Below are 57671 nucleotides of genomic sequence, written 5' to 3' on the forward strand. Positions count from 1 at the left end.
AAACCCAACATCCCCATTTACATCTGTTGTCTGCAACAGGTCATCCAGATAAAATCTAGATTTCAAAATAGCGGTAGTATCGGTAGTTATTGCCCTTTGGTGTTGCACCAAAGAATTCATGAAACAATTAAAAGTGGGTATAAAATAAGCTGATTGCGGTGCTGGCATAGATTTCTTTTTTTAGGTATTGAGAAAAGAAGATTGAAAGATGCTGGCCTCACTTGAAGCCAACATATAGTTATGCAATCCAGATGCAACCATTTTCAACTACAGAAGGTGCTGATATTGGAATTATCATTTTAGTACTAGCTTTAACTTCTCCACCTGAGATACGACCATCAAAAAAAGCATTACCACTACTCAGAGCGATTGAAGCTTTAACAGTTCCAGCATTTCTAAATACTATACTATGGTCAGTACCGTACTTGGTATAGTATTGATAACCTATACCATACATACTTGCAATAGCATTCCAAGAAGAACCAATAGTCCAAATGATTTTATCAGTTGTTCCAGTTATTTCGTAATCTCCTGCAAGGCCTGTGAAATTATTTGATTTGAAACCAGCGTATTGACTAATGACTTCGGTACCTCTAATTTGATTATCAGCCCAAAATCCTTTACCATTGTAAACTCTAACCCAAGATGAATCACTCATATAAACACCACCACCGTAGGACTCATTCACCCAACCTGTAGCATCTTTACTTCTAAACCAATTAGAAGCACTCACCCCTCCTTGGTATCCTGCATCGTAACCAAAGATACCTCTAGAACCACTCAATGTACCGTTAACTTGCAAGCTACCTGCAACATATACTCCTGATTGAAAATTAAATCCGAAACTTGAAGCATAAGCATTGTGATAACTGGTGCCATCAAACCAAGATTCCGACCAAGCTCTTGTAGCTCCATCAGCGTACCTAAGCATGAATTGATGTAAAGTCTCCCCTCTGTTATCTGCTCTAGCTGCAACTGAGTTATCATTGTTATTGTAATGTATAGTTCTATCACCTGCTATTGTAATACTTCTATATGCTGTCGAGCCTCTACTTAATACTGCATCCCAAGTGTCTAAACTAGCGTCTGCAATCCTAGCACTATCAACTCTTACACCATAAGTTGATGAACCATTCCATCCCATCAATGATGGATAAGAAGGGCTCCAAGGTTGCTCTGCATTTGATTGATTATGTGCTGTTCCATTTGGTGCTGTTCCTTGTGAAGCATCAAAGATAACATGACCGTCACCATAATTTTTCCACCTTAATAGTTTTGCAACACCTATATCAGCAACTGCTGTCCCAACGTTTGTTGTTACTTCATTACCGTTGATTGAGTTTCTAAAAGTAAATGAACCAGTTGGAGTACCATTTATAGTGACTACATTCCCTAAAGGATTTATATCTAATGGTTGTCCTCCATGAGATTGAATAAAGTTTCTTCCCTCATGACTACCTATAGCGAAGTTTCCGTTTTGAACTGTAGACTTATCAGGAGCTACTCTTAAAAATGTATCTCTGGTATCATTCGCACCTAAACCTAACCAAGTTTTGAATTGAGTATCAACTCCTAACTTACCCTTACCATCTGAACCGTCAATTACTACGGGTGCAAATGTTGTTACCGAAGCATTGTTTAATTCAGCACTTCTACCACCCCAGTAAACAGCACTATTGACATTAAAATTAGAAGGATTATAAACTTTAGCGATTCCAGAAACAACAGAACCCCATACCCAAGTGGGTTGAGCACCACCATCCTGCCATTCAAAAGCCATTCTAGAAGAACCATTATCTACATTCCCTGCATACTCTGCTTTACCTGAAATATTGTTATTTAAAGTTGACCCGTTATTTGTGCCTACAAAATTTTGCATTCCAGCCTGTGTAATCAACCTAGCTTCATTCAATCCTGTTGTTCTTCCAAATATTAAATCGAATCCAGAACCATAAGCATTAGACTTATCAAAGTCATAACCATTCCATTGGCCTGAATTAAAAGATAGCGCAGATGTACCAGTAATGTTTATTCCCCAAGTACCTGTAGAATTGCTACCATTTTTTAAAGCGTAGGGTGATAAATCCACATCAAGCGTTATTGATTTATTTATCCATTGGTTAGTAGGGGTATCATACATCAGCACCTGCTTGTCTAAAATACTACCCAAGGTTACATCTTGTAAATCGTTAAGGTAACCTATAATAGGTGTGGGTTTACCACCTCCTGAACCTGTACCTACCCATATTGAGCCATCAGTTATTTCTGATGGTGCAGTAGTTGGTATGATTAATTGATTAGTTACTGATGTTTTACCTCCTAAAACGACTGGTAAAGATGTTGAATTTCCACGTGTTACCACTGAATTCAATGTCTCGCTGTTGATAGGTGTATAGTAAGTATCTCCTTGTGCTTTAGTTATCCAATTACCGTAGTTACCTAAATCATTTGTGAACTGAGATAAATTTGTAGGTTTAGATTGTACTTCTGACCATGAAGGCAACCAAGCAATAGTCTTATATCTGGCATCACTTTCAATAGCATTATATACTTCACTTTTTACATAAGCGTCCAAAATTCCAAAACCTGAAATTGAATTTGGCTTTCCTGTTATCTCAGCAAATGAATGTGTATGTGAAGATGGTGTAAAGGTTGAAGGTTTATCAGTTATTTCTGCCCATGAAGGTACCCATCCAATAGTTTTATACTTGGAATCACTCTGTGTTTTTGTATAAAAGTTACCAAAATCTACATCAATATTGATAGTCTTATTTATCCATTGACCAGAAGGAGTATCATACATCAACACCTGATTATTAAGAATACTACCTAAAGTAACATCAGCTAAATCATTTAGATAAGAAATAACAGGTGCCGGTGTAGAAGTACTTCCATTTGAACCTACCCATATATTACCATCAGAATTAACTGCTGGTGCAGTTGTTGGAATAATAAGCTCCTTTGATAAAGTAACCTTACCCGTCACAGTCATATCCTCAGCACTTATGTTACCACGCTTCAGTACTGAATCCAGTGTATCATATTCGCCTTTTATATATCCTTGATTCAGCACCCACGATTGAGTAATATATCCAGCAGGATTCTGTATCAATGGATAAAATAATGAATCTGCTTGGCCTTTATTATAATAATTTGAAAGGTCAACGTTACCCCCACCTGAACCGCCCGGATAAGATACAGAGAACAACACACCTTCATCATCGATTACCCATTTAATAAGGGTTAACTGATGAGGTAACTTATTTAATTTCACTTCCCCACGATACTTTAATTCAGATGGCAATATTAAATCATAACCACCAATTTCATCCTGTTCAATAAGTAATGTACCATTCTTTCCAGCAGTAAAATCTCCAATCTTTAGTGTTAGATTTTTATCTAAAATTAACTTTTTAAGAATATCAGCCATTATATAATTACCTCCCCATTATTACCTACCACATATTCAAATGCAGTAACCTGATTTAATATCCCACTTGGATAATTAAAGCCAACCATACCAACTCTATCTGGAAATTGCTGTGACTCATTCCATGATATATTAAGTCCTGACTCACAACTAAAATTGATAGTTAACTGTAAAGGACTATTTGAATATTTAGTGTTCTCAATCCTAATTGATGAATCATTTAACTGTACTGGTAATAACTTACCATCAGTCAATTCAACATAAACCTGCTTTGATTTAATTATGGTCGCTAACCACTTGTATTCATCATTAGTCAACCAGTCTGATACCACTGAGTAAGTACTCTTATCCGTTACATTGATTATCTGATTATCACTCTTAAAGATGTTATCATTGGAATTTGAATAATATCCTGACTGGTTAATATGATACGGATTAACCTTAATATTAGTCCTTTCAACTGATAATGTCTCTTTTGGATTCTGAAAAGTATAACTATCAATTCCTCCTATTTCATTCTTCCAGATTAGGTTGACAGGTTGAGCATTACATTGAAACTTATCAGCTACATAGGTTCTAATTTCTGATACTGGTGTTACTCCATTGAAGAGCTGAACAGTAAAATATTCCAAATCATTAACCTCAATATTATTACTAGTGAATGCACGTGGAGATACGTTGACACGTCCCATTATAGTACCTGTAGCAACAGCAAATTCTTTGGTAATAACATTACCTCCCTTGTAACCAAAGTTGAATACAGCGCTTGTAATTCGGTTGCTATGGCTAATGAAATAAAGATACTCCGTACCCCAGAATTTGATTGAAGACTTATCTGGTTTATGGGTTAAGAACTTACCTGTGTTAGAAGTGGTACACACCAGTTTAGTGTAGTCATAAGAATCAAATGATACACGTGGTACACTTCCATTAAATACATATCTAGATGGTATCGCAGGTTGTGGTGCCCATGATATATCACCATTACTATTTTTGGTATATTTAAAAATGTCTATCCTGTAATTAATAATGTCACCATTAAGACTTTCAATTATGGTATCATTCTTTTTAATAGTAGTCTTCACATAGTTCTGTAGAATTGAAGCCAAATTAATGAAGGCACCATTTCTATATGCTGGAGTGGGATAAATATTTAGAGATGAAATTTTCTGATAAGTAACTTCATCGTACAGATTTATTTTGTAGTAAACTAGGTTTACATTATCATCAGTGATTTGATAGATTATCTGGTTACCAGCTGGTGTATATAGTTCAGGTGTTTTTATAATATTTATAGCCATTGATTCTTTTTTTAGGTATTGTCATACCCGAACCAATTCTATCTTATACTATCAATAAAAAAGGTTAGAGCAATCACCCTAACCCTTATGAATTAAAAATTATCCTCTGTTATTCTTTAGGTATTACTACTGTTCTGCTTACAGTACTTGCTTCCCAAACGTCATCACTATTTTTAATCATCAAGACGACATAATCCTTTCTTCCAAAATTAATTTCGTATTCATGAATATCTCCCACAAAGTCAGCCATACTATATTTAGTAAATTCATCCAATGCAGATTCACGAATTTTGGAAATTTCAGTATCAGTTAAATTTCTAATCTCTAAATCATTAATAAAAATTAAAGCATGAGAGAGTAACTGTTGGGTTACATCATTGTCAATTGAAAGTTCCTCACCTCTGCCTGTAGTCACTTTAAAGTTATACCCATCAAAGTACACATGTATCAATTCAATGTCGAGATTAAAATCAGCTTTGAAATGAAAGTCTATTTGAATGGGATTTTTAGGATTAGCAATTGTTAAACATGCCATTGCTGGTCTTCTATCCAGTGTTGTAATTAATAAGTTGTAATTCATCTTTTATAATTGCGTTAAGTTTTTTAATATAAATTCAATATACTTAAAGTTGTTTAAAGATATTTTACAAAGTCATTAAAAACTACGATTTTAAGCATAGGATTTAGGTGATTGTGGTTACCATTTCTGTAGGGGACAACCGTATTGAGAATAAGCCTTCTTACTCAATGGGCACCCACATTCACCGCATAATGCTACACCTAATAATTCTTTCTTAAATGGGCATTCATTACATATACCTAACCTCTTATCTGCTAATTCCTTTTCTTCATCTGATGGATTGAAAGAAGTCATCCAACTATTAATTATATCTATCATCTTATCTCCTCACTTGATTAGCCTGTGGCTTTATGTTAATATTTTGCACCAATTGTTGGATGGCAAAACCTGTAATCTCATTCTCTAAATCTGATATTAAACTATCAATGTGTTTACTATAAATATGTCGTGGTTTAAAACCCTCTCTATATATTTTTGTACTGATTGCCCATGCAACTTGAAGCTGTTGTTCTTCTTCAGTGAGGTCTTTAAATTTTGATTCCTCACCTCCATAGGTTGCATTGTTCCTTAATTGGATATTCTTTGCTTTAATCCATGCTAAGAATACATCTACTGGAGGGCGTTTTTCCATATATGAGAAATGCGAATCTGGATACTGCTTAATAACCGCACCCTGTACACCCATATCTTGAAAGACTAAATGCTTTGGTGCCGTTACCACAACCTCATTACCTGTACTCTCTATTCTTATATCATTGATAGTACCACCACCATTCAAACCTTCTTCTTCAATTGATATATGTATCTTCTCAATGAAGTTCCCTAACACCTTTTCTACTGCTGTTAACTCAGATTCCTCAAATACTAAGTCATCTGGTGAGGTACCTAATGATGATAACCTAGATTCAAATTCTGCTTGTGCTTGCGCTTGTGATAATGTTGCCATTTATATATTTTTATAGTCGAATTCAGCTTTCATTAAAACTGATAATCCTGCTACCTCTAAAGCAGGTAATGCCATTACTAGTTGGAAAGTGGTGTTACAGTATAACGCTATCTCTTTTGCATTCCAATGCCAACCATACACCTTATTGTAATTTGCTTTTAGTTCTTTCTTCTCCAATTGAAAAGGGCTTTCAGTTGTTGTTTCACTAACTTCTTCATTGTTGATGTTTGCAAACGTTTCAGCGATTTCAGCTGTTGCTGTTTGTGCAAAAAAAAACCATGATACACTTCATCCATATTCATTTCAGCAATCTCATTTGGATCAGGGGAACCCTGATCTATAATAATCTTTATAATATCCGGTAAAGACTTTATCATATCATCCGTCTTTAATATTTGCATCAATGAGATATACTCATCATAGGTTAGCTTCTCTTTAGCCTTCCATTTATATATAGACTTATATTTCTTATCAAATACAGGAGGTTGTAAAATGAACTTCAATCTATTCACGATACTCACAACATAATTGAAATCAGCTCTTATATCAGCTTCATTTATATTTAGTAATACTGATGCTACCTTTATGAGATAGTCAGCTACAGCTAGTCCTTCATCATCAACCTCATCAATCAACTCAGATGTTAATTCGATAGATGTAACTGTTATATATTCATTCAACTTCAACTCACTCCATTGTGAGGGTAGTTTATTTATTTGTTCATTCATTTTAATATAGTCCCTTCCATTTGTTTACTCCATAGCCTACGTACTTACTTAAACCTTCATAGGCCAATGCTCCAGCTGTAACTTCATCATCATGAAGATTCACACCTATCTGATTCCCGAATTGTGCATTACCAGATTTGGTATATCTTATTTCATATATCTGCATCTCATCAGCTGTTGATTGTGGGTATTTAACCTTATCTCTCTCAACAGCTTCAATGTAGTTGTATATCAATTTGGCCTTATTCCCACCACCGAATTCAAACCCTTCAATGTAATGTCCTTTATTCCTTAACTGCTCATAGATAACTGAACCTGCACTAAATGCGGTACTATCAATAACCTTTAGTATGCCCTTTGGTAATGAGGCAATCTTATCTGTTTGGATAGAATAATCATCTATTCTCCAACTATCCAAATACGTACAGTTCCCAATTTTATCTATGCCATATACCACTGTTTTATCTGAATGTTCAGAACCACCCTTACTTATATCTATGCCATAGCAGACTGTTGGATTATTGGATAGTGTTGTAATAACATTACGGGTTATTGTTGCATTATCCCAAGGGCATGAAGCTGATGACAACACATTACATTCGTATTCCTGTTCATACTTCTTTAGGTTCTTTGCATTCTTCTTAATCTTTGCTAATGTCTCTGCTGGATAATATGGGTTAGCTGATGTAGGAAATTTAAAAGCTTCCCAATCTTCCATACCATTCTTAGCATCTAACCAGTACTTGTAAAAACCGTTGGTTGAATTAGGGGTGCTGATGATATATATCTGACCTCTAGGTTTAGCGCCAATCATAGGTTCAACTACATCAGCATACAGTGTCTCAAAGTCCAGATAGCCGGCTTCATCAATAATCACTAGTGTGTAAGTGTTATTTCCCCTTATAGCTGAATCATTATCAGCTGAATAAAATGAGATGTAGCAATCATTGATGAGGGTTATCATTAAATCAGTTTCATTTTTTGATTTAACTAACCCAGCATCATTCAATATCTTGAATATATCTCTGTAGAACTTCTTAGCTAACTTATAGAAGGGAGTTATATACATTACATTCTCACCCTTCAATTCATTATTAAGACCTATGAGGTAATCAATGCACTTATTGATGCAAAGACTGCTCTTCCCAAATTGCCTCCCACACATAGCAATAACCCTTGAAGCTTTACTATCATAGATTACCTGTTGTGCCGGGTGTAATAGCTGTAGATTTAATTGTACGTTCAACTGCCAGCCTTTCCATCCTTATCAGGTGTGGTATAGTTAACAGTTATATTAATCTTACCATCGTGCTTAATATCAGCATCAATCTTTTGGGCTGATAATGTTGGATAAGCAAACTTCATTATCTTCTCCAATATCATCCATTTAGATGTTGGAGACATAGTATCCAAATCAGCGTTTAATTCCCCAATACGTTGTTCTACTATCTTTGTGATAACCTCTTTTATATCCGCTGTTACCTTGTTTACCGTGCCTTTCTTCCTACCACCATTAACTGGTTTAGGTTTACCCTTTTCAAATGCCATTGTTGTTACATCATGCTATTTTAACATGCTTCCTCACATTGGTATTGGTACAAACTATTGAGAATACATCTAAAATTATCTCCACTATTTGTTAGAAAATACCATAACAAGCACACATTTATAAACCATAGCTTTGAATAACATATACACAACAATCAATCTTTGTTACACAACAAGAATAAAGCTATTGGAATATTAAAATAAAATATTAAAATAAATACGCCTTAAATAGCATTTAAACCTTGTTTTTAAAATTACATTATGCAACTTTTCCACAAATTGCATTGTAACATATATAATACAGTATATTTACACCATGAAATCGAATGTATCTGTTTTAATCACTCTAAAAGAATTAAGAACATCCTTGCTACAGGATTTAAAAAAGTTGGATAAAGCTATTGAAGAGCTTGAACCTAAAACATTAGCAGAAATAGATAAAATTGCAAATGAAGGTACTATAGGTATTCACCAGTTTAAAAAAATGAAGTCGGATGATGAAAAAATAATATTTGCCATCCAAAATTTAGGTAAAGCTGGTATTGAAGCTATAATTAAATACTTAGTGATTTTAGGTGAAGAAAGAGAAGTAAAAAAACTTACTGCTATAGTAAAGGCCTCACTTCTGAACCTAATAGGGTTACGATTAGTAGAAGAAGAAATAAAAAATAGAAAATCAGAATATAAAATTAAACGTAAATAAATATGACTTACTTCAAAATTGCACAAATTATTGGTGACCTATTAGCACCAGCTTTCCTAATTTATAAGATAATATTAGGTAAAGAACTAACAGTAAACTTCAAATTTAAATATATCCAAACCAACAATTATGGGACATTAAACACCCTACAGAGAATATAATGAGTTTATTATTATACTACTATAATAATGTATACATATATAAATGTTTAAATGTATTATAACAATATAACATTTTACAACAGTAACACATTTAAATATCTATAATTACAATAGTTACTAATAACTTAATTATTGTATGAAAATAGTTGTTCATTTAAAGTATTATGCTTTAGATTTACAGTACCTGCTTAGTAGTCAAATTATAGAGAATTGTCGTATCAATTTCAAATTGGATACCTGATAGTAAAAGAAATTTAAAACTGATAGTAAGGAACATAAGAATTATATCCTTGCATAACCAAACAAACACTAAATATAAAAGCTATGACCGAAGGAATTTTAATCGCAATAATATCAGCTATAGGGCTAATTGGAGTGGCACTAATTAGCCGTAACAAACGTGAAACTAATAATTTATTAGAAGAAGAAAGTATTGAAATATCGAAAGCTGATGGTAGTACACATAAAAAAAGCAAAAAGCGCTATAAGTAAAAACATAAACAGAGTTTCCCTATATTTGAATATCTAAAACGCTATCCAACAATGAAAAAATTAGGGACTACTATAGTATGTATAATGTTAATGTTTAGTGTCAAAGCACAAACTACTTCGCTAAACACATTAATAAAATATGTTAATACCCCATTGGCAGATATAACTGAAGAAGTAATATCTAAAAATGGATGGGAATTAAAAGAATCAAAAAAAAATGATAGTTTAGTACTATTAATATTTAGAGACACTGATAATTCGTTAATTATTAAACGATATAAGGACTTGCCCAATGAAGTTTATTTTATTTGTGATAAACCCGAATACGATTTACTGAATAAAGCGTTATTAGCTCGTAAATTGACACTTTTTAAGTCTGAGGTAGATACAAAAGGACACATAGTCAAATCATATTTTGAAGAAAAGTATATTTTTGAAGTTACCATTGCCCCGAATTCTTTATTTTCAATTACAGTATTAGACAGAACTCACTAATTTATTACAACTAAGGGCGTTAAAAACCAAGCCGTAAAAAACCCTATCACATCCATGACAGGGCTAAACCAACTTTAATGGTATTCTTTTTTACTAATAAATGAATAATTCAAGGATTATAATTTATACACCAATCCTTAATGGTGTTATTAAAGTTATATATGGTTCATTTAATATTATACCTCAGGTTGTTGTGGTATAACAATTGGTACAATAACGTGAAATGCTTTTTCCATTAACTTATGCTCTTCTCTATTCATCTTTACCTGACCTGTAACGTTATAAAGCACCTGAAGCGCTTGTTCTGTTGTTAACTCTTTTTCTTCCATTATACAGCCTCTCCGTCATTTAATTCAACATCATAATCAGATGCTGTTAACTTTGTATTTAACAACGTATAAAGCTCATCAATTGTGTATGAGTTTTTACTTTCAGCTACCTGCTCATTATAATATGGTAGACTTGATTTTAACTGCATTGGTTGTTCCGTTGCATTATAATCTGTATAAGATTTGTATGTACTATATTGAATAGTCAATGATTTATTTGTTGAATTAGGCATTGCAGAACTACCAAAGTATTTATTTAAGTTCAACTGGTATCCTGTAATGATAATAACTGCTTCCGCTGTACTAAATCCTGCTACAGCTTGCAATGGGGTATTTATTTTTATATGTTTCATTCTTATGTATTTCTATTTAATTCTGCTTGAATAAGAGCCATCTCTTCTCTTACTTTTAATATCATATTAAATGATGATATTTTGTTCTCTAACGCCTCATATGGAGATACATTATATAGGAGATTGTTAACACAATTTTCAAGTTCCTCACTAAACTCAGGGTTTTCTTTAGCTAAAGATTTAGCTTTATTTATTAATTCATAAGCCCCAATTAATGTATTTTGATATGTATTATTTATTCTTTCCATTCTATTTATTTTTTCCTTTCTTTTTTGGGGTTAAGCTTACTTTGTTTTCAACTTTAACTTCTTCTTCTGTCACTTCTGCTGGTAGTTTAAATGATGGTGATTCAAACCAACTGATGATTTGATAAATCATATCTCGGATGCAGTCGGCACAGGAAAAGTTTAGATTTGAGTAAGGAATGTGACCTAACACCATTCTACCTTCCATGATAGTTTTTATTTGCTGAACTTCATCAGCTGACACTTTACTTTGTACATTATTTACAACACCATAAAGTGTTTTTTTAAGATTAATTACAATCTCTTTTAACTCTTTTTCTTCCATTTACTTCTTATTTATTATTTTGTATAATGCTTCTATTACTTCTAAGGTGGCACTATATATTTTTTGTTCTAATTCAGGTAATTTACCTTCATTTGTTATTTTTACTTTCTCCACTATGTAGTTATAAAAAGCCTTTTCAATGTTTGATTTTTTATGCTTTTTATTTAATAGTAACTCCAGCCGTTCCATTTCATCATTATTCAGACTATTTCTAATTTTTTCAAATAAAAGTTGATAACTATTATCATCTTCCTTTTCTTCCAAAATATAATTAGTTGATATTTCATCTAATTTAAATCCATCATCAAAAGTCTCTAAAGCGTCAATGACATCAATTGAATTCAGAGAAGATGCAAAACCTAAATATTCAACCATCTTTTGCCGACTAACTGTTATCTTTTCATTCCCTTCTTTATCAAGTTTTATTTTACTTCTTCGAATACCTACGTTTTTGGAGATGTTGATACTATATCTTTCTAAATAGTTATTTGATGTCTCTGCTATCTCAATTAATTTTTCCGCTTTCATCTTAGATAATTGGTAGAATGTCTCTGCTACAATGTCAGCTTTCAAGTCAGTTTCTAGGTTTAATCCGCATCTTATCATTGTAGCCTCTGTTACCTTTTGTATTGTTTCTTTATTGAAAAGGTCAGTAATTATTTGTTGTTTTCTTTCCTCGTTATCCACTTATAATATTTCACATTCTTTTTTAAAAGTGTAAAAGCTCATTAAAGCCAGTCTACTTTTTTTATTATCGCCTCCTAACACAATAATTAGCACTTTTTCTCTATTCAAGTCTTTTAAGATATTCTTTAAATTTTCCGTTGGAATGATGTAAAAAACTCCATCAATTTTATACACCTGATAGTCAGCTTCAGTTATACTTAACCCTGAAGGTAAAAACCCTCCTAAAGGATTTACCTTTTCAATTTCAATGGCTACATTTTGCGTATCCGGTGCTTTATTATCATATTTTACTTCCAGTGTGTAACATTGTGTACCACCTGAAGAAATAACTAAGTCATAAGCGCTAAATTGCCCTAATGATGCTGTTGTTGATGCCGTATATCCACTAAGGATATATTTATTTTGTACTTCACTTTCTACTGCTTGTGCAGTTTTTAAATCTTGTTGAAAACTCATTTACTTTATTGCTTTTCTATAAATATTACCGAAGAAAGCAAACGCCAGATTTATTTTAATATATTTTATAAACCACTGTAAATGAGTTGTATTAATTTTTAGACATAAAAAAACCACCCTGATAAGGGGTGGTTTATAATATTTAAAAAGATGTTTTTTATTTTCTTAACTCTGCACAGCTCCTACATTTCCGTAGTGAATTATCTGAACCTATCACTACACCTGCTTCAGGGCTCCAGTCATACCCATAGCATCCTATATAGGCATCACATACTATACACTTTCTGTCTTTACAAAAGTCTTGTTGTATGTTGTCCGACTTACCATCAGAAGTAAACATATTATATGCTACAAAAAGTAGCACAATTGCAATCAGTCCTCTAAAAATGTTCATAGTTATTTTGGTTTAAGGTTAATTTTTTCGTGGTTCTAAATTCATTTTGGTTACATCATCTTTAAGTATGTATATCGTGGTAACTGTATATGGCTTTAATAGCGTACCCATCATTAATTCATGACTAACAACACTTATATTATTCTCAATTATAAGTTGCTTAAATCGGTTAATACTGACCTTAAAAAGCTTTACAACTTCGGTCTGACTGTAGTAATAATTTCTATTTAAAAATGGTAACATTAATTATAATTTTTGCATGGTTACTTCAGGTGTTAAATTATATTGAATATCAACCTTAGTACCATTAGCTTTAGTGAAGCGTTGGAGAATGGTAGCACCTGCATATACATCACTAATTTTAATATTATAAGTTATATCCTTATTACCATCATTATGAATGACTCCTAAAGCATTTTCACCATATATATAGTATACTTCATTTGATGAATGAAATAAGGCTTTAGTATTAAAGTTATCAGCTGGTATGTCTGCATTGATATCAGACTTAATATTGACCACCAACATCTTATTATTATATGTTGATGTGATAGTATATTTATCATCAATATTTTGGTTATCCTTTTTGCATGAGGTAAATGCTGTCCCAAAAAACAGCATAAGAGCAATTAATTTAATTTTCATATTCTTTTAGTTTTGTTTTATACTTTTCCAATCGTGTACACACTTCGTATACTTCATACTTTAGTGAATATGATAACATATATTTAGTTACTAAATACAAATACTCCTGTATAGTCTCTAAAGGCATAATATCATATTCATCCGAGGTAATAGGTTCCGGTAAAAATTTGAAATTATATTTTTCAAAATCTATACTTTCTGTTCTCATTATTTCATCAAAAATCTTCACTAGTGCATTCGCTATTGTGCTTGTCTGTTTTCTTGTCATTTTCAATATAAATATGTTGAAGCCAAGAAAACGCCAGCTTTTAAGCCTATTTAAAGTGTATTTAAAGCTTTCCACCTAAATACCAGCTCATTAAAGTTAAACAAATATAGTCCATGGACTATACAAAAGCAACTTTTCAAAGATAAAATTATAGCCCAAGAACCATATACGGTTTACCGTATTTGGAAGATATTTGAAATATGAACCCACGGGATGAGGAATTAGTGAAGATATTTGGCGAGAATGTACGTAACCATCGTACATTGAATGGGTTGACTATGGTTGAACTCGCTTACCAATGTAACGTTGAGTACACCACCATCAGTAAGATTGAAAGAGGTAAAATCAATACTACAATTAGTTTAGCTGTGAAAATTGCTAAGGTACTAGATGTACCGATTACCGACCTTCTCGGTGTGTAATTTAATAAGGTCATACAAATAGTACGACCCTTTAAATTCTATGCTTTAATTAAAATATTCCAATTTATATTTAAATAATTCAAGTATTCATCATGAATTAAGATATTCATATTCTGATTTATATCTTTTAAAATATTCATTTTTTGATTTAAATATCTTTCAAACGTTAGCTTTTCATTAATAGCTCCTAATTCACTCCAAATTACTACTGGAAGTATATGATGGTCTTCAGTCATTGAAGTAATGATATCATTCATTTCAGCATTAACCTTAAAAAGGAATTCTGTGTTTATTTTAATTTTTGTTTTCATTTATTACGCTACGTTTTTTCTTTTTATAAATGCTTCAGCATTTTCTTTAATTAACCTTTCAACTAAATTTACATCACCTTCAATTTTGATAACATTTTGAATTTTATAAATTTTAAAAATATCAAAGGTGTAGGATACATTATATTCAACAGAATTACACTCATACCCACATTCTTCTAAAATATAATACATATCATTAATTGATAGTCCTTCAATATTAAATTCTTCATTGATAGTTTCAGGTACCACTTCTTCTTCAAAATCAAAAACATCATCACAGTTTTCTAAAGTAACTAATGACTCATCAGTGAAGGTTAATTTAACGACCTCTAAAGGATTAACTTCAACTGGTGAGGTAATTACATCAGATTCAAGTTTCATTACCCCTAAGGCATTATTTATTCTATTTTGATGAACTTTAGCATTAGCTATATCTATTCTATCTTGTAATTCTTTTTCTAGCATTTTATTTCTTTCTTTAAGCTTTTTAATTTCATTTTTTAGTTCTTCAACTTCTGATTTGATAACACCTTGTTGTGTTGATATCGTAGATACAGTATCTTTATATTTGGTGCTGACAGCATTTTGAACTGTAAAATCATCAGCTAAGAAACGCTGTAGAAATTTTGGAATTGATGAGTCATTTTTTTTATAAAAAATCTGGTTAGATGTATTATCAGCTTTAAATGGTTGTACCATCTTATAAGCTTTTCCATTTTTACCCACAACATACTTTTTACTTTGATAGATGATTTTGTTTTCAACTAAAGTTGAAATTATTTTACCTGAAATATTAGCACTTGAAAATAACCAGTTATGGTTTTTTATATTTATCGTATAACCAACTGATTCAGTTGATGAGAAATGATTAATTTGATTAATTAACCAATAAACCTTTTCAATATTTTTATTGAAAGTTGGAAAAAGTAAATCTAAGTTTAGATTTTTTGGAGTGTTAACAATAAAATATTGTTCTTCATTTTCATTAATTGGCATTTTAAAAGTGTGTATAAATTGTATTAGTAGTTTTCAAGTTGTGATACTAACGAGCAGGGCAATTACCCCCTGCTCTTTTAAATTTACTACACAAACATTGAAAATGTTAAATGAAAAATCAATCTTCATTTAATGTAAATATATCGCAGTTACAAAAAAACACAAGTTTTTGAAAATATATTTTATTTTTTTATTTCTCATCGAAAATAGTTGATAGAACTGTATCCTCAACTGTATCCTGAACTGTATCCTGAACTGTATCCTCAACTGTATCCTGAACTGTATCCTCAACTGTATCCTGAACTGTATCCTCAACTGTTAACCATAATAGATTAATAGTATAATAATATAATAAGGAAATAGATAGATAGAGAAATAAGGAAATAGATAATAATCAAATAAAGCAGATTTTTAAATTTTATAAATTGAAACTACAGAATTAAAAATAAATTTAGATTTAGTTGATGTTATCTTTTCTTTACATCAATAGATTAAATTCTTATTTTGGTTGAAATAAGCTTACATAAGCTATCAACTATATAGTTACTACTATTAATATCCATTAAGATAATTAAAGGTCTTATTTCTCTTTATATCAATAAATAGATTTATTCTATTTTTACTTTCTTTTCTTAGTTACCTATCAACTAAGAATTTTAATTCTTTTACTTTGTTTCTTTCCTTTACCATCCTCAACGGATGATGATATTTTCCCCCAGTTCCGTCCAACCCCCAAGGGTATACAGTTTGCGTATCCTACACTATCTGCCCAAAAGATTGATGCTTCCTATAAACATTTCAATAAAATCCCTAAGGCTATTAGAATGGTTTAAAATGGTTAATTCAGAGTTATAAATAAATTATATATCAGAAAAAAATAAAATATTTTAAGTATTTTTATAGAAATTAATATTAAAAATATATGTTACTAAAATTAATTTCACTACATAAATATTGGATACATTGCAATTTTAGTCGTGATAATTTCAGAAAAAGTGTACAAGAAAGTATAACCAGAGGTTCGGAGATGAGTGCAATAATTGGCTTAGAAGAAAGTAGTTTCTCAAAATACCATTTACTAAATCTAGATAGTTTTGGTTATTACAGAAGTTATTGGTACAGCTCAATTTTCATAGTAATTGAGGGTTATACTGATTTAAAAATAAAAAATGAGGAAATTGATAAATTATTAGAGAATAAAGTATTTGTTGACCAACTACGGTTATTTAGAAATGCTACCTTCCATTACCAGAAGGATTTATATAATGCGAAATTTACAGGCATAGATGATTCTAATGAGTTTATTACATGGATAAATAAATTACACAAACTTTTTGGTGATTGTATTTTGAATGAGATGCATAAATTAGTATCTCCTGAAGTATCAGAAGCTATTAAAGCAAATTTCGACAGGATTCTGAAAGGCGAAACAAAACCAGATTAACCTAATATAAATACTTAAATAAAAAATATGTCATTACCAAGGAAACAAAAGAAGGAAGAGAAAAAAAAATTGAGAGTTGTTACTACAAGGGAAATAGACCCGAACGGTAAACCTCAGTCAGCGCTAACAATAAAAGTTGAAATCCCTACAAAGAAGTAAACATTAGCACCACATTAATTTGATGGTGCTTTTTTTTATGAATCTACTTGTTTTATTTTTTTGTTGAAGTATTTTTGGGTATGTGCAGACAGAAACCATTATATCAGATTTAATACAGCAGAATAAACTGTTGATGGATATGATGTACAAAATGCAAGCACAATTAGATTTAATTATAATTCAACAAAAAAATAAAACGGTTAGATTAGATGAATCATCATTGAAAGAAATCAAAACCCTTATTGGTGATTTAAAGCCAATTAATAAGGCTCTTAAACATAAATATTCAAAAGTAAAAGAGAAAGAAACGGAAGAACAGATAAGGGAATCTATAAGAGCACGGAAAATATTAAAAGGCCGGTCTTAATGGTCTTGGTTCTTCATTAATCTCCTGCTTTAACTTTCTCAGGTAATTTTCAGTCTGCTGTACAGAGCTATGCCTATTCTGCAATTGCAGTTGAGTAAGGGTAAAGCCTGCCTTAAATGCAATAATATTACCTGTATGCTTTAGACTGTATAGTGAAAAATTATCATCCCATTCAGGTTTAAGTGTTTTCACTACCTCTTTACCAACTAATTCAGAACCATAACTGAGCTTATTTATTACAGTTGAAAATTTACGGGAAAAAGCATCCTTAGTTACTTTCTTTAAAGAAGGTACTAAGTCACTGGTGAACACATAGTAGTTTTCATACTTTTTATCATTAAAATACCTCTCCCACCCAAGCTTGCTATACATTTCAACTAAACAAGGCTCAATATATAACTCATTAAAAACCGCCTTTTTGTTTTTTGTGATATCAATAGCCAAATCAAAGAAACCTTCTTTATAGCGCTTAATGTGTTTAATTTTAACCCTAGCTATTTCACTAGGTCTTAAAAAAGTATAGAATATTGTTCTGCAAATCAAACCTAGCTGATTATCAGGTGGCATTATCCTGTTGTAATGGGGATACACAATAGTATGGCTACTATCAATAAAATTAAAAACCTCCTTTAATTGAGCTACTGTAAAAGGATTAAACCTATCACTTTCCTCTGTTATCTCCTTATCTTCTAGATTTTCTACAACATTTTTATAATCATATATCTTAGCAAAGTGGTTGAAAAAGCTTTTTATAAATCCTAAGTTATTGTTGTAAGTGACCGCTACCCACGTGCCTTTTAGGTAAAAGGACTCTAGGAAGGAATGAACTTGATGCCTCTGAAATTTATCCAGTCTAAGCCCATCAATTTTTTCATTTTTACACCAGACCAAAAATCTATTAAAAAATGAAGTATAGGTGATTGTAGTATTTTCTTTATTCTCTGCTCCTGCCTTATCCCCAACCTTACCACTTTTCACCTTTAAAAAAATGCTTATTGCCTCTTCCAATCTTGGGATTGGAGATTCATCTTTTGAATCTTCCAAAGCTTCTGCATAACTTCTACCATCAAATGGTGCAATTGGTTTTCCAGTCCTAGGATTGATATTGTTTTTTAAGTCATTATTTGCCTCATCTAATTCGATGCTTGCATACAAATCCTTTTGTTTGGATTTTTGAATTAGAAATTCTTGTTTGGTAAAATTGGAATAAAATTTTTGCGGAACCCATTCACCCTTAATAAAATCCCATATACTGTAATATATATACCAGTCGGGATTTTTATTTTTTCCTGTTGGATTTGGCTTTTTTAGTACTGCTAATTCTCTAAAATACTGACCTTCAATCGGTGGAGAAAAATAACTTTGGTCGCCCACTTTAATTAACGATATTTGAGACATATTTTAAACAGTTTAACAATTGAATTTCTACAATTTTCTACAGCCTACTAAAAAACATTATTTAAAGTAGTGCTAGGACAAATGTAAGGAATTCTGTAATTTTGGAGCATGTATAATAAAAGTGATATTGAATTAAAGGTAGCTGAATTTTTATTACAAATAAAAGCAATAAAGTTACAACCGAATAACCCATTTACATGGGCTTCAGGTTGGAAATCTCCTATTTATTGCGATAATAGAGTTACACTTTCCCATCCCTCAGTAAGAACATACATCAGACAAAAACTGACGCAATTGATCCAGGAAGAATTTGGTTCTGTAGACCTTATTGCTGGTGTAGCAACTGCTGGTATTCCTCAGGGTGTATTGGTTGCCCAGGAGTTGGGTTTACCTTTCGCTTATGTAAGAGCAAAAGCAAAAGAACACGGCACTGGAAGTCTGATTGAAGGAGAAATAGTTGAAGGACAACGCGTAGTTGTAGTAGAAGATTTGATCTCTACAGGTAAAAGCAGCTTACAGGCAGTAGAAGCATTGAGAAATGCAGGATTATCTGTAGCTGGTTTAGTGTCTATCTTTACCTATGGTTTTGACCAGGCTGAAGAAAACTTTAAAGCGGCTAAATGTCGTTTCGCCACCCTTTCTAATTACAATACATTAATTGAATATGCTGCTGAACATAGCTTCATTGCTCAAAATGATGTAGATCTATTGACTAAATGGCGCAGAAACCCATCAGAATGGGGAAAAGAATTAGAACAACTAACCTAGAATCATAATGACAGTTATTGAGAGTACTACTGACATCAACCAGCCTGTAGCAAGTGTCTATGCATTTTTAGCTGATATGAACAATCATCAGCAATTGATGCCGGAAAACATCTACAATTGGTCGTCCACAACTGATGAAGCCAGCTTCACCATCCAAAACATGGCTAAATTGGCGATCAAAATTTCCAGTCGCGTAGAAAACCAGGAATTAACGGCTATCCCAACGGAAAAACCTCCTTTTGATTTAGAATTGAAATGGACTGTAGCAGACAATGGTAATGGCGGAACTACTGCTACATTGATTATCTCAGCAGACCTGAACATGATGATGAAAATGCTTGCTGCCGGACCATTAAAAAAACTGGCTGATCATCAGACTCAAAAACTGGCAGAAATATTAAATTAGAATTTATTCCGATCTGATCAAAAGATCTTTATAAAAAAAACCGTTCTATTAAAGAACGGTTTTTTTTTATGCCTAATTTAAAGAGAATTCCAGGTAGATCGGAACATGATCTGAGATCTTTCGCGCCTCCTTTAATTCATCAAACTGCGTATAAAAAGGAACAATTCCTGTACTGATCACCTTCAGCTGATCACCATGGTAAAAGAAATTATCGTACTCTGAAGCCAATGACTCTCCCTTTACAACCTTTTGTTTAAGCGAGGTCTTCTGATTCATCATGGCCGAAACATAACCCATGTTTCTTAATGGATTAAACACAGAATGAGACTGAGGGAGGTTAAAGTCTCCACAAAAAATCAAAGTTTCTTTTGGGTGTAAATCCGGCATAAATTTCAGATACTTAATCTCTGTTTCCGGTTGTTTTGCTTTTGGCTTTGCATGAAAGGAAACTAAGGTAAAAGTTTTCTTTCCGAGTTGAAACTTACCAAAATAAGGCTCACGTTCTACCTCCAACTGGTATTTCTTCTCCAACCATGGCTCTCCTATGATTTTAATCTTTTTACTCTTCCACATAAAAGCATAGCGTTCTTTGCTATATCGATCACTTGAAGTGCCATGACTAAACGTATATTCCCATTGTTCACCTGTTTTGTTTAAGGCTTCGGCAAGCCTGATCACTGCCTTTGGTCCGCCATAACCAGCCACTACTTCCTGAATGGCAATCACATCAAAACGCTTGACTACATTGGCTATAAATTGAATACTTTCATCAGTTTTGGACTGGCCAAAATCTTTAAGGTTCCAGGAACCTACACGAACATTTTGCCCGGAGGCGCTAAAAAAACAAATCGTAAGCAGCATCAGGAGCGTATTCCTACGCATCCACAAAAGGGAATTTTTCAAAAGATATTTAGTTAATAGTGTTTAATTTCATTCTTTTCATGACAAAGAAAAAGCCGATAGCGGTTAGCAACAGTACAATTGCCGTCCCCCACCATAGCACATTGAAGCCATAAACTGCAGCTACACGCGTTCCAAGAAAGGGCGAAAACACATGAGCGGCAGAAGTACAAAGTGCATTAACACCCATATAGGCTCCCCGGGTTTGGATAGTAGATCTTTGTAGTGTAACGGTTGCCATAAATGGCATAGCCAGAATTTCCGCCAGACAAAGGACAAACATCGCCATATAGAGTACCCAGGTACCATGGGCAAGATTTAAAATCAGGAAAGAAAAACCACATAATAAAGTCCCCATTACCATGATATCTCTTGGCGATAAACGTTTCTCCGCAATATGGACCAGTAGCATTTCCAAAAGAAAAACGACAATCCCGCTAAAGGCCAGGATCACCCCAATATTGGCCTCAGTCATTTGGTACACCTCTCTGTAATATAAAGGCAAGGTACTTAGCAATTGAAGAAAGCAAATGGTAAAAATGCTGCACAACAAACTGAACAACATAAACAGCAAGTCCTTATAAGGAGATTTTCCAGTTGGAACTGTTCTTTCAGTCTTTTCCGAGGCTACAACTTCTTCCTTAACCTTCTCATTTCCCTTTCTATTTCTGAAATAAATGAAAAATAGAACCGCCGAACAAAATGCTGCGATTGCATTACCATAGAATAAAAACGTGTAAGAGATGGCCGCAAGGAAACCACCCAAGGCAGGTCCGATGGAAAAACCGAGGTTCATCGCCATGCGGTTCAAAGAAAAAGAGCGGATAATGTTATCAGGTTTTGAATAGTAGGCAATAGAAACCGAGTTTGCAGGTCTGAAAGTTTCAGAAATCACACTCAATATAAATACACCCACCGCCAATTTTAGCACTGTATTCAGTTCTGGAAGAAGGAAAAACATTGGCACCGTACAGATTAAGCTAAAAAGCTGCACTTTGAAATGCCCCACTTTATCGGTTAACCAGCCACCAGCAAAAGAACCTGCTACTGCCCCCACCCCAAAACAACTCAATACCATCCCTGTATCCTCTAAAGAAAAACTCAAATGGTTGATCATGTAAATCCCCAGAAAAGGGATCACCATGGCACCACTCCTATTGATCAACATCACCAGAGCCAGCATCCAGGCCGGTGTAGACAATCCACGGTATGCGTCCAAATATAATCGTAAAAACTCCTTCATCTCTCTCCTTATTTATAAATTCTATACCTGCCACCTGTAAAAGTGAATTCACCAAATCAATGAATAAAAGGCCCGCAGGCTTGCGAATTTAAGAAGAATATCCCCTTTACAACCAATAAATACTAAGCCAATTTGAGCTTTGTTGTTGCAAGTTCTAACGTTCGGCGGTAAAATAATATCTATCAACTTAAGCCTAAGACAAGTTTTCAGTAGTATAGGCTAGCAAAATGGTCAATTTGTCATGAAAATCTCATTAAAACAGACATTATTTCCGAAATTTCTTTTAAGAACAATATGGCATTTACTTTGTTTACCAAAAGATATGAACTTCAACAATTTCACTATAAAAGCACAGGAAGCGATTCAACAGGCTTCTGAAATAGCTCAAGGCAACCAGCAACAAGCTATTGAGACAGCGCACATACTTAAAGGGCTGCTCACTGTTGATGAAAATGTGGTTTCTTATATTTTAAAGAAATTAAATGTAAATCTAAATGTCGTAAACCAACATTTAGATAGCCAGATTGCTAAGTTCCCTAAAGTTAGTGGAAGTAGTCCGTACTTAACTTCAGGAAGTAACTCGGCTTTACAAAAGGCTCAAACTTATTTGAAAGAGTTCAAAGATGAATTCGTTTCAGTAGAGCACCTTTTGTTGGGTTTACTTTCTGTAAATGACAATACTTCTAAGCTATTAAAGGACCAGGGTGTTACGGAGCAAGACCTTAAAAAAGCCATTGTGGCTTTAAGAGGAGACAATCATGTAACCGATCAAAATGCTGAGGCAACTTTTAATGCTTTAAATAAATATGCAAGAAACCTGAATGAATATGCAGAATCAGGAAAGCTTGACCCTGTAATTGGTCGCGATGAAGAGATCAGAAGGGTGATCCAGATTCTTTCCAGACGTACAAAGAACAACCCGATCCTGATCGGTGAACCTGGTGTTGGTAAAACTGCCATCGCCGAAGGTATTGCCCATAGGATTATACAGGGAGACGTTCCAACCAATCTAAAGACAAAAACAGTATTCTCTTTAGATATGGGGGCCCTGATTGCAGGCGCCAAGTACAAAGGAGAATTTGAGGAACGCCTGAAAGCAGTGGTTAAAGAGGTAACTCAAAGCGATGGAGACATTATTCTTTTCATTGATGAGATCCATACTTTGGTGGGTGCCGGTGGTGGTGAAGGCGCTATGGATGCGGCCAACATCTTAAAACCTGCATTAGCCAGAGGTGAACTCCGCGCAATTGGAGCTACTACGCTTGATGAGTATCAAAAATATCTTGAAAAAGATAAGGCCTTAGAACGCCGTTTCCAAAAGGTGATGGTGGGCGAGCCGGATACTCAGGATGCGATTTCTATTCTGCGTGGATTGAAAGAAAGATATGAAACTCACCACAAGGTGAGGATTTTGGATGAGGCGATCATTGCCGCTGTAGAGTTGTCGCAACGCTATATTTCCGATCGTTTCTTACCGGATAAAGCCATCGACTTAATGGACGAGGCCGCTTCTAAACTACGTTTGGAAATGGACAGTGTACCGGAAGAAGTAGATGAACTGAACCGTAAGATTATGCAGCTGGAAATTGAGCGTGAAGCGATCAAAAGAGAGAATGACGATAAGAAAGCTCAGTCACTGGCTGAAGAAATCGCCAACATCTCTGCGGAACGTGATCAGCTGAAAGCTAAATGGCAGGGTGAAAAAGACCTGGTAGATGCGATTAACGCGGAAAGTGAGCAAATAGAACATTATAAACTGGAAGCAGACCAGGCGGAACGTGCAGGAGATTATGGTAAAGTAGCAGAGATCCGTTATGGAAAAATTAAGGAGTCTCAGGACAAAGTGCAGCAACTGAAAGAGAAACTGGAAGCACAGCAATCGGAAAGCAGAATGCTGAAAGAAGAGGTGACTGCAGATGATATCGCAGGAGTTGTTGGTCGTTGGACTGGTATTCCGGTAACCAAACTGATCTCTAGTGAAAGAGAGAAATTGCTACATCTGGAAGAAGAGTTACACAAACGTGTGGCTGGTCAGGATGAAGCAATTGAAGCCATTTCTGATGCGATTCGTAGGTCTAGAGCCGGGCTTCAGGATAAACGCAAACCTATTGGCTCGTTCATCTTCCTGGGTACTACCGGTGTGGGTAAGACCGAGCTGGCAAAAGCATTGGCAGAGTTCTTATTTAATGATGAGAACGCCATGACCAGGATTGACATGAGTGAATATCAGGAACGTCATGCGGTATCCAGATTGATCGGAGCGCCTCCAGGATATGTAGGTTACGATGAAGGTGGACAATTAACGGAAGCCGTTCGTAGAAAACCTTATTCAGTTGTATTGCTCGATGAGATCGAAAAAGCGCATCCGGATGTGTTCAATATCTTATTGCAGGTACTGGATGATGGCCGTCTAACAGACAATAAAGGCCGTATGGTGAACTTTAAAAACACCATTATCATCATGACCTCCAATATTGGGGCACACATGATTCAGGATAATTTCAAAGACCTGAATGAAGATAACCGCGAAGAGGTAATTGCTAAGACGAAGAGCGAATTGTTCGAAATCTTAAAACAAACCATCAGACCGGAGTTCTTAAACAGGATTGATGAACTGATTATGTTTACGCCATTGAACCGCAGCGAGATCAGAAACATTGTGGACTTACAGTTCAACCATGTGAAAGAGACGCTTGCCGAGATGGGTATAGACATCGAAGCTACACCAGAAGCATTAGACTGGCTAGCAGAACTAGGTTACGATCCTCAGTTTGGAGCAAGACCGCTGAAACGCGTTATCCAGAAAAGAATTTTAAACGAATTGTCTAAGGAAATTCTTGCTGGAAAAATAGATAAAGACAGCAGGATAAAACTAGATACGTTCGACAATAAATTCGTGTTTTTGAATAACAAATAAGCGTCTTTGCTTATTTAAATTGCAACCATTGTTAAATAAAAAGCCTTCGGAGATAATTCTAAGGCTTTTTTTTTTACGATTCATACATTTTAATTTAATAATTATAACATTAATCATTTGTTTTTATTAATATTACCGTACACAAATGAAATCAATGTATGAATAAGAAAACAATTGTAATGGCCGTGCTATGCGCTGCCGCATCTACTGCAAGCGCACAGCTTGAAAAAGGAAAAATACTTATTGGAGGAAGCGCAGGAACCTACAACTCTAAAAGTAGCTATGACGATTATGCTGATTCAAAAAGCAGAGGTATAACTATCGCACCAATGATCGGTTATTTCGTAAGTGACAACCTGGTTATAGGTACTGCATTAAGATACGCCTTCCATAAAAATAGGTTCTCATACGACTCCAAAGCTGAAGAAACAAATTACATTATAAGCCCATTTGCCCGTTATTATCTAAGTATTTCGCCCAGCTTTAAGTTTTTTGGAGATTTTAGTGTCGGTATCGGAAAAATAGAGACAAAAACATACAATCCTTTTGATGATAGTAGCTATCGCTTAACCAAGGAGAATACATACGGCACTTCACTTGCTCCAGGTCTTACTTTTCTGCCGGCTAAAAGATGGTCTGTAGATCTTCGCTTTACACTATTTAATTACAGCAGAAACGAGAAGACCCATGAGATACCAAATACTAATTACTACAAAACTAATCAATTCAGTTTTGGCTTAACTACAATGAATCCAACTATTGGAGTTAATTTCCACCTATAATTGGTCGAGAACAAACTCCAATATAAGTAGAACAAATGCCCATCATTTTTTAATGATGGGCATTTTAATGACAATTATGCTTTCTTTTTACTGCCTTCAATATTCGGCAAGAAACCTGTAAGCAGGCCTATTAAGGGCAAAAAGGAACAGATGTGAAACACATAAGCAATACTGGTGCTATCTGCAAGGTTCCCTAACAAGGCAGAACCTATCCCTCCCATTCCAAAGGCAAAACCAAAGAACAATCCAGAAACCAGTCCTACTTTACCAGGAATTAACTCCTGCGCATAAACTAAAATTGCTGAGAAGGCGGAAGCCAGAATCACCCCTATCGGTACTATCAAAACTCCTGTCCAGAATAAATTGGCGTAAGGCAGCAGCAAGGCAAATGGAGCGGTGCCCAAGATAGAGAACCAAATCACATATTTACGACCGAATCGGTCCCCAACAGGGCCACCAATTAAGGTTCCTGCAGCCACAGAAAATAAGAACACAAATAAATATAATTGAGAGGTCTGTACAGACACATGGAATTTCTCGATTACATAGAAAGTGAAGTAACTCGTTAGACTGGCCATGTAAAAGTATTTAGAGAAGATCAGGATCAGTAAAATAGAAACTGCAAAGATCACTTTTTTCTTTGAAAACTTACTTACAACGGTTTCTACAACAGCCCCTTGTTTTGCTTTCGTTAACATATGTCCTCGATACCATCTCCCTACCCTGCTTAAAATCAGGATCGCCAGTAATGCGATTAAAGAAAACCAGATCACGCTGAATTGTCCCTGAGGCACAATAATCCAGGCGGCCAGCAATGGTCCCAGAGAACTTCCGGCATTTCCTCCCAATTGGAAAATAGACTGTGCTAAGCCCCTTCTACCTCCTGAGGCGGCATGTGCCATTCTCGAGGCTTCGGGATGAAAAATAGAAGAACCTGTTCCAATCAATGCCACCGAAAGTAACATCATATAAAATCCATCGGAAAGGGATAATGTAACCAATCCGATCAATGTAAAGCCCATTCCTATCGCCAAAGAATAGGGCTGTGGCTTTTTATCTGTATACATTCCAACAAAAGGCTGAAATATAGAGGCAGACATCTGAAACATCAGGGTAATTAGACCAATCTGCGAAAAACTAAGGCCATAACTCTCTTTAATTACCGGATAAATGGCAGGAATCAAAGATTGGATCGTATCATTTAGTAAATGCGAGAAACTGATAGCAAAAAGAATGGGAAATACGGTGTTTTCTACCATTTTCCCCGTAGAAGGAGCAGAATTCATATTAAAAATATTATTAAGCCCAAAGGTATAAAAAACAATCCCCTTTCACAGATGTTGTTAGCAATGAGATCCCCCAGCTCTTAAAGAGCCCTATTGTTCAAGCTTTAAAAAAACGCATAGTATTATGAAAATCGCTTATATTTCTTCTTATCCACCACGAGAATGTGGCATCGCTACGTTTAACCATAACTTACTTCGGGCAATTGGACATGATAAGGTGGCTATTTCCGACGACAGTTTCGTAGTAGCCATGAATGATTCAGAGCATTTACATGAATATGAATACCCTAAAGAAGTAAAATACATCATCCGCCAGGAAAATCAAAAAGATTATATCCGTGCGGCTGATTATATCAACACCAGTCTGGCTGATGCCTGTATCATGGAGCATGAATTTGGAATTTATGGTGGGGAAAGCGGGATTTACATCCTTCCCTTAATTGCCAGATTACAAAAACCCCTGATTACTATTTTCCATACCATTTTAAAAGACCCTAATTACCTCCAACTGACGATTATCAGAGAAATTGCAAAATACTCTTCCCGAGTGGTAGTGATGAGTCACCGGGCAGTGGGATTTTTGACCGGAATTTATGGAATTCCATTTTCAAAAATACAGTTGATTGAACATGGTGTTCCAGACCTGGAAGCAAAAGTTGAGAATCCAGTGAAACAGTCACTAGCTTTTAAGAATAAAAAAGTATTGTTCACTTTCGGATTGATTAGCAGGAACAAAGGGCTGGAAACGGTTATCCAGGCTTTACCTAAAATTGTAGCACAAAATCCAGACGTCATGTATGTGATTCTGGGAACTACCCACCCGGGAGTAATTAAAAATTCAGGGGAAGAATACCGTGATAGCCTGAAAAAGCTGGCAAAGAAGTTAAATGTATCCGACAACCTCACTTTCATTAACAAATTCGTTTCAGAAGAAGAGTTGTTCGATTACCTGACCGCAGCAGATATGTACATCACCCCTTATCTGAACGAAGCACAGATTACCAGTGGCACCCTATCTTATGCTGTCGGTGCGGGAGCAGCCGTAATCTCAACCCCTTACTGGCATGCACAGGAATTACTTGCCGACAACAGAGGTCGTTTATTTGATTTCAGGGATGCAGATGGATTGGCGAATACTGTAAATGATTTATTTAAAGATACCCATAAACTAGAAAAATTACGTTCCAATGCCTACGAATACGGCCTGCATTTGCGTTGGCCAAGTACTGGACAAGTATTTATTGATGTATTGGAGGAAGCGGTCTCTAAATACCTGTCTGAAAAAGAAAAAGGTGGCAAACAGATTATAGATCCGGATATGATGCCTGCTTTTAGTCTGGCACATGTGCAACGCTTAACTGATGACACCGGTATTGTGCAACATGCGAAATATGGCATCCCAAACCTCAAAGAGGGTTATTGCCTGGACGACAATTCCAGAGCGCTTATTCTCGCTATTTTAGCCTATCAGCAAAATAAAAGCAAGGCTGCCTTAGAATTATTACCCATTTACCTGAGTTTTATACAGTACATGCAGTGTGACGACGGTAATTTCAGGAATTTCCTCAGCTTTAAACGGGAGTACCTGGATGAAGTAGGTTCTGAGGATTCTTTTGGCCGTACAGTATGGGCATTAGGTTACCTGATCAGCAATGCACCGAACAATTCTTACAGAGAGTTTGCAAAAGATCTTTTCTTAAAATCTGCTCCTCATTTCAGCAAATTAACCCATCTGAGAGGAATTGCAAATACCATCATTGGATTGGAAAAATACCTGGAAGCTCATCCTTACGATGGGCACATTAAAGAACAGATGAATCTGTTGATTGTGCCTTTAAAAGCTGCATACAACACCAACCGTAATAAAACATGGCATTGGTTTGAAGATAAAATGACCTACGACAATGGGATTCTGCCATTAGCCTTACTCTCTCATTATGAGGTAAGCAAGGACGAAGAATCTTTAAGCATGGCCTTAGAAAGCATGCAGTTCCTGTCTAAACATACCATTAGCGATGGCTATCTGAATCCTGTAGGCAACGATGGATGGTTGTTTAAGGATACCGGACAAATGGCCCAATATGACCAACAGGCTATTGAAACCATGGCCATGGTATTAATGTACTTCAAAGCTTATGAAATCACACTTGACCTGAGTTATATCAAGCAAATGTATTTGTGCTACCAATGGTTTCTTGGCGAAAATAGTTTGCACCTTCCTTTGTATGACCATGAAACAAAAGGCTGCGGTGACGGCTTACAGCCTCATGGGGTAAATAGAAATCAAGGAGCAGAAAGCACACTAGCCTATTGGATCTCTCACCTAATCGTGCTACGCGCCTTAGAATCTGAATACGAATACATCCAAAGTGGGGAGTTATTTGGCATCTCTAATGAAGAAAATAAGCCATTGATCTAAATATGAAAATTGCAGTATTAGCGCCCGTAGCCTGGAGAACTCCTCCAAGGCACTACGGGCCATGGGAGCAAATGGCTTCAAATTTGACAGAAGGACTGGTTAGCGCAGGGCTGGAAGTGACACTTTTCGCTACAGGTGATTCAGTAACTTCCGGAAAGCTGGATGCTGTAATTCCGGAAGGCTATGAAGAGAACAGGAATCAGGACGCGAAGGTTGTGGAATGTCTTCACATCAGCAATCTGATGGAAAAGGCAGGAGATTTTGACCTGATACATAACCATTATGACTTTCTCCCGCTTACCTTTAGCAATTTGATTCAAACACCAATGATTACCACTATACACGGTTTTTCTTCAGAAAAGATCATTCCAGTGTATCAAAAATACAATTCTGCAGGCCATTATGTATCTATTAGTGATGCAAACCGCCACCCGGACCTTCAATACCTTAAAACAGTGTACAATGGTATAGATCCTTCAGAATTTGAATTCAATGACCGTCCTGATGATTATCTGTTATTTTTTGGACGGATTCATCCGGACAAAGGTACTGCGGAGGCAATTCAAATTGCTATAGCAAGTAATAAGCGACTGGTTATTGCAGGGATCATCCAGGATCAGAATTATTTCAATTCCAGAATCGCTCCTTTTCTAAATGCAGACATTGACTTTGTTGGTGCCGCCGGCCCTGAAATGCGAAACCAATTGTTAAAACAAGCCTTAGCCCTGGTGCACCCTATAAATTTTGAAGAGCCTTTTGGGTTGAGCGTAGCGGAGTCGATGATTTGTGGTACACCAGTGATTGCTTTTAACAGAGGCTCCATGCCGGAATTAATCAAGGATCAGGAAACCGGTTTTTTAGTGGACAATGTGGATGAAGCGGCATTGGCGGTAAAAAAACTGAAGCTGATTGATAGAAATACCTGCAGAGAATGGGCATTAAACCAATTTTCTCAAGAGACAATGGTAAAGGACTATATCGGCCTTTACCATCATATCTTAGCTATTTAACCTTCTCCACTCTCCGCCATTTTAATCAGACATTCAGAGCTTTTTAGACGGTCTAAAACCAGATCTATTTTAACGGATGCAAAAGAAGAACAGTAATCCGATAAACCATATGGAATGATCAGTTCACCGTTATGGATAATGGATCCACATGAATAGAGCACATTAGGCACATAACCTTCACGTTCATCTGTATTTGGAACTACCAAAGGTTCATTTAGCCTGCCAATCTCTATAGAAGGGTCTTCCAGGTCAAATAAACTAGCTCCTAGAACATATCTACGCATTGGTCCAACGCCATGGGTAATAACCAACCAACCGTCTTTGGTCTCTATTGGTGAACCACAGTTTCCGATTTGTATGAATTCCCAAGGAAACTTAGGTGATTGCAATTTCACCGGATTATCCCAAACCGTTAATTTATCAGAATACATCAGGTAATTGTTCCAGCCATCGATTCTGGACATCATCACATACTTTCCATTGATTTTTCGGGGAAATAAAGCCAGATTTTTATTCTGCGCACCGATCCCATGCAATGGACTGATTTTAAAATCATAGAAATCGGTAGTTTGAAGTAATTTAGGCATGATCATCGCTCCATCAAAAGCAGTATAAGTGGCATAGTAAATCACTGAACCATCAGATTTCACGAAGCGTACAAATCGTGCATCCTCTATTCCTTTTCTTTCAAATTCTGAGATGGGAAAGATCACACGGTCGGAAATATCAGTATCTCTGGAAAAGCTAATCTCATGGTAAGTATCGGAAAGCCATAAGATCTTATCGTATTCGAGCTTTCTTAGGTCATCTTCCTGCAGACTTTTGGTATCTAATATGATCCTTCTTAAAGTAGCATAATCAAATTTTTCTTCCAGCTTATGCCCTAATTCATCCAGGATTTCAATGTCAATTTTGGAGTCTGCGGCTTTCTTAAGAAACAATTTCTTGTTATAAACGGCATTTTTAACCACCTCTGCTTCATCAATATAGTTTCCTGCAGGGATAACAGTAATGTTATTGTCTTTGTCGATTAGCGCTCTTCTAAAGACGACTGAGGAGATGTGACCTTCTCCTACTGCTCTAAAACTAATGATGACTCTTTTTTCACCCTCTACTAATTCCGACTGATCAGGATCCTCCACTATGGAGGGATTAAAAAATGCAGCGGATTCTATAGAGTATTCATGTGTAAAATAAGAGCCAATCAGCAAACGCTGGTATTTATCTAGTGATTCCGGATCATGACCTGCTTCCTTTATGGCATTTACTACCTTTTTACAGTGCCTGGTCAGGATCTTGGTGATGTTCCTATGTCTTTTTGAATATTCCTGCAACAATGGGGAGATGATACCAAATACTTCCTTATCAGAAAGCGCCATTACATGCTTGATTACCTCTATTGCACGCTCTTCACCATTGAAGAAAAAACGTGCAATCACTCGTTTTGGATCAGGATATACTTTAACCGGTTTTCGTTCTACTGATAATCTCATGTGCTATTAACGTTTTAGAAAGGTAAAAAGGTTTATGAAATTATACATTTTTTAAAATAAATATGGTTTTAGGCGGAATTTTAATTGAATTTACTGAAGGATGAAACTAATTGGCAAGAGTGCCAAACTAGCATTTTGTCAGCGCTTGTCTCAAAAAGCAGACAACAGACACTGACAATTGTACAAAAATAGTCAGGACGACTAATTCAAATACAGACCCTAAAATGACAATACTCAGGGGATTGTCACCAGAAAATAATAATGACTTTCTGTGTAAAAACTTATTTAATTATCAATTAGCAAGTTACAGAAATTATGGATTTCAGGATCCATTGGCAGGATCTGCTTTGGCATAAGTGTTGACTATAGAACGTAAATGGTCAGAAATAACAAAACAAAAACGACCAGATTACTTATTAAAAAAACAACAAGATGAAAAAATTATTATTATCATTAGTTACAGTTTCAGCATTCGCATTTGGCGCTCAGGCACAAACTGAAAAAGGAAAAATTATTATAGGTGGTAATGTTGCATTTGATACTAAGAAAAGTGATGCAGCAGGTGCAAAATCAAACAGCAATTTCCAGATTGTTCCAAGCATAGGTTACTTTGTTTCTGATAACATCGCAGTAGGTACAGGTATCGGTTACGGTTCCAGCAAAACGAATGGCATCGCAGTTACAAATGATATCACCATTAATGGTGTTAAAAACACGGCTTTCGTGGTGAGTCCTTTCGGTCGTTATTATGCTAACCTTTCTGAATCTTTCAAATTCTTCGGGCAATTATCGGTACCAATGGCTTTCGGTAAAGATAAAGCAGTAGATGCAGATGGTAATACTGGTGCAAAAACAGGTACTACTACTGAGATCGGTGTAGCACTATCTCCAGGATTCGCTTTCTACCCTACTAAGAAAATCGGTATTGAATTTGCATTAAACGGATTAAACTACAACACACTTCGTAAAGAAGACGTAAATGGTGACAAAGTAAAAGGTGCTGGTTATGATGAGTTTAGCTTTGGTGCTAATTTCTTCTCTCCAAAAATCGGTGTTCAGTTCCATTTCTAAACATTCTACTTAAATCAATTTTTATAAAGGCCCGGGGAATATCCTCCGGGCCTTTATATTTTACAGACATTTATATTTCCCGACCTTTATTTTACTGAATTTCGTTAATTTAGCTCTTGATTTAGCAACTAGCTTATAACTAAAATTCTTTATGAAAAAAATATTCCTAATTGCCTGCGGTATTGGCTTCGGCTTTTCTGTTTATGCCCAGGAAGTACCCTTAAAAAAGGTCAAAGACAATGCGGCGACAGCTGTAAAAAACCAAGGTCAAACCGGCACCTGCTGGAACTACTCTACCACTTCTCTTATTGAATCGGAAGAAATCCGAAAAGGAATGGGCGAAATTAATCTTTCAGAGATGTTTCCGACGAGAAATATCTATATCGAAAAGGCAAAGAACTACATCCTCCGTCAGGGGAAAGCGCAATTTGGAGAAGGTGGTTTAGGCCATGACCTGATCAGGGCAATTGCAGTTTATGGCGCCATGCCTCAGCAGGCTTTCCAGGGTGCAACTGGAGAAATCCCTAACCATACCGGTCTTGAATTATCCCTAAAAAGCTACCTTGACAGTGTATTGGTAAAGCGCCCGATTGTAAGCAACTGGCTTGTAGGTTATGAGCAGATCCTGGATCAAAAACTAGGTACTCCTCCTTCAAATTTTGATTACAAAGGAAAAAACTATACGCCAAAAACTTTCGCTAAAGAAGTATTGAAATTTGATGCTAATGACTATGTAAACATTTCTTCTTTCAGCCATCATCCTTATTACTCAACCTTCGTTCTGGAAGCTCCAGATAATTTTGCCAATGGCTCCTTCTACAACCTCCCATTAGAGGAAATGGTTAATCTGACGAAGTCTGCTGTTCAAAATGGGTTTACAGTGATGTGGGATGCTGATGTGAGTAGCAAAAATTTCCAACAGAAAAAAGGATATGCCATGTTGTTTGCTGATGATGCAGATGTGAAAGCAGAAGTTCTAAATCCAAACGCAAAAGAAAAAGCTTATTCTCAGGAATTACGTCAGAAATTATACGAAGATCTAACAACTCAGGATGACCATTTGATGCACCTTGTCGGATTAGATCAATCCAGCGATGGTAAGTACTTTTTTAAAGTAAAAAACTCATGGGGTGATGTAGGTCCGTTCAAAGGATACATTGAAGTGTCTGAGCCTTATTTTGCCATTAACACAGTGAGTCTGGTTGTTCCAAAAGCAGCCTTGTCTCCAGCATTGAAAAAGAAACTAGGAATTTAATTCCGCATTGTTTTTGAATTCAAAAACAAGCCTGTATGTTTTATCTCGTTAACAATCCATTCAAAGATGTACACGAAATAAAACGTGCAGGCTTTTTATTTTAATTGGCTTTCCTCTCCAATTACGAATGATATTCTGACATCTTTAAATCATTATATCTAAATATAAATATATAGTGATATCTAAACATATTTAAATCTATATACTTATATCTAATGAAATATGATTTTACAGAAAATCAACACAAATAACTACAAATCAACGAATTAAAACACCTGTTTTTTGGGACATTTGACCCTACAAAAGATTAAAACTGTTATCTATCTTAATCGGAAAAACAGGACACCGTATGAAAGTTAAGCAGAAGCACCCTTTGATTTCTTGTATATGTATCAGTCAAAACAGACCACAACAATTACTTCGGGCAATTGTGAATTTTGAACAACAGAGTTATCCAAACAAAGAATTAGTGGTATCCTATCCGAGTAAAGACCTCCCGACAAAAAAGCTATTAGAACGAATATTAAAGATTTCTCATTTGAAAATGGTTCTCCTCGGTCGCGAAAGCCATGGAACATTAGGTCAGATCAGAAATCAGGCAGTTATGGCCGCTCATGGAAGTTTTATCTGTACCTGGGACGATGATGACTGGTATCATCCGGAAAGGCTGAAACTTCAAATGAGTCAACTTCAAAACTCAACCTCAAAATATCAGGCTTGTATATTACAGGAAATCATCTTGTACGATAGACCTAATGAAAGTGCTTATCTTTCGGCAACATACAACTGGAGTGGTACTCTTTTATGCAAAAAAGACCTGGTTATTAAATATCCCTACCAGCATACCAACAGAGTCGAAGACGGCCCTTTGATTGCGCATTTGGAAGCCAAGAAACTGCTTTTAGCTATCACAGGTGCCTATTATCTATATGTGTATATCTATCATGGCACAAATGTTATAGATGGTATTCATTTCAACTATTTCACCAGAAATGGCCCTCAATTAGACCATAATACCACACAAAATATCATTCAAAATGTAGAAGCTTCTTTTGAATTAGATTAAAAAACTGGGTTAGTATCCTAACACCTGTTCTTTTCATTCCTTTCGCAGGGAATTTTGCACATGAAAAAGCCAGGATGCTTTGAGTACCTGCAAATCTTTTCTACAAAGATTTGAGTACGAAAAGTATCCTGGCTTTTTAAAAATTAAAACCTACTTCTTCGGCTCCAATTCCATTCCTGTCACATCCACTTCTCCTGTTTGAGAAAAATCCCCAATCAGGTATTTATTAAAATGGTCTGCAAGCTTCCAGAAAGTATATTCTGTTAAGTCGCCAAAACCATGACGTTGACCTGGAACGATTACAAACTCGAATCTTTTGCCTGCTCTCATCAAGGCATTCGCTACTCTAATTGTATTTGCCGGGTGCACATTGTTGTCAATGTCACCAGTCATCAACATCAAATGACCCTTCAGGTTTTTCGCCAGATCAGGATTCTTATCGATACTATATTTGAAAGTCGTATCGCCCTTAGCTGAAATCACTTCTTTTACACCATGGTGTTTCTCACTCCACCAACGGTTATAAATACTATTGTCGTGGTTACCTGCATTTGATACCGCAGCTTTAAAGAAATCTGGGTAAACCAACATCGCAGCTGTAGACATAAATCCACCACCAGAATGCCCAGTGATTCCTACTTTAGTGGCATCGATAAATTTGTTTTTATCTGCCAATTGCTCTACTGCAGCTTTCTTATCTGCCAAGCCGTAATCACGAAGGTTGCCATAACCAAAAGTATGGTACCATTTAGAACGGGCAGGATTTCCACCTCTGTTACCTACGGTAATCACGATATAGCCAAATTGAGCCAATCGTTCTGTTCTATCCATGCTCTTGCTGAAAGATTTGTTTACAGCTTCCGTTTGAGGGCCTGGATATACATATTCAATAATCGGGTACTTTTTATTAGGATCAAAATCGAAAGGCTTATACATTACACCATAGATATCGGTAATTCCATCATCCGCTTTTACTTTAAAAGGTTCGGGAAATTTATATCCGGTCGCCATTAGTAAGGATAAATCTGTAGTTTCCAGATTCATAACTACCCTTCCGTTATTGTCCATTACTACTGCCTTAGGCGCAGTATTTACCCTTGAAAAGTTATCTACAAAGAATTTAGCCTCATCATTCATGCTGATGGCATGGTCAAAATCCCCTTGATTTAACAGTTTCATGCCAGAACCATCAAAATTGATGCGGTATAAATGTACGTAATAAGGATCTTCCTTGCTTTCTCTGCCATTTGCAGTAAAATAAAGCACTCTGTTTTTCTGGTCAACATTTACGATATCCTCGCAATGAAAAGCACCTTTAGTGATTTGATTTTTCAATTTACCAGCTGCATCGAACAGGTAAAAATGTCCCCATCCGTCACGTTCCGACCAATGAATCATTTCTTTACCATCATTCACCAATCCAGGACGGTTTAACTCTACATAAGTATTGAAACGCTCTTCAATTAATGGCGTAACTGCACCAGTTTGAATGTCTACTGCGCATACATCAACGCGTTTCAAGTCTCTACTGGTACGGCCGAAATAAATCTTGTTATTTGTTCCCAACCAGATAGATGGTCTGAACTCATTGTCTCTGTCTTTATTCAGATTTGGTGCAGGCCATACCGATAAATTTTGATCTTTAAAGGCTGCAGTATTCAGCTTTTTATAGGTTTTAGCAGCAAAGTTGAACAATAACATTTCATCTTTAGGCGCTTCAGCTTCACCTGGCATCTGGTATTTATAAGTTTCCAGCGTTGGTCTTCCTGCGGAAACATTATTGATCACCCAAAGGTCTTTTACTTTACGGCTATCCGCTCTGTTCAACACAAAATGTTTAGCGTCTGGCGACCATAACACAAATGCTCTTCTTCTTTTCTTATTGTTCTTTTCGTTCTCTTCGTTGTTCTCTCCATCACCATTGCTGCCATATGAATAAAACTTCTCCCCGTCTTTTGTGAGCTGATTCTCTACAATAGTGCTGTCTTCTTCATTTTTGACTGCTTTTTTGTAGTTTTCTTTATCCATCCAATACAAGTTGTAATTTCTGGTAAAAATGATCGCTGAGGAATCTGGAGCTACTGCGCCCCAGCTTGGTTTTGCCTTAGGTTTTGAATAATTAGGCACTTCAGTTAGCTTGGCTGTTGCCAGTACATAGTTGAAAAAGAAGATCTTCTTCTGCAGAGAATCTGCTGCTTTTTTATCTTTTCTATCTTTCTTTAGCTCATCAATAGTGCTTTTCAGCTCAAAAGTAATGGCTTTCTCATCAGCCGAGAACTTCAGGTTTTCCAATGGCAGATGCTGTGCATCAAAAGGATCACGGACAATATTTGTAATTTCTGCAGCCAATTTAGCATTGTCAAAAATTTTCTTTTTTGTCTTTGCTGAGGGATCTACCAGATACCATTCCTTGCCTGCTGGTGTTTCATATTCATACCAGAATCGGTTGCTTAGTTTTAGCCAGTGTGGATCTACAGCTGTAGAATAAACCAGTTTTTTAATCTTGGCAGGTGAGAATCTCGAAGCCAACTGGTAATTGGCTTTTGGAGCAGCTACTGTCGACTCTGTAATGGTAAAAGTTTTGGTTTGCGCCATGGAACCATAACCCATACAAAGTGAAAGTAAAAGAGGAGTGTAAAGTTTCTTCATTTTGGTTTATTATAAACCGCCTAAATTATTGATTAATGATGGTAAGAATCGCTTTCTTTTGTAATAAAAGCGATAGTTTTAAGGATTTAGTGGGGATGTAAGCGGGTAGGTTAAACTTGTACCCAGACATTGTAAATATAATGAGTAAATCAGGATTGATTTTTTAGTTTTGTATGAAATACTCATTTATGAAACATACCTTCCTACCTATTCTTGCTGCCGCAGTAATTTTGACTGCGGGATGCCAGTCAAAATCACAAACCAATGGCACTGGCGACAGTACTAAAGATTCATTAGCAACCGAGACCACAGCAGGTGTTCCGGCTACCGAACAAAGTCCGGCAGCAACAACGGATATCTCCAAGATCAAAGTAGCAGATGCTAAAACCATACTTGCACGTAAACAAGTGCCAATTTTATGCTACCACCAGGTACGCGACTGGAGAGAAAAAGACTCTAAAGCAGCAAAAGACTACATTATTCCAATTGCGACTTTCAAAGACCATATGAAAATGCTGGCAGATAGTGGTTATCATACCATTCTTCCTGATCAATTATATGACTACTTAAATAACGGTACGGCTTTGCCTAGTAAACCGATCATGCTGACTTTTGATGACACCGATTTAGATCAGTTCACCGTTGCAGCGCCGGAAATGAAAAAATATGGTTTTAAAGGAGTTTTCTTTGTCATGACGGTTTCCCTTGGCAGACCAAATTACATGAGCAGAGACCAGGTAAAACAACTTTCTGACATGGGTCATGTGATTGGTTCTCATACCTGGGATCACCACAATGTGAAAAAATACCAGGGACAGGATTGGGTAACACAAATTGAAAAACCAACTAAAACTTTAGAGGAAATCACAGGTAAAAAGATCCAGCATTTTGCTTATCCATTCGGATTGTGGAATCCGGAAGCCATTCCAGAACTTAAAAAAAGAGGGATGAAATCTGCCTATATTCTTGCGACTAAACGCGATGAAAATGATCCTTTATATACGATCAGAAGGATTATCGCCAGCGGTTACTGGAGTTCAAAAACATTAAGTAACAGCATTAAAAACAGCTTTTAAGGAATCTAATGAGAAATACACTGTTCACACTGGCCGCGCTCTCGGCCTTGTTTTTTTCTTCTTGTGTGGAAAATAGTAAAGCTGAAAAAGAGCATACCATATCTTCAGAAAATAGTAATAATCCAGCTGTTTCTAAAGATACTGCATCATCTGCCAATGTAGGAAAAAGGGCAACTGCAGCAGAAGTACTGGCAAAAAAAGAGGTACCAGTACTTTGTTACCACCAGATCAGGGACTGGAAAGCCAGCGATTCTAAACGTGCGCATGATGACATCATTCCACCAGCAAATTTTAGTCAGCATATGAAAATGCTGGCCGATAGTGGCTACCATACCATTCTGCCGGATGAGTTGTACGATTACTTGAATTATGGAAAACAGCTTCCTGAAAAGCCCATCATGATTACTTTCGATGACACCGACCTTGATCAATATACAGTAGGTGCCAAAGAACTAAAGAAACATGGTTTTAAAGGCGTTTTCTTTATCATGACCGTTTCTATTGGCCGCCCGAGATACATGAGTAAAGCGCAAATTAAGGAGCTTTCCGATGATGGACATGTGATGGCCAGTCACACCTGGAACCATAAAAACTTTGCGGAATTTACAGATGAAGACTGGGAAATTCAGATCGATAAACCTACCAGAACACTGGAAGCGATTACCGGTAAAAAGGTGGAATACTTTGCCTACCCTTACGGGGTTTCCAAAGCTGCAAACTTACATAAGTTGGAAGAGCATGGCTTTAAAGCTGCTTTTATCTTGTCAACTAAAAGAGATCCTGAATACCCCTTGTTTACGATCCGCAGAATCATTGATCCGGGAACTTATACTGCTAAGAATTTATACAATAGCATCAATAAGAGTTTTAAATAATCATTTTCAATAAAACAGATAGAGGTATGCTTTACTATTTTCTTAGTAGCGCATACCTCTCTTCATTCAGGCATATGTCTCATTATCGTCTGATACGGGCAGCCCATAGGGGGAAAGGAATTCCGTCTTTTCCAAAATCTTCGAAATAAGTTTCATCTGGGATAATATCTGCTCCATGCGTTTTTGCAAGTATGCTCCATATACTTTGATCATGCCTATGCGCTATAAAATCGGGATGTTGAATACCTTGCTCCAAATGATCCGTAAAGAGATCAGGTTTGGTGTATACCGCATCATTCCAGAGGTTAACTAAGCGCATAGAATAGTCACATTTTCTAAGTAAGATTATTGTGGCAACTAATTGCCCGGAATCCGTTACAGCGTCAGTAGTACCGAAGTAATTAAACACTTCTCTTTTTGTGTATTTATACTCTTTATGTGTCATTTGAAAAGTAAGTACCCCCCTCTCCGATTGATTCAGTAAATCCAGGTATTGATAGAATCTTTCCTTTCCAAATTTATTGATGTGGCAACCTGCATCACAGTAAATCAGGATATCATTATCCTCGATTTTCTCCAATGCTTTTTTAATGAAATATGGCTTCCAGATAAAACCTCCACCTCTGGTAAATTTAAGGACTTCATAAAACCGATTTACAAATTCCGGGTCAAGATCTTCGGCTCTGTAGACTGTGACCGTATCAAAGAAAGAAGAAGCTATTGCTACCGACTTAAAGACTGGAATTCTCTGCTCGTAATTACCATCACCAAAGCTGATTAAATGTTTTTTCATATGTAAAAGCTTATTTGAAATCTAAATTATAGCTTTCCAGGAAGCAGTACCAATTCCTTGATATTTTGGGTCATATGTCCCTATTTGCCCATTACAAATCATTTAAATTCGTATTGAATCAATACGTAAAACCATGAATCATATCCACGACACCATCGATTTTAAAGACTTTGACATCTCCGTTGTGATGTCATTTTACAAAAAAATGAAAGACTTTCGAAGGGTACTTCCCGTTAATGCCCCTTATTTCCAGAGAAACGGCATAGAAGTCATTATTGCATTGGATGAGCCTACAGAATGTGAAGAATTGCTAGAATTTATAAAGGAATATCCTGGGATAAAATGGCGTGTGATTGTAAACCGAAATGACCACGACTGGCGTAATCCTTGCAAAGCATGGAACGTAGGAATCAGACATGCTACAAAAAAATACATCCTGGTGGTTGACCCGGAATGTGAGTTTTTAACGGATGTGATTTATCATTTAAAATATGCTGCTGAAACATATGATAACTACTTTTACGTTGGTCAGGTTTCCTTTGTAGATTATAACTACAAACCTACTACAGAGGCATTGCAGAGTACTCCATTTTCAACTTACGGCAGTTTTTTAGCAAAAAAAGAACATATTGAACAAGTAGATGGATATACTGAAGCTTTTAGTATTTGGGGAGGAGAAGATGATAACCTACGTGCAAAACTTGATATTAAAGGAATTAAAAAAGCGACAGTAACATCAGCACTGATCCTACATCGCGAAGATGAACCTAATGGAGAAGCACTTAGAGCTGATAAAGCTTTAGCCCTCCCCCTTGAACTGAATCACAAAGCATTTATACCCGATGAGCAAGACTTTATTAATCCAAACTGGGGAAGGGATTTTGCAGAAGTTTGTTACGATTATCTAAAGGAAAACTAATCGATTAAAGGATTTCTTTAATCTGATAATGTTTGCCATTAAAATCAAAAGATGCTCCTTTTTCTTTCCCGATCAACAGGTTTCCAATAGGAGAAGCGGCAGAAACTGCAAAAATGCTTTCTCCCTCCAGTTTCAGTTGTCCGGCGCTAATGCTAAGGTAAAAAACGCCCTCTGAGGTGTAAACCAGATTCCCGTTTCTTACTTTATCATTTAAGGGAGTGTCTTTGATAGAATTTAGCAGAGCCAGGTTTTGTTGCGCATCCATCAACAACCTTTTATTTCTGCTGATGTCTTGCTGCATCATTTCTCTAGTTGTTTCAAATTTGTCTCCTGCACTACTTTTTGTATCATCGTTACTTGCTTCCCGTGCCTGTTCCAATGCCGTTTCTGCGGTATGAATTCTTTGTTCTATAAAGCTCAAACAAAGGAGGTATAATTTTTCTTTAATGTCTTGCATAACTACGATTCCACCCATTTTACTTTATCTTCCATCGGACTTCTTTTTGCAGCTCTTGGCGCTTCATTATGGTAGCCCATATAGAAAAGACCGAAACATTTTTCATTCTTTTCAAGGTTTAGAAAAGTACCCAATGCCTCAATCATACCAGGAGAACTCCAATAGGCACCAATATTTAAAGCTTCTGCAGTTAATGCCATGTTTTGCACCGCACAGGCTAATGCAGCCAGCTCTTCCCATTCAGGAACTTTATCGGCGTGTAAGGCCGCATTTAAGGTAATGATGCAATTTGCTTGTCCTGCTTTTTCCAAAATACTATCATATTTCTTTTGCAGGAACTGGTGTTCAGGCATGGTTTCTTTGTATAACCTGGCAAGCTCGGTAGCAAGTTTCATCTTACCTTCGTTTCTGAAAACAATGAAACGCCATGGTTCCGTTAGTTTATGGGTAGGTGCATAATTTGCACTTTCTAACACCTGCTTAATTATTGCAACCGGGATTTCTTGCTCTGTATAGCTAATTGGGAAAATACTACGGCGACGTTGAATAATACGGCTTAATATATCTATTTCTTTTTCCATGGATCTTTCTGCTTGGATATAACTATTCGCAAAAATAGCATTATCAGCTTTCCTTTTGTTTGCTAATGGTCATTGTTTTCAGACTTGATCTTTTTGAGTTGCTTTTTGACTTGTTTTGCCCTTCCAAAAAAGGCCACACTCTCCAAATCTTCCAGATGGGCAATGGTTTCCAATAATTCATCCTTGATCCATGGATATCTTGGCGCGAGGTTGGCTAAGGCCTGCATTGCATGTACTTTAGTGGCCACCAGAACCTTCTCATCGATCAGCCAGTCGAACATTAAACCAATAAACGGTTCAAAATCGATCTTTTCCAGTTGACCAGGGTGTAAGCCTTTCGCTTGTTTACTGGTCGTAAAGGCCAGTATTTTCCCGTAATGCCGCATCGGTCCAGGGTGTTTTTGTGCTGCAAAGCGACTTAGAAAATCCTCCAGATGGTCGCCCAGACAATAGTAATTAAAAAAAATATGTTCAAGCAACCATGCCGCCCTGAATGCCAGCTCTTTCCTGGGATGAAAGGTCAGGTCAATCACATCTTTAACGGTAAAACCATCGTCTGAAACCTGGTATAAATTCCTCGTACCAGCAATATCTGAAATTACCTTTACCATTTTAGCCCCCATAGAAGCACCTAATCGGATTGTTAATTCATCTTTCGTCACATTATTGAATTTAGATTAGTCAAAACTAATCAATCCCTTTTCAAATCATTTTATAAATTATGACTACCTTTGCGGCTTATTTTATCAGCAATATGATTTCAGTTTCTAACTTATCCCTCCGTTACGGAAAACGTACCTTATTTGAAGATGTGAACCTAAAATTCACGCATGGCAATTGCTATGGTGTAATTGGGGCGAACGGCGCAGGTAAATCCACCTTCCTTAAAATTCTTTCAGGAGAAGTAAACCAAACTTCAGGTAGTGTGGCTTTTACTCCTGGCGAACGTATGGCAGTTTTAAAACAAAACCACTATGAGTTTGATGAATTTCCAGTGATTGAAACGGTAATGATGGGTCACAAGGAACTGTACGACATCATGAAAGAAAAAGACGCTATCTATCTAAAGGAAGATTTTACTGATAAAGATGGTGAGCGTGCTGGTGAATTAGAAAATAGGTTTGCAGAGATGGATGGCTGGAACATGGAAAGCAATGCTGCTACTATGTTGAGCAATTTAGGAATTAAAGAAGAATACCACTATAAGCAATTAAAAGAACTGGATGGTACCCAAAAAGTACGTGTGTTATTAGCACAAGCGCTATTTGGTAATCCTGATGTATTGCTACTGGATGAGCCTACCAACGATTTGGACATTGAAACCATCGCCTGGTTAGAGAATTTCCTTGCAGATTACCAAACGATTGTATTGGTGGTATCTCACGATAGACACTTTTTAGATGCAGTATGTACGCATATTGTGGACATTGACTTCAGTAAAATGAGCATTTACTCGGGTAACTATACCTTCTGGTATGAGTCGAGCCAACTTGCTTTGAAACAACGTGGTGATCAAAATAAAAAACTGGAAGAGAAAGTTAAAGAGCTTCAGGAATTTATTCAGCGCTTTAGTGCGAATGCTTCGAAGTCGAAACAAGCAACTTCCCGTAAAAAAGCTTTAGATAAAATTGACATCTCGGAAATTAAAGCTTCAAGCAGAAAATATCCTGCAATTTTATTCAACAATTTGGGTAGAGAAGCTGGTGATCAGATTCTACAGGTTGAAAACCTTTCTTGTACTTTAAATGGAGATGTGATGTTTAAAAATGTCAGCTTCATGGTTAATAAAGGAGATAAAGTGGCTATTCTTTCTCAGAACAGTTTAGCTACGACTGCTTTTTATAATGTATTAACTGCTCGTGAGCCTAATTACACAGGTGAGTTTAAGTTTGGTATCACCATTAGTATGGCAGATATTCCTAACGACAACACTCCTTATTTCGAAGGAAAAGACGAAAATCTGGTAGATTGGTTACGTGAGTATTCAGGTACTGAAATGGATGAGCAGTTTGTAAGAAGTTTCTTAGGTAGAATGTTGTTCTCCGGTGAAGAGGTTTTGAAAAACGTGAAAGTGTTGTCAGGTGGTGAGAAAATGCGTTGTATGTTCTCTCAGATGATGTTAAAACATGCGAATCTATTGTTATTAGATGAGCCAACGAATCACCTGGATTTAGAGTCGATCACGGCACTAAACAACGGATTGAAAGATTTCAGAGGTACCGCTTTGTTTACTTCACGAGATCATGCTTTAACAGAATCGGTGGCAACGAGAATCATTGAAATTACGCCTAAAGGTGTAATCGATAAAATGATGACTTACGACGATTATATTACGAGCCCGGATGTAGCTCAACTAAGAGCAGAAATGTATAATTAATTTAAAAGGGGGCTGTTAAGCCCCCTTTTTTATGGACATCTGATTAAACATCTGTGTTGACGAGCTCTTTGAGCAAGCGATACAGATTTCGCTGCTGAAAGTACCTGTCCTTGTTGTTGTCCATTTCTTGTCCCGGTGCCGGGTGTTTAATAATTTCTCTAATGTCATCTATGATGCTCGGACTATCCAGATCCAACCTACGGAAATAGGCTTCATTATATATCTCCGCAATATTAGGCGCACCGCAATAGATTGGGATCGTATTGCAAATGGCGCAGTCTACAAACTTTTCTGTGATGTAATTCTTTTCATTTGAATTCTCAATAGCAATTGAATATTCATAGGGTAGTAAGGCAGTATGTTTGTGTTCTACAAAGCCTTTGTATCGTTGGTCAGGAATATGGAAGCCCTTGCCGTAAATATCAATATCCAGATCTGAGGAGAGTATCTTGCGAAGCAGCTTCAAACGCTTTGTATAATTACCAACATTAAAGCTAAGAGAGGAAACGATCATAGACAGCTTTTTAGGCTTCTGGATTGATTTATTCTCTGTAAACAGGGATTTATCTACATTATCATGAAAAAACATATAGGAGGGGCGCTCAATGACCTTCTTACCCAATTTGATCCGGTGAGTATCTTCAAACAATTGCTGATCATGAACAATCAGGTAATCACTTTCCCTTAAAAACCAGGTATTGATGTGTGCCGGACTCCAGGAAGGTTCCTGAATGATGGTAATGATTTTTGCCTCGATATTTATGCCTTCCTCAGTGCTATTAAATACCACAGCATAATCATACACATCTCCAGTAGTAAAGCTCAATTCATCATCATAAATTTCATAATTGGCCTTGAATCTTTTCAAAAGATCTTCTGATCGATCATAGTTTGCGAAAAATTTAACTCTCATATTTTTTGTTGGTTATCTTTGATATTTCGAAGGTAATTACAAAGAAATACTTTGGTAAATTATCGTCAATTATGGGACATTTGACCCTATTTGAACTAGGATTAGGATGTAATTTAGGATAACCCTAAATGAACTTCTGAGCTTATGAATTCCAATTCCCCATTAATTTCCTGTATTTGCATCACTGGCGATAAACCATTAGAGTTACAAAGGGCAGTAGCTTGCTTTATTAAGCAAGATTACCCTAATACTGAGTTGATCATTTCTTATCCAAAGAATGATCTGCCCAGCATTAATATTTTAAACCGACTGGTTGAAAATTCTATTATAAAAATGAGCCGGCTGGAAAGGCCAAGAGATGAAACTACTGTTTCTGCCAGAAATGCTGCCATAGAAATTGCTCATGGGGAATTTATATGCATGTGGCATGAGGACCACTGGCATCATGCCAATAGGATTTCAGATCAGTATAGAGTGATCAAAAATAGCCCCTTTAGATCCAGCGTGATTAGCGAAATTCTTCTTTTTGATCTAAAAAAACGGATGACCTATGCGTCCAAATTTAGATGCTGGCCAGAAACCATTTGCTGCGACAAACAAATCATGCTAAAGGCATGCTATATAAATGAAGAAACTACCTGGCGTCAAATCATTCAATTCCTTTTTTCACAGAATGTGCTATATCAGATCAACAACTCTCCTCATCTCTACATCTATATTTTTGATCACCTATGGAAAAATAGAACAATACCTTGCTCCAGGTATGCAAAAGGTGAAGGTCTGACTGACATAAATGAGATCGTCCTCGACATAATTCAGCTTGATCAATATTTACTAGACAATCGATAAAGAACTAATTTAATTTTGGGTCATTTGACCCTATTTCGAAATACACAGATCAGTAATTTTAGGCTAAACAAAATCTAAATGCAATGGCTAAATCATGGTATGTTTTTTTGGGTAGCGGAGACCCTCTCCTATCTTCCAATTATTTGAAAGTAACTGTCCAACACACTTGTCTTTGTGGCAATCAAATCTGCGCAATTTATTCGGAAGGTGATGAAGAACACCCTGAGTCACCACTATCTCCCCAATTACAAGAATATATAAGAAAAGCATTAGCTACTGGACAAATTCAACCTGATTATCCGGTTAACGCTAAAAAGTATGTGTATTTAAGATATAGATAACCTTAAAATGTTTGATTATGACATTATCCTCCCCATTAATCTCTTGTATCTGTATTACAGATAAAAGACCGGAACTGCTTCAAAAAGCAATTGATTGTTTCAGATCTCAAAATTATCTAAATAAGGAATTGGTGATTTCTTTTCCGAAAAATGACCACCTCAGCAAAAAGGTAATTAGCAATGAACAAAATGCTATGCTCAAAATTTTGAGCATAGCAAGAGAGGAAGACAGCTCATTAGGAGAAGCTAGAAATCAAGCCATAAAAGAATCCAATGGAGAATATGTTTGTACCTGGGATGATGATGATTGGTATCACCCCAGTCGAATTTCCTATCAATACAATAGCATTGAAAATAAAGGAGAAGGTTATCAGGCCAGTATTTTAACCCGCATACTGTTGTATGATGAAATCAAAAAAGAAACCTATTACTCTTTCAATTACACCTGGGAGGGTACAATTTTATGTAGGAAAGTTATTCTCCTGCAAAATCAGTATCGCCATAGTAACCAAGGCGAAGATTCCCATGTAATCGGCTTTCTCCGCAACAAAAAACAATTGCTAATGCTGGATCAGGCGCCCTTTTTATACATCTATATACATCATGGTAAAAACACCTGGAACTACGAACGTTTTGAATTTTTCATGTCCAATAGTCTCCTATTGGAAGGAGAAGAAAAGGAACAAGTACTCAGTTTCATGAATTAAAATCCATTTCACCCTCTAAAATATTTATTATGATTTTACCATTAGTCAGTTGCATCATGCCTACGGCCAACAGGCAAAAATTCATTCCATTGGCCATTCAATATTTTCTGGCACAAGATTACGCCAACGCAGAGCTCGTCATTATTGATGACGGTCTAGCACCTGCAACTCATTTAATCCCTGATGATCCAAGAATCAGATATTTTTACACAGAACCTTTAGGGACTATTGGCATAAAACGAAATTATGCTTGTGAGCAAGCCAAAGGTGAAATTATCATGCACTGGGATGATGACGATTGGTATGCTCCAGACTGGATTACCAGACAGGTTGCTGCTTTAACCACTTCCGCTGCTGACATCACTGGATTAAATCAGGTCATCTTCTATTCCCCCTCCGTTGAAAAACGCTGGTTATATCAGGATCTTGACTTAGAAAAACCATGGATTTGTGGCGCAACGATGGCTTACCATAAATCCTTTTGGGAAGAACATCCATTTATAGACATTCAGGTGGGAGAAGATTACGATTTTGTTTGGAATACAGGTGCCAGGACTTTTGCTATGGGATATATGCAAGGATTTGTGGCTATACTTCATGCACACAATACCAGTATAAAGCCAGTAGAGGATATCCGACACAAAAAAAATGGAACAAGATGGCAGGAACCAAAAAAAACGACTTCTCCATGAGTATTCCATATGTATCCTGCATCATGCCAACAGCGAACAGAGCCAAATTTATTCCTTTGGCTATTGATAATTTTCTAAATCAAGATTATCATAATGCAGAACTCATCATTATTGATGATGGAAAAGAACCTGTAAAGAACCTAATCCCTAAACACCATCGTATTAGATATTTTTATAAAGAAACCGTTAGCTCTATTGGCTTGAAACGCAACTTTGCATGTGAGGAAGCAAAAGGAGAGATTATTATGCATTGGGATGATGATGATTGGTATGCTGCCGACTGGATCAGCAAACAATTAGTCGCCATTGAATCCTCAGGAGCGGACATTTGTGGTTTAAACAATATCCTATTCTTCTCCCCAATTGTTGGAAAATTCTGGAGAGCTACTGATCAAAAAACAGAACAGCCATGGCTTGCCGGTGCAACAATGGTTTATAAAAAGAAGTTTTGGCAACAACATCCATTTAAAGATTTGCAAATTGGAGAAGACTATGATTACATCTGGAATACAGGAGCAAGCATATTTGCCCATAATTATATAGATGGATTCATTGCAACACTCCATGCACACAATACTACATTAAAACCATTCGAAGATTCAAGGCATAAAAAACATGCTTCTGCTTTAATGAATGTTATAAATGAGGGGAAAGCTGAAAACCCTGAAAAGAGTAAGCCTCATTATTAAAAATACTTTTATGCCTTGGTATCAATTAATCAATAACGAGCTGGACATCTGTAGTCCGGAGAGTTACAAAATATTAGACACTGTACCGGAAACCGTCGACGGACCATATTTATCTGCAGTTTTCGCTGATGAGATCCCTAATGATCCAGATCGAAAACCAGACCTAGAAGGCACTCCTGGGCTACTATTTTACATCATCCGGGCGCTGGCCAGAGGAAAAGGGCAACCGGTTTCTATGTTTCCACCCGTTCCTTTAGAAGTACGGATGTCTATGCTACCTGCTAGTGGAAGAATAGAAGGAATTTAATTATTTCATCTTTGGGTCATATGACCCTATTCCTAAAATAAACAACTCGTAATTTAGTATAAGAGAAAGGGAGAATCCGAAAACCCTGAATAAAGTAGGAGAAATTAAAGTTTTACTTGTTTTTTGATCGAAAAAACAATACATATTTATGGCTAATAATTGGTATGCATACAATGGCTTTGGAGACCCCTTTCTTCCTGGCAGCTACTTTCTCTCAGACATACAACCAAACTGCGATACAGGAGGATGTATGATATGTGCTATTTATTTAACTGGAACTTCCGATGTTCCAGGAAATATACCTGGGATTATTAAATACTACATAGCTAATGCTCATGTAACCCTAGTTTCTCAACCAACAGATGGCACTCGCTTTGTTTATGTGAAAAATTGTTGATTATGCACTCAAAAAAAATTGCTAAGAGAGCTTAAACACAATAATTCATTAATACTCTATTTAACTCATTCCATTTGTCTGCAGTCCAAAAAGTCGGATTCAAAAGAACGGAAATAATCTTTAAAAAAACGGAGGAAGCCGAAAATCCTGAACAGAGTAGGTGAAAATGAAAGTTTTTATTGCTTTTTGATTTATAAAAGCATTATAAGTTATGGCTAATAATTGGTATTCGTATAATGGGATTGGAGATCCTATTCTGCCAGGTAGTTATTTTTTAATGGATCTAGAACCAAACTGTCTAGGTGGTGGAACTATTGTTTGTGCTATTTATTTAACTGGAACTTCTGACGTTCCTGGTAGTATTCCTGCTAGTGTTAAAACATACATAGCTAATGCACAAGCCACACTGGTTGCACAACCAAACGGTGGTGCAAGACACTTTGTTTACGTAAAAGATTTATAGTAAATAAAGTGCATTATTAAAATTGAACTCCCGGGGAATGGCCTTTCCCGGGTTTATTCTTTTAAAGAAAACACCATTATCGAAGAAAGCACGACATCAAGGTTATTCATTTTGCAAAAACTCATGTAGTTTCGACTATTATATATTCTAGGGTTGAAACATATATCAATCCTTTGCTAACTGCACTAATTCCCCAACACCTATCTCTTATTGGAAGGTAGACGTTTTGTCTACCATAAAATTTCCCAATAAAAAACATAGATTTTCAATAAAATTTGAGACCTAGGGAATGACCTTTCCCTGATATATTGTTTTTATGAAAAACAATATATAATTTTACTCATGTCCTCATATCATTCATTTACAGATTTTGAGTTAACCTCTTTGTTAAAGAAAGGGGACCTAGTCGCTTACAATGAAATTTACAAGCGGTTTCAAGGATTGTTGTATATCTACGCCTGTAAAATAGTCAAGAATAATGATGATGCTGAAGACATTGTACAAGAAGTGTTTTTGTACTTATGGGATAAAAGATTTTCCATTACCATTACTAGTTCTATTTCCGTTTATTTGTATAAGGCTGTACAATATAAATTCATGAATTTGCTAGATCATAAAAAGGTAAGAGCAGATTACAAAGATTCATTAAATCAATTCCTTGACCATGGAGAATATATTACAGACCACTATATTCGTCAAAAAGAATTCAATCAAATCATTGAAAAAGAAGTTGCCGCTCTTCCTGATAAAATGCGAGAAATATTTGAATTGAGCAGAAAAAACAATTTGTCAAGAAAGGAAATTGCTGAAAAACTTAACATATCAGAAAAAACAGTCAAAAATCAAATCACCAATGCTTTAAAAATACTAAGGGGGAAGTTGACATTCTTCACATTCCTACTTTTACTGCTAAACAAATAATTTTTTTTAATCTTATCTAGGCCTTTGTATCTCTTTAACTTACTTAGTTATATAAAAGAGATTTTAATGAAAAGGTACAGCCCAGAAGAACTTATTCAAAACTATGTAAATGGCGATGCTTCCGAAGAAGAATGCATTATAGTGGAAAGCTGGCATATACAAGATATAAAGGAAAGTAATAACATCCCTTCTAAAGAAACCATCACAATAGTTCAAAAAAGAATGTGGAGCAATTTGACCTCCCATATACACCATAGGAAAGATTTAGTAGGCATTAAAGAATTATGGGTTAAGATCGGAATTACTGCTGCGGCCGTTCTAATCACTGCTGGAACAATATACCTCTACACACAGACCTTTTCGAATCCATCGACCTTGGTACTTTATCAGAATGATGTTGCGCCGGGGCAAAACAAAGCAACTCTTACTCTTAACAACGGAAAAGAAATTTTCCTCAATAATAACACCAAAGAGTTAATCGCAATTCAAGGAGGAACAAATGTAAGTAGATCAAACGGCTTGCTCATCTATGCGCCCTCACGCACACACACTACATTAGTTGTCAACAAACTGGAAACTCCCAGAGGAGGTAAGTACCAACTCCTTCTAGCAGATGGGACAAAAGTATGGTTAAATTCCTCTTCTATTTTAACCTATCCAAGCAACTTTAAAGGCAATGAACGTAAAGTAACCTTGGAAGGAGAAGCCTATTTTGAAGTCGCAAAAGATATAAACAAAGTATTTAAGGTAATCTGCAAAGAACAAACCATCGAGGTACTCGGTACTCATTTCAATATTAAGTCTTACCAAGATGATGATGAAACACGAACTGCATTGGCAGAAGGCAAAGTCAAAATAACTAAAGGACTTACACATACCATATTAAAACCTGGGCAAGTTGCACAAACGAATAAAAACTCTAAAAACATTAAAATCGAAAATACTGACATTGAAAAAAATTTCGCTTGGAAAAATAACGAATTTATTTTCATTGGTGATGATCTGATAAGCATCATGAAAGAAGTTTCAAGGTGGTATGATGTAGAGGTTATTTATAAAGGCAGCTTCAAACAAGGCAAATATTGGGGCGTCGTATCCCGTTCAAAAAACATATCGGAAGTACTAAAAATGCTGCAATTAACAGGAAAAATCAATTTTAAAATAGAAGGAAGGAGGATTACGCTTATGAACTAATCTGTACAAAATACTAAAGCAAAAAACCGGAGGTATGTAGCCCCCGGCATGATTTGGCTTTAATCAAGAAAATCAACTTAATAACCTGCCTGGTACCCGTCGGTTCAAGGACAATAGTAGTACCAAGCATAAAACCAAACATACCAAATGTATGAATTTTAATTCAAAAATATCATATAGGCAATCCGCCTACATGAGTAAATTTCTGTTCGTTATGAAACTAACTATTGTTTTAATGACTACAGTATTTCTTCAAGTCAGCCTAGCATCGGTCGCTCAAAAAGTGACATTATCTGAAAAAAATGCTACGTTGGAAAGTGTTTTCAAAAAGATTCGGATACAAACGGGATACGATTTTTTTGGGGACATTGATTTACTAAAAACAGCTAAAAAGATTAACATCAAAGTTAACAATTCACCTTTAGAAGAAGTCTTAGCACTTTGCCTAAAAAATCAAGACTTCTCTTATGTGATCAGCAACAAAATTATTGTACTCCAGAGAGTACAATATAGCAACAAGCAATTGGATTTGGTTCAGGATGTGATCATTCACGGAAAAATAATAGATCAAGAAAAACGACCACTAGCTGGAGCCACAATAACTATAAAAAGAACAAATAAATCCACAAAATCTAATAAAGATGGTGAATATAAACTAAATGTAGATCCAACAGACATTATTATTATTTCTTATGTTGGCTATGAAACACAGGAAATTAAGGTCAACAATATTAGAGACGGTTTATTCTTAATTACACTCCAGGTAAACACTAAAAACTTAAAACAAGTAGACGTAGTAAATACAGGTTATCAAACTTTACCAAAAGAACGTGTTACTGGTTCATTTCAAAACATTACCGCTAAACAATTGGAGCATAGCAACAGTCCCGATCTCTTAAAGAGATTAGAGGGTATCACTACTGGTCTCGATTTTAACAATAATGTGGTTCAGTACCCCACCAATTCTTCCCGATTTAGAGCACCAACACTAAGTGGGTTAACTATCCGTGGAAAAAACAATTTAAATATTATCCCAAGTACTGATCCCAATGAAATGAGTGGGCAGCCTCTGGTAGTAATTGATGGAATAGCAAGCCCCTATTCCATAGATAAACTGAATCCAAATGATGTAGAAAGTGTTAATATTTTACAAGATGCTGCAGCTGCATCTATTTGGGGATCAAGAGCTGCAAATGGAGTAATTGTAGTTACTACTAAAAGAGGACAGTTTCAAACACCAACTAGCATTTCTTTTGATGCCAATCTAAATGTGAGTGATAAAATAGATCTTTTTTATCGAAAGGTAATGAGTACATCCGATTTTATTGATGCGCAATTGGCACAATTGAGTTACAATTATAATCTAAACAAACAAACCATTGCTGATCCAGTAATTCCTAACCCACCTACAAATATTATTGCACAAGCAGCTATTTCACCAGTCGCTGAAATATGGAATTCTTGGAAAAGAAATAAGATCACTGAAGCACAATACAAAAGTCAGATTGATGCCTTACGTAATAACGATATCAGAAAAGATTACACCAAATATTTCCTTCGAAATGCAGTTGCTCAAAATTACAACTTAAGTGCTTCTGGGGGGATGAATAAATATGCCTACCGTGTTTCTGGAAGCTACGGTAAAACACTAAATAATACCCAAGGATCTGATGCGAATCGAATGTCGGTTATATATAACGCTAATATTAAGCCTGTAAAAAACCTGAGTTTAGGTGCCAATGTCACTTACAACCAACAAAACAGAAATGAACAAGGAGCTGGCATAACTATAACAGGAGATGGTCTTTCTCCTTATAGCAGATTGGTTGATGATGCTGGGAATCCAATCGCAGTCCCTAGGGGCTACCGTAAGGCCTTTCAAGACTCTTTAGCTAAGAAATTTGGTGATAAAATCCTAGACATGTCATTTAAACCACTGGATGATATTAAACAAGGTTATACGAAATATAAAACTCAAGTAATTAATCTGAATTTAAGTGCTGACTATAGTTTCAGCCCAATCTTTTCCGCATCTATTATATATAACAACTCTTGGGGACTTAATGACCAAACTCAACTAATCGGGCAAAACTCCTACTACATGAGAGATTTGATCAATAAATTTACAAATCGGACCACCTTTGTTAGAGTCGTCCCGCTTGGAGGTTTGCTAATTCCTGGTAGTGGGAAATCTAAAAATCAAACAATAAGAGCGCAAGTAAACGCCAATAAAAACTGGGGGCATAAACATGAACTAACTGCTATAGCGGGAGTTGAAGGTGCTCAAAACTATAATGATTTCAGAAGTTCCTTCTTTTATGGTTACAACGAACAAACCAAATCAGTAGATAATGCACTTCCTTTTAAAGTAAGAACACCATTGCTATTTATTGATCCTAGTGTAGGAGTATCCTCAAGTATCATTCCCTATTCAACACTATTCACGGATTACAGAATACGAACATTTAGCGTCTATTCCAATGCAGCTTATACATATGATAAGCGCTATACCTTATCTGCTAGTATCAGAAATGATTACTCTAGTATATTTGGAGAGGGGACTAATGACAACGGTGCAGCTTATTTTTCAGTTGGTGGAAAGTGGGACATCAACAATGAAAAATTTTACCATATCTCTTGGCTGCCTACATTGGGGTTGAAAGCTACTTTTGGCTATAATGGGAACCAGAATCCAGTGGTAAGTCCTCGTCCACTAATCATCTATAGTCCTATTTCATCAGATGGTTACCAACTACCCTATGCCTATACCACTGAAGGTTCGAATAGAGAATTAAGGCCTGAAAAAGCTGCATTTTTGAATCTTGGACTAAACTTTGGAACAAAAAGTAACAGCATAAGTGGTAATGTAGAGTATTACATCCGGAAAACGACGGACCTCATTGCTGAAACCTCTTTGGATCCAACTACAGGATTTTCAACTCTTTCCTATAATGCAGCCGACTTAAGGAGTACTGGAGTAGATATCACTTTAAATTCATTAAATCTGGAACTCAACAAATTTAGTTGGAGAACTACTTTCCTTATGAGTTATAATCGGGTTAAAGTCACTGACCTTTTTAGTAGCAAACCAAACACTGCAGCTCAGCAGATCTCTGGTAATCCACCATTTAATAAGGGTGCTGATCTTTCTAGACTTTATGCTTTTCGATGGGCAGGCCTAGACCCTGAAACCGGTGATCCAATGGGATATGTGAACGGAACTCCTATTAGAGTTACAGGTAACCCTACTGTTTATAACCAAATTGCAAATGCTCCTCTGTCTACTGCTCGTTACTTTGGTTCCGCAGTACCAGTATATTATGGTTCATTCATTAATACATTTAAGTATGGGAATTTTTCTGCATCGCTAAATTTCATGTACAAGCTAGGTTATTTTGTCAGGAGATCACCTTTCAATGTATTGAGATATTCTTTACTTATTCGTAGCAATACGATACAAGGTGAAGAATATGCCAACCGCTGGCAAAAGCCCGGAGATGAAAAAATCACTAATGTTCCTTCCATGATTTTCCCTATTGCTGCGGGGACTTCTGACAATAGAGATAATTTTTATTATTACTCAGAAATCAATGTACTCAAAGGTGATCACGTTCGCCTTCAGGAGATTAATCTATCCTATACACTAAGAAAAGGTATTGGGTCTATAAAAAGTCCACGGATCTACGCCAATGTAAATAACCTTGGTATAGTGTGGAGGGCGAACAAACTAGGTATCGACCCAGACATTAATGATTATCCTAATCCACGTACCTATAGTATAGGTTTAAGCGCAAGTTTTTAAACAAAACACATAAAAAAATGAAAGCCTTTAAAATATCATTACCCATATTAATACTCAGCTTAGGCATGGTATCCTGTCAAAAGTTTTTAGATGTAAAAAAAAGCAGCAGCCAGTTTTTTATGAGTACATCCAGTGATTGTCAGCTATTACTCGATGATTACTCAAAAATGAATACTGGCTACCCTTTGGATGGCGAAATATCAGCTGATGATTATTTCCTTAGTTCATCAAGTGCCCAACTCTCCAACATCACACAGGAAGAAAAGGATCTATACAACTGGAAACCTAATGCCCAAAGATTCTCTTCTTCTCCAAATTGGGTAAACCCTTACAATGTAATAAACAATGCCAACATGGTTTTACAAACATTGGATAAATTAAAAGGGGGAAAGGATGACCCTAACCTATTAAATACATTAAGAGGCGCCGCTCTTTTCTACCGAGCGTATTGCCTTTGGACGATAGCTCAGATGTATGCTAGACCATATTCTGTAAGTACTGCTAGTCAAGATCCTGGAATTCCATTAAAGCTTGATCCAGATATCAATATTAAATCTTCCCGAGGCACAGTTCAGGATACCTATAACAGAATAATACAGGACTTACAAGAGGCCGTCAACCTACTACCAAAAACCTCAGCCTATACAACCAGGCCCAACAAAATTGCTGCTTATGCAATGTTGGCACGCACCTATCTATCTATGGCAGATTATCCAAATGCCTTGGTTAATTCCAATTCGGCTCTGGAAATAAAAAAAGACTTATTGGATTTTAATACTATTGATCCAGACGAGGTCCCCGCCTTCACACGCTTCAATAAAGAAGTCATTTTTCATACTATAAGCAGCTACACATTTAGTAACCCAAGTA

The 57671-nt window shown here is 36.1% G+C and carries 58 protein-coding genes (2 of these 58 cut by a window edge); 30 read left to right on the top strand and 28 right to left on the bottom strand.

The annotated features are described in order from the left end of the window. The 8 genes from R2S10_RS15725 to R2S10_RS15760 form a co-directional block, all read right to left on the bottom strand. Positions 1–168: the beginning of a hypothetical protein gene (locus tag R2S10_RS15725; RefSeq protein ID WP_316841375.1), read on the bottom strand. It extends 933 nt beyond the left edge of the window; only the first 168 of its 1101 coding nucleotides appear in the window; its start codon is at positions 166–168; the stop codon falls past the left edge of the window. Between the two features lie 70 nt (positions 169–238). Next, positions 239–3430, bottom strand: a complete 3192-nt coding sequence (gene pilV / locus R2S10_RS15730) for a shufflon system plasmid conjugative transfer pilus tip adhesin PilV (RefSeq protein ID WP_316841376.1) — start codon at positions 3428–3430, stop codon at positions 239–241. Further along, complete coding sequence (locus tag R2S10_RS15735; protein WP_316841377.1) at positions 3430–4731, bottom strand: hypothetical protein; 1302 nt, start codon at positions 4729–4731, stop codon at positions 3430–3432. Before R2S10_RS15735 ends, pilV begins: the two co-directional genes overlap by 1 nt. Positions 4732–4840: 109 nt before the next feature. Next, positions 4841–5311, bottom strand: a complete 471-nt coding sequence (locus R2S10_RS15740) for a hypothetical protein (RefSeq protein ID WP_316841378.1) — start codon at positions 5309–5311, stop codon at positions 4841–4843. A gap of 319 nt (positions 5312–5630) precedes the next feature. Then, positions 5631–6257 carry a hypothetical protein gene (locus tag R2S10_RS15745; RefSeq protein ID WP_316841379.1) on the bottom strand — a complete coding sequence of 209 codons (627 nt, stop codon included), beginning with the start codon at positions 6255–6257 and terminating at the stop codon, positions 5631–5633. A 158-nt stretch (positions 6258–6415) separates the two neighbouring features. After that, entirely contained in the window at positions 6416–6985 is a 570-nt protein-coding gene (locus R2S10_RS15750; RefSeq protein WP_316841380.1) for a hypothetical protein, read from the bottom strand. Position 6986: 1 nt separating this feature from the next. Continuing rightward, entirely contained in the window at positions 6987–8231 is a 1245-nt protein-coding gene (locus R2S10_RS15755; RefSeq protein ID WP_316841381.1) for a phage terminase large subunit, read from the bottom strand. Next, positions 8228–8533, bottom strand: a complete 306-nt coding sequence (locus R2S10_RS15760; protein WP_316841382.1) for a hypothetical protein — start codon at positions 8531–8533, stop codon at positions 8228–8230. The genes R2S10_RS15755 and R2S10_RS15760 overlap by 4 nt, the downstream gene beginning before the upstream one ends. Positions 8534–8849: 316 nt before the next feature. Here R2S10_RS15760 and R2S10_RS15765 point away from each other — a divergent pair, with 316 nt between their 5' ends. The 3 genes from R2S10_RS15765 to R2S10_RS15775 all read left to right on the top strand — a co-directional run bounded on the left by R2S10_RS15765 (position 8850) and on the right by R2S10_RS15775 (position 10384). After that, positions 8850–9236: a hypothetical protein gene (locus R2S10_RS15765; protein WP_316841383.1), complete on the top strand. Its 387-nt coding sequence runs from the start codon at positions 8850–8852 to the stop codon at positions 9234–9236. Positions 9237–9721: 485 nt separating this feature from the next. Further along, on the top strand, positions 9722–9889 hold the full coding sequence (locus tag R2S10_RS15770) for a hypothetical protein (RefSeq protein WP_316841384.1): 168 nt from the start codon (positions 9722–9724) through the stop codon (positions 9887–9889). Positions 9890–9940: 51 nt separating this feature from the next. Beyond that, positions 9941–10384 (top strand): hypothetical protein, encoded by a 444-nt coding sequence (locus tag R2S10_RS15775; protein ID WP_316841385.1) that lies wholly within the window; start codon positions 9941–9943, stop codon positions 10382–10384. A gap of 176 nt (positions 10385–10560) precedes the next feature. On the opposite strand, the gene R2S10_RS15780 is transcribed toward R2S10_RS15775, so the two are convergent. The 7 genes from R2S10_RS15780 to R2S10_RS15810 form a co-directional block, all read right to left on the bottom strand. Further along, positions 10561–10713, bottom strand: coding sequence for a hypothetical protein (locus tag R2S10_RS15780; RefSeq protein ID WP_316841386.1), 153 nt, complete (start codon positions 10711–10713; stop codon positions 10561–10563). After that, a complete protein-coding gene (locus R2S10_RS15785; RefSeq protein WP_316841387.1) occupies positions 10713–11066 on the bottom strand; it encodes a hypothetical protein in 354 nt (117 codons plus the stop codon). Before R2S10_RS15785 ends, R2S10_RS15780 begins: the two co-directional genes overlap by 1 nt. Before the next feature lie 2 nt (positions 11067–11068). Further along, on the bottom strand, positions 11069–11314 hold the full coding sequence (locus R2S10_RS15790) for a hypothetical protein (RefSeq protein WP_316841388.1): 246 nt from the start codon (positions 11312–11314) through the stop codon (positions 11069–11071). A gap of 1 nt (position 11315) precedes the next feature. Next, on the bottom strand, positions 11316–11636 hold the full coding sequence (locus tag R2S10_RS15795) for a hypothetical protein (RefSeq protein ID WP_316841389.1): 321 nt from the start codon (positions 11634–11636) through the stop codon (positions 11316–11318). Further along, on the bottom strand, positions 11637–12323 hold the full coding sequence (locus R2S10_RS15800) for a hypothetical protein (protein WP_316841390.1): 687 nt from the start codon (positions 12321–12323) through the stop codon (positions 11637–11639). Continuing rightward, a complete protein-coding gene (locus R2S10_RS15805) occupies positions 12324–12779 on the bottom strand; it encodes a hypothetical protein (protein WP_316841391.1) in 456 nt (151 codons plus the stop codon). It abuts the gene before it with no gap. A gap of 640 nt (positions 12780–13419) precedes the next feature. Next, complete coding sequence (locus tag R2S10_RS15810; protein WP_316841392.1) at positions 13420–13818, bottom strand: hypothetical protein; 399 nt, start codon at positions 13816–13818, stop codon at positions 13420–13422. 468 nt (positions 13819–14286) lie between these two features. Here R2S10_RS15810 and R2S10_RS24725 point away from each other — a divergent pair, with 468 nt between their 5' ends. After that, the gene (locus tag R2S10_RS24725) at positions 14287–14508 is read left to right on the top strand and encodes a helix-turn-helix domain-containing protein (protein WP_410478985.1); all 222 of its coding nucleotides are present in this window, start codon (positions 14287–14289) and stop codon (positions 14506–14508) included. A gap of 38 nt (positions 14509–14546) precedes the next feature. Here R2S10_RS24725 and R2S10_RS15815 read toward each other — a convergent pair whose 3' ends face one another. Further along, positions 14547–14819, bottom strand: coding sequence for a hypothetical protein (locus R2S10_RS15815; protein WP_316841393.1), 273 nt, complete (start codon positions 14817–14819; stop codon positions 14547–14549). 3 nt (positions 14820–14822) lie between these two features. After that, the gene (locus R2S10_RS15820) at positions 14823–15815 is read right to left on the bottom strand and encodes a hypothetical protein (protein WP_316841394.1); all 993 of its coding nucleotides are present in this window, start codon (positions 15813–15815) and stop codon (positions 14823–14825) included. 1027 nt (positions 15816–16842) lie between these two features. On the opposite strand from R2S10_RS15820, the gene R2S10_RS15825 reads away from it, so the two are divergent. Beyond that, positions 16843–17259, top strand: a complete 417-nt coding sequence (locus R2S10_RS15825; protein ID WP_316841395.1) for a hypothetical protein — start codon at positions 16843–16845, stop codon at positions 17257–17259. Positions 17260–17557: 298 nt separating this feature from the next. Continuing rightward, complete coding sequence (locus tag R2S10_RS15830; protein WP_316841396.1) at positions 17558–17785, top strand: hypothetical protein; 228 nt, start codon at positions 17558–17560, stop codon at positions 17783–17785. On the opposite strand, the gene R2S10_RS15835 is transcribed toward R2S10_RS15830, so the two are convergent. Next, positions 17768–19183, bottom strand: a complete 1416-nt coding sequence (locus R2S10_RS15835; protein ID WP_316841397.1) for a tyrosine-type recombinase/integrase — start codon at positions 19181–19183, stop codon at positions 17768–17770. The genes R2S10_RS15830 and R2S10_RS15835 overlap by 18 nt on opposite strands. A gap of 108 nt (positions 19184–19291) precedes the next feature. On the opposite strand from R2S10_RS15835, the gene pyrE reads away from it, so the two are divergent. Both pyrE and R2S10_RS15845 read left to right on the top strand, forming a co-directional pair. Then, on the top strand, positions 19292–19951 hold the full coding sequence (gene pyrE / locus R2S10_RS15840) for an orotate phosphoribosyltransferase (protein ID WP_202986142.1): 660 nt from the start codon (positions 19292–19294) through the stop codon (positions 19949–19951). A 7-nt stretch (positions 19952–19958) separates the two neighbouring features. Next, positions 19959–20357: an SRPBCC family protein gene (locus tag R2S10_RS15845; protein ID WP_316841398.1), complete on the top strand. Its 399-nt coding sequence runs from the start codon at positions 19959–19961 to the stop codon at positions 20355–20357. A 72-nt stretch (positions 20358–20429) separates the two neighbouring features. On the opposite strand, the gene R2S10_RS15850 is transcribed toward R2S10_RS15845, so the two are convergent. Together R2S10_RS15850 and R2S10_RS15855 are read right to left on the bottom strand one after the other, a co-directional pair. Beyond that, a complete protein-coding gene (locus R2S10_RS15850; protein WP_316841399.1) occupies positions 20430–21260 on the bottom strand; it encodes an endonuclease/exonuclease/phosphatase family protein in 831 nt (276 codons plus the stop codon). Positions 21261–21267: 7 nt separating this feature from the next. Further along, entirely contained in the window at positions 21268–22500 is a 1233-nt protein-coding gene (locus R2S10_RS15855; RefSeq protein ID WP_316841400.1) for an MFS transporter, read from the bottom strand. A gap of 322 nt (positions 22501–22822) precedes the next feature. On the opposite strand from R2S10_RS15855, the gene clpB reads away from it, so the two are divergent. Beyond that, positions 22823–25417 carry an ATP-dependent chaperone ClpB gene (gene clpB, locus R2S10_RS15860; RefSeq protein ID WP_316841401.1) on the top strand — a complete coding sequence of 865 codons (2595 nt, stop codon included), beginning with the start codon at positions 22823–22825 and terminating at the stop codon, positions 25415–25417. Between the two features lie 158 nt (positions 25418–25575). After that, positions 25576–26199, top strand: a complete 624-nt coding sequence (locus R2S10_RS15865; RefSeq protein ID WP_316841402.1) for an outer membrane beta-barrel protein — start codon at positions 25576–25578, stop codon at positions 26197–26199. Positions 26200–26273: 74 nt separating this feature from the next. On the opposite strand, the gene R2S10_RS15870 is transcribed toward R2S10_RS15865, so the two are convergent. After that, positions 26274–27485 carry an MFS transporter gene (locus R2S10_RS15870; protein ID WP_316841403.1) on the bottom strand — a complete coding sequence of 404 codons (1212 nt, stop codon included), beginning with the start codon at positions 27483–27485 and terminating at the stop codon, positions 26274–26276. Between the two features lie 124 nt (positions 27486–27609). On the opposite strand from R2S10_RS15870, the gene R2S10_RS15875 reads away from it, so the two are divergent. Both R2S10_RS15875 and R2S10_RS15880 read left to right on the top strand, forming a co-directional pair. Further along, positions 27610–29904, top strand: a complete 2295-nt coding sequence (locus tag R2S10_RS15875; RefSeq protein WP_316841404.1) for a glycosyltransferase family 4 protein — start codon at positions 27610–27612, stop codon at positions 29902–29904. A gap of 2 nt (positions 29905–29906) precedes the next feature. Then, positions 29907–30914 carry a glycosyltransferase family 4 protein gene (locus R2S10_RS15880; protein WP_316841405.1) on the top strand — a complete coding sequence of 336 codons (1008 nt, stop codon included), beginning with the start codon at positions 29907–29909 and terminating at the stop codon, positions 30912–30914. Here the strand turns inward: R2S10_RS15880 and R2S10_RS15885 are convergent. Continuing rightward, positions 30911–32407, bottom strand: a complete 1497-nt coding sequence (locus R2S10_RS15885) for a glycoside hydrolase family 130 protein (protein ID WP_316841406.1) — start codon at positions 32405–32407, stop codon at positions 30911–30913. The genes R2S10_RS15880 and R2S10_RS15885 overlap by 4 nt on opposite strands. A gap of 432 nt (positions 32408–32839) precedes the next feature. Between R2S10_RS15885 and R2S10_RS15890 the strand changes: the two genes are divergently transcribed. From R2S10_RS15890 to R2S10_RS15900, 3 genes are all read left to right on the top strand, one after another. Next, positions 32840–33478 carry an outer membrane beta-barrel protein gene (locus R2S10_RS15890; RefSeq protein ID WP_316841407.1) on the top strand — a complete coding sequence of 213 codons (639 nt, stop codon included), beginning with the start codon at positions 32840–32842 and terminating at the stop codon, positions 33476–33478. A 151-nt stretch (positions 33479–33629) separates the two neighbouring features. Next, the gene (locus tag R2S10_RS15895) at positions 33630–34733 is read left to right on the top strand and encodes a C1 family peptidase (protein ID WP_316841408.1); all 1104 of its coding nucleotides are present in this window, start codon (positions 33630–33632) and stop codon (positions 34731–34733) included. 349 nt (positions 34734–35082) lie between these two features. Then, entirely contained in the window at positions 35083–35799 is a 717-nt protein-coding gene (locus R2S10_RS15900; RefSeq protein ID WP_316841409.1) for a glycosyltransferase family A protein, read from the top strand. Positions 35800–35949: 150 nt separating this feature from the next. On the opposite strand, the gene R2S10_RS15905 is transcribed toward R2S10_RS15900, so the two are convergent. Continuing rightward, positions 35950–38448, bottom strand: a complete 2499-nt coding sequence (locus R2S10_RS15905) for a S9 family peptidase (RefSeq protein WP_316841410.1) — start codon at positions 38446–38448, stop codon at positions 35950–35952. Positions 38449–38621: 173 nt separating this feature from the next. On the opposite strand from R2S10_RS15905, the gene R2S10_RS15910 reads away from it, so the two are divergent. Both R2S10_RS15910 and R2S10_RS15915 read left to right on the top strand, forming a co-directional pair. Then, positions 38622–39524, top strand: a complete 903-nt coding sequence (locus tag R2S10_RS15910; RefSeq protein ID WP_316841411.1) for a polysaccharide deacetylase family protein — start codon at positions 38622–38624, stop codon at positions 39522–39524. Between the two features lie 8 nt (positions 39525–39532). After that, on the top strand, positions 39533–40399 hold the full coding sequence (locus R2S10_RS15915) for a polysaccharide deacetylase family protein (RefSeq protein ID WP_316841412.1): 867 nt from the start codon (positions 39533–39535) through the stop codon (positions 40397–40399). Positions 40400–40481: 82 nt separating this feature from the next. Here R2S10_RS15915 and R2S10_RS15920 read toward each other — a convergent pair whose 3' ends face one another. Continuing rightward, a complete protein-coding gene (locus R2S10_RS15920) occupies positions 40482–41192 on the bottom strand; it encodes a hypothetical protein (protein ID WP_316841413.1) in 711 nt (236 codons plus the stop codon). A gap of 133 nt (positions 41193–41325) precedes the next feature. On the opposite strand from R2S10_RS15920, the gene R2S10_RS15925 reads away from it, so the two are divergent. Next, complete coding sequence (locus tag R2S10_RS15925; protein ID WP_316841414.1) at positions 41326–42111, top strand: glycosyltransferase family 2 protein; 786 nt, start codon at positions 41326–41328, stop codon at positions 42109–42111. A gap of 4 nt (positions 42112–42115) precedes the next feature. On the opposite strand, the gene R2S10_RS15930 is transcribed toward R2S10_RS15925, so the two are convergent. From R2S10_RS15930 to R2S10_RS15940, 3 genes are all read right to left on the bottom strand, one after another. Continuing rightward, positions 42116–42532, bottom strand: coding sequence for a 3-oxoacyl-ACP synthase (locus R2S10_RS15930; protein ID WP_316841415.1), 417 nt, complete (start codon positions 42530–42532; stop codon positions 42116–42118). 38 nt (positions 42533–42570) lie between these two features. Continuing rightward, entirely contained in the window at positions 42571–43149 is a 579-nt protein-coding gene (locus R2S10_RS15935) for a nitroreductase (RefSeq protein WP_316841416.1), read from the bottom strand. Between the two features lie 62 nt (positions 43150–43211). Beyond that, positions 43212–43811, bottom strand: coding sequence for a hypothetical protein (locus R2S10_RS15940; RefSeq protein ID WP_316841417.1), 600 nt, complete (start codon positions 43809–43811; stop codon positions 43212–43214). 92 nt (positions 43812–43903) lie between these two features. On the opposite strand from R2S10_RS15940, the gene R2S10_RS15945 reads away from it, so the two are divergent. After that, entirely contained in the window at positions 43904–45526 is a 1623-nt protein-coding gene (locus tag R2S10_RS15945) for an ABC-F family ATP-binding cassette domain-containing protein (protein ID WP_316841482.1), read from the top strand. Between the two features lie 43 nt (positions 45527–45569). Here R2S10_RS15945 and R2S10_RS15950 read toward each other — a convergent pair whose 3' ends face one another. Continuing rightward, positions 45570–46439, bottom strand: coding sequence for a glycosyltransferase family 10 domain-containing protein (locus R2S10_RS15950; RefSeq protein WP_316841418.1), 870 nt, complete (start codon positions 46437–46439; stop codon positions 45570–45572). Positions 46440–46583: 144 nt separating this feature from the next. Between R2S10_RS15950 and R2S10_RS15955 the strand changes: the two genes are divergently transcribed. From R2S10_RS15955 to R2S10_RS16005, 11 genes are all read left to right on the top strand, one after another. Next, on the top strand, positions 46584–47288 hold the full coding sequence (locus R2S10_RS15955) for a glycosyltransferase family A protein (RefSeq protein WP_316841419.1): 705 nt from the start codon (positions 46584–46586) through the stop codon (positions 47286–47288). Between the two features lie 83 nt (positions 47289–47371). Then, a complete protein-coding gene (locus R2S10_RS15960; protein WP_316841420.1) occupies positions 47372–47629 on the top strand; it encodes a hypothetical protein in 258 nt (85 codons plus the stop codon). A gap of 17 nt (positions 47630–47646) precedes the next feature. Next, the gene (locus tag R2S10_RS15965) at positions 47647–48336 is read left to right on the top strand and encodes a glycosyltransferase family A protein (protein ID WP_316841421.1); all 690 of its coding nucleotides are present in this window, start codon (positions 47647–47649) and stop codon (positions 48334–48336) included. Positions 48337–48365: 29 nt separating this feature from the next. After that, positions 48366–49028 (top strand): glycosyltransferase family A protein, encoded by a 663-nt coding sequence (locus R2S10_RS15970; protein ID WP_316841422.1) that lies wholly within the window; start codon positions 48366–48368, stop codon positions 49026–49028. Further along, positions 48995–49717 (top strand): glycosyltransferase family A protein, encoded by a 723-nt coding sequence (locus tag R2S10_RS15975; RefSeq protein WP_316841423.1) that lies wholly within the window; start codon positions 48995–48997, stop codon positions 49715–49717. Before R2S10_RS15970 ends, R2S10_RS15975 begins: the two co-directional genes overlap by 34 nt. 10 nt (positions 49718–49727) lie before the next feature. After that, complete coding sequence (locus R2S10_RS15980) at positions 49728–50024, top strand: hypothetical protein (RefSeq protein WP_316841424.1); 297 nt, start codon at positions 49728–49730, stop codon at positions 50022–50024. 608 nt (positions 50025–50632) lie between these two features. Beyond that, a complete protein-coding gene (locus R2S10_RS15985) occupies positions 50633–50884 on the top strand; it encodes a hypothetical protein (protein WP_316841425.1) in 252 nt (83 codons plus the stop codon). 342 nt (positions 50885–51226) lie between these two features. After that, the gene (locus tag R2S10_RS15990) at positions 51227–51805 is read left to right on the top strand and encodes an RNA polymerase sigma-70 factor (RefSeq protein WP_316841426.1); all 579 of its coding nucleotides are present in this window, start codon (positions 51227–51229) and stop codon (positions 51803–51805) included. Positions 51806–51871: 66 nt separating this feature from the next. Continuing rightward, the gene (locus R2S10_RS15995; RefSeq protein WP_316841427.1) at positions 51872–52999 is read left to right on the top strand and encodes a FecR family protein; all 1128 of its coding nucleotides are present in this window, start codon (positions 51872–51874) and stop codon (positions 52997–52999) included. A gap of 235 nt (positions 53000–53234) precedes the next feature. Next, entirely contained in the window at positions 53235–56801 is a 3567-nt protein-coding gene (locus R2S10_RS16000; protein WP_316841428.1) for a SusC/RagA family TonB-linked outer membrane protein, read from the top strand. Positions 56802–56818: 17 nt separating this feature from the next. Further along, positions 56819–57671, top strand: the 5' portion of a protein-coding gene (locus tag R2S10_RS16005) for a RagB/SusD family nutrient uptake outer membrane protein (RefSeq protein ID WP_316841429.1). Its footprint extends 650 nt past the window's final position; the window shows 853 of its 1503 coding nt (coding positions 1–853); it begins with the start codon at positions 56819–56821; the stop codon falls past the right edge of the window.

The sequence above is a fragment of the Pedobacter gandavensis genome, from assembly GCF_032678745.1.
Lineage (GTDB): Bacteria > Bacteroidota > Bacteroidia > Sphingobacteriales > Sphingobacteriaceae > Pedobacter > Pedobacter gandavensis_C.

Excerpts from the sequence above, each read along its gene's own strand:
- pilV (WP_316841376.1), bottom strand. The coding sequence starts at position 3,430 with ATGGCTGATATTCTTAAAAAGTTAATTTTAGATAAAAATCTAACACTA.
- R2S10_RS15735 (WP_316841377.1), bottom strand. The coding sequence starts at position 4,731 with ATGGCTATAAATATTATAAAAACACCTGAACTATATACACCAGCTGGT.
- R2S10_RS15740 (WP_316841378.1), bottom strand. The coding sequence starts at position 5,311 with ATGAATTACAACTTATTAATTACAACACTGGATAGAAGACCAGCAATG.
- R2S10_RS15745 (WP_316841379.1), bottom strand. The coding sequence starts at position 6,257 with ATGGCAACATTATCACAAGCGCAAGCACAAGCAGAATTTGAATCTAGG.
- R2S10_RS15750 (WP_316841380.1), bottom strand. The coding sequence starts at position 6,985 with ATGAATGAACAAATAAATAAACTACCCTCACAATGGAGTGAGTTGAAG.
- R2S10_RS15760 (WP_316841382.1), bottom strand. The coding sequence starts at position 8,533 with ATGGCATTTGAAAAGGGTAAACCTAAACCAGTTAATGGTGGTAGGAAG.
- R2S10_RS15765 (WP_316841383.1), top strand. The coding sequence starts at position 8,850 with ATGAAATCGAATGTATCTGTTTTAATCACTCTAAAAGAATTAAGAACA.
- R2S10_RS15770 (WP_316841384.1), top strand. The coding sequence starts at position 9,722 with ATGACCGAAGGAATTTTAATCGCAATAATATCAGCTATAGGGCTAATT.
- R2S10_RS15775 (WP_316841385.1), top strand. The coding sequence starts at position 9,941 with ATGAAAAAATTAGGGACTACTATAGTATGTATAATGTTAATGTTTAGT.
- R2S10_RS15780 (WP_316841386.1), bottom strand. The coding sequence starts at position 10,713 with ATGGAAGAAAAAGAGTTAACAACAGAACAAGCGCTTCAGGTGCTTTAT.
- R2S10_RS15785 (WP_316841387.1), bottom strand. The coding sequence starts at position 11,066 with ATGAAACATATAAAAATAAATACCCCATTGCAAGCTGTAGCAGGATTT.
- R2S10_RS15790 (WP_316841388.1), bottom strand. The coding sequence starts at position 11,314 with ATGGAAAGAATAAATAATACATATCAAAATACATTAATTGGGGCTTAT.
- R2S10_RS15795 (WP_316841389.1), bottom strand. The coding sequence starts at position 11,636 with ATGGAAGAAAAAGAGTTAAAAGAGATTGTAATTAATCTTAAAAAAACA.
- R2S10_RS15805 (WP_316841391.1), bottom strand. The coding sequence starts at position 12,779 with ATGAGTTTTCAACAAGATTTAAAAACTGCACAAGCAGTAGAAAGTGAA.
- R2S10_RS15810 (WP_316841392.1), bottom strand. The coding sequence starts at position 13,818 with ATGAAAATTAAATTAATTGCTCTTATGCTGTTTTTTGGGACAGCATTT.
- R2S10_RS24725 (WP_410478985.1), top strand. The coding sequence starts at position 14,287 with ATGAACCCACGGGATGAGGAATTAGTGAAGATATTTGGCGAGAATGTA.
- R2S10_RS15815 (WP_316841393.1), bottom strand. The coding sequence starts at position 14,819 with ATGAAAACAAAAATTAAAATAAACACAGAATTCCTTTTTAAGGTTAAT.
- R2S10_RS15820 (WP_316841394.1), bottom strand. The coding sequence starts at position 15,815 with ATGCCAATTAATGAAAATGAAGAACAATATTTTATTGTTAACACTCCA.
- R2S10_RS15825 (WP_316841395.1), top strand. The coding sequence starts at position 16,843 with ATGAGTGCAATAATTGGCTTAGAAGAAAGTAGTTTCTCAAAATACCAT.
- R2S10_RS15830 (WP_316841396.1), top strand. The coding sequence starts at position 17,558 with ATGATGTACAAAATGCAAGCACAATTAGATTTAATTATAATTCAACAA.
- R2S10_RS15835 (WP_316841397.1), bottom strand. The coding sequence starts at position 19,183 with ATGTCTCAAATATCGTTAATTAAAGTGGGCGACCAAAGTTATTTTTCT.
- pyrE (WP_202986142.1), top strand. The coding sequence starts at position 19,292 with ATGTATAATAAAAGTGATATTGAATTAAAGGTAGCTGAATTTTTATTA.
- R2S10_RS15845 (WP_316841398.1), top strand. The coding sequence starts at position 19,959 with ATGACAGTTATTGAGAGTACTACTGACATCAACCAGCCTGTAGCAAGT.
- R2S10_RS15855 (WP_316841400.1), bottom strand. The coding sequence starts at position 22,500 with ATGAAGGAGTTTTTACGATTATATTTGGACGCATACCGTGGATTGTCT.
- clpB (WP_316841401.1), top strand. The coding sequence starts at position 22,823 with ATGAACTTCAACAATTTCACTATAAAAGCACAGGAAGCGATTCAACAG.
- R2S10_RS15865 (WP_316841402.1), top strand. The coding sequence starts at position 25,576 with ATGAATAAGAAAACAATTGTAATGGCCGTGCTATGCGCTGCCGCATCT.
- R2S10_RS15870 (WP_316841403.1), bottom strand. The coding sequence starts at position 27,485 with ATGAATTCTGCTCCTTCTACGGGGAAAATGGTAGAAAACACCGTATTT.
- R2S10_RS15875 (WP_316841404.1), top strand. The coding sequence starts at position 27,610 with ATGAAAATCGCTTATATTTCTTCTTATCCACCACGAGAATGTGGCATC.
- R2S10_RS15880 (WP_316841405.1), top strand. The coding sequence starts at position 29,907 with ATGAAAATTGCAGTATTAGCGCCCGTAGCCTGGAGAACTCCTCCAAGG.
- R2S10_RS15885 (WP_316841406.1), bottom strand. The coding sequence starts at position 32,407 with ATGAGATTATCAGTAGAACGAAAACCGGTTAAAGTATATCCTGATCCA.
- R2S10_RS15890 (WP_316841407.1), top strand. The coding sequence starts at position 32,840 with ATGAAAAAATTATTATTATCATTAGTTACAGTTTCAGCATTCGCATTT.
- R2S10_RS15895 (WP_316841408.1), top strand. The coding sequence starts at position 33,630 with ATGAAAAAAATATTCCTAATTGCCTGCGGTATTGGCTTCGGCTTTTCT.
- R2S10_RS15900 (WP_316841409.1), top strand. The coding sequence starts at position 35,083 with ATGAAAGTTAAGCAGAAGCACCCTTTGATTTCTTGTATATGTATCAGT.
- R2S10_RS15905 (WP_316841410.1), bottom strand. The coding sequence starts at position 38,448 with ATGAAGAAACTTTACACTCCTCTTTTACTTTCACTTTGTATGGGTTAT.
- R2S10_RS15910 (WP_316841411.1), top strand. The coding sequence starts at position 38,622 with ATGAAATACTCATTTATGAAACATACCTTCCTACCTATTCTTGCTGCC.
- R2S10_RS15915 (WP_316841412.1), top strand. The coding sequence starts at position 39,533 with ATGAGAAATACACTGTTCACACTGGCCGCGCTCTCGGCCTTGTTTTTT.
- R2S10_RS15920 (WP_316841413.1), bottom strand. The coding sequence starts at position 41,192 with ATGAAAAAACATTTAATCAGCTTTGGTGATGGTAATTACGAGCAGAGA.
- R2S10_RS15925 (WP_316841414.1), top strand. The coding sequence starts at position 41,326 with ATGAATCATATCCACGACACCATCGATTTTAAAGACTTTGACATCTCC.
- R2S10_RS15935 (WP_316841416.1), bottom strand. The coding sequence starts at position 43,149 with ATGGAAAAAGAAATAGATATATTAAGCCGTATTATTCAACGTCGCCGT.
- R2S10_RS15945 (WP_316841482.1), top strand. The coding sequence starts at position 43,904 with ATGATTTCAGTTTCTAACTTATCCCTCCGTTACGGAAAACGTACCTTA.
- R2S10_RS15950 (WP_316841418.1), bottom strand. The coding sequence starts at position 46,439 with ATGAGAGTTAAATTTTTCGCAAACTATGATCGATCAGAAGATCTTTTG.
- R2S10_RS15955 (WP_316841419.1), top strand. The coding sequence starts at position 46,584 with ATGAATTCCAATTCCCCATTAATTTCCTGTATTTGCATCACTGGCGAT.
- R2S10_RS15960 (WP_316841420.1), top strand. The coding sequence starts at position 47,372 with ATGGCTAAATCATGGTATGTTTTTTTGGGTAGCGGAGACCCTCTCCTA.
- R2S10_RS15965 (WP_316841421.1), top strand. The coding sequence starts at position 47,647 with ATGACATTATCCTCCCCATTAATCTCTTGTATCTGTATTACAGATAAA.
- R2S10_RS15970 (WP_316841422.1), top strand. The coding sequence starts at position 48,366 with ATGATTTTACCATTAGTCAGTTGCATCATGCCTACGGCCAACAGGCAA.
- R2S10_RS15975 (WP_316841423.1), top strand. The coding sequence starts at position 48,995 with ATGGCAGGAACCAAAAAAAACGACTTCTCCATGAGTATTCCATATGTA.
- R2S10_RS15980 (WP_316841424.1), top strand. The coding sequence starts at position 49,728 with ATGCCTTGGTATCAATTAATCAATAACGAGCTGGACATCTGTAGTCCG.
- R2S10_RS15985 (WP_316841425.1), top strand. The coding sequence starts at position 50,633 with ATGGCTAATAATTGGTATTCGTATAATGGGATTGGAGATCCTATTCTG.
- R2S10_RS15990 (WP_316841426.1), top strand. The coding sequence starts at position 51,227 with ATGTCCTCATATCATTCATTTACAGATTTTGAGTTAACCTCTTTGTTA.
- R2S10_RS15995 (WP_316841427.1), top strand. The coding sequence starts at position 51,872 with ATGAAAAGGTACAGCCCAGAAGAACTTATTCAAAACTATGTAAATGGC.
- R2S10_RS16000 (WP_316841428.1), top strand. The coding sequence starts at position 53,235 with ATGACTACAGTATTTCTTCAAGTCAGCCTAGCATCGGTCGCTCAAAAA.